The following is a 57,671-nucleotide window of genomic DNA, read 5'->3' as shown; positions in this document are numbered from 1 at the left end:
CCTGGCGATGAAAAATCGGCGCTTAAAGAGTGGGCAGCGGCGGCCACCTCACGCATCAATGGCTGTCTGTACTGTGCGGGTATCCACGGCCGGTATTATCTCGAAACCGGCGGCGCCAGTGGCCATATTGATAGCCTGTTTTTGGAGCCAGAACCGCAGCATACGCCCACCGTCGAGCAAGACTCGCGGGTAAAAGCGGTTAAAACGCTGACGCAAACGCCTGAAAAATTCGATGCCTCTGCCCTGCAACTGCTGCTCGATGCGGGCTATACGCATCAGCAAACTCTCGATATTTTACTGAGCAGTGCGCTATTTAGTTGGCTGAATCGCCTGATTCAAACGCTGGGTACATCAGAACTCGCCTAACCCAACCGTTTACAGGGTTATTACAGGGTAAAGCACCCTGTAATTACCTCGTGATAGTGATCCCTTCTGTTTTCTACCGCTCTGACCGTTACATTTCTTATTTCCTATCTAAAATTTAGTGTTAAAAAGTGACGAATATCACATTACAATCATCGGCCTAAAAACGCTTGCAAAACCCCTCAAAGCACCCATTTACAAAATCCTGCAAAAAAGCGTTATCGCAGAGCTTACACTCAGCAAATTCCTATAAATTCACATCATAAATCCGATAGTTGACCAATGAGCAGCGATTATCACCACTCCATGAGTGATTGATAATTAATCAGCATATAAATTCAACTATTTAATTAAACCCAATTTTAAATACCGCATAACAATTCGATTAGAGTTTAATCAGACTGTCAGGCATAACTGTAACGGAATATGACAAAAAGCTTGCCTGAATCGTCAAGATAGTGAACATTACCCGCCGTCATACATCCTATAACTATGCTAAGAGTGCATACCTGCACGACTTATGTGCTGCCCGTCTATGAGGCAGGAAGAGATAAACAGAGGTATTCGTGTCAAAGACAAACTCAACACCGACTAAAAACGAAAGCGTCAGCATGAACGCCTTCAAACAGCCCCGCGCGTTCTACCTTATTTTTTCCATCGAATTATGGGAACGATTTGGTTACTACGGCCTGCAGGGGATCATGGCAGTCTATCTGGTCAAAATGCTTGGCCTGAGTGAAGCAGACTCCATCACCCTGTTCTCCTCTTTCAGCGCACTGGTTTATGGCTTTGTCGCCATTGGCGGATGGCTGGGAGACAAAGTGCTGGGTTCCAAACGCGTCATTATTCTCGGCGCTCTGGTGCTGGCGCTGGGCTATGCTCAGGTCGCTTATTCCGGTCACGATATTTTCTGGGTCTACATGGGTATGGCGACCATCGCCGTGGGCAGTGGCCTGTTTAAAGCAAATCCATCCTCTTTGCTTTCAACCTGCTACGAGAAAGATGACCCGCGTCTCGACGGCGCTTTCACCATGTACTACATGTCGGTGAACATCGGCTCCTTCTTCTCCATGCTGGCAACCCCGTATCTGGCGGCCAAGTACGGCTGGAGCGTAGCGTTCTCCCTGAGCGTTGTAGGCATGCTTATCACCTTGGTGAACTTCATGTTCTGCCGCCGCTGGGTAAAAGACCACGGCTCAAAACCTGACTTCAAGCCGGTAAACTACGGCAAACTGTTAATGGTTGTCGTTGGCGTGGTGGCTCTGGTGGCTATTTCCAGCTTCTTGTTGCACAACCAGTCAATTGCTCGCTGGGCGCTGGCGGTGGTTTCAGTGTGCATCATCTTTATCTTCGGTAAAGAAACCTTCGGCCTGCAAGGCCTTGCGCGTCGCAAAATGATCGTGGCGTTCCTGCTGATGCTCGAAGCCATTGTGTTCTTCGTGCTTTACAGTCAGATGCCAACGTCGCTGAACTTCTTTGCGATCCACAACGTGAACAATCACCTGCTGGGTATCGATTTCCAGCCTGAACAGTACCAAGCGCTTAACCCGTTCTGGATCATGGTTGCCAGCCCGATTTTGGCCGCCGTTTATGCCAAACTGGGTAACCGCATGCCGATGCCACACAAGTTTGCGATTGGTATGGTGCTGTGTTCACTGGCCTTCCTGGTTCTGCCGTGGGGTGCAAGCTTCGCCAATGAAGCCGGTATTGTTTCAGTAAACTGGCTGGTGCTGAGCTATGCGCTGCAAAGTATTGGTGAGCTGATGATCTCGGGTCTGGGTCTGGCGATGGTGGCACAGCTGGTTCCGCAGCGTCTGATGGGCTTTATCATGGGTTCATGGTATTTAACCACCGCTGCCGCGGCGATTATTGCCGGTAAAGTGGCCGCGCTGACCGCCGTCCCTTCCGACATCAACGATGCGCATGCGTCACTGGCCATTTACAGCCACGTGTTTATGCAAATTGGTATCGTGACCGGCGTGATTGCTCTTTTGATGCTGCTGACGGCCTCCAAGCTGCATCGCATGACGCTTGACCGCGTTAGCGATGATAAAGAGCCACAGCCTAAAGCCGCATTATCCCAGTCCTGATACTGCCGATAATGTGTAATTACCCCGCCCCGCATTGGCGGCGGGGTTTATCGAAATGTTTATTTCTTATCCTCTTTTCCCCTGACCGCCCTCTTCGCAGCAAATTAATCCGCACATTTCGCTCACATACAAAAGCAGAGTCTTAAGGTTGTCGCGAAAATAAGGTAATATTACCCTCCATTAATAACCAACAAGATAAGCCTTGTCATGATTATCAAACCTAAAATTCGTGGTTTTATCTGTACGACCACTCACCCAATCGGCTGTGAAGCCAACGTGCGTGAGCAAATTGCATACGTGAAAGCGCAAGGCAAACTGAAAGACGGGCCAAAACGCGTCCTGGTCATTGGTGCCTCCACTGGTTATGGGCTTGCCTCAAGAATTAACGCCGCGTTTGGTGCAGATGCTGCCACCATTGGGGTGTTCTTCGAAAAACCGGGCAGCGAAAGCAAAACAGGTTCGGCTGGCTGGTACAACTCTGCGGCTTTCGATAAAGCGGCAAAAGAAGAAGGCTTGTACTCAAAAAGCATTAACGGCGACGCGTTCTCCAACGAATGCCGCGATACCGTGATCAAACTGATTAAAGAAGACCTGGGTCAAATCGACCTGGTGGTTTATTCATTGGCTTCTCCAGTGCGTAAACTGCCTGATTCAGGCGAGCTGGTGCGTTCTGCGCTCAAGCCAATTGGCGAGCCGTATGAGTCAACCGCGCTGGACACCAACAAAGACAAACTTGTCAGCGCCGTGGTTGAGCCGGCCAACGAGCAGGAAATCGCCGACACCATTCAGGTAATGGGTGGTCAGGACTGGGAACTGTGGATGAATGCCCTCGCCGACGCTGGCGTGCTGGCCGACAACGCTAAGTCCGTGGCTTATTCCTACATTGGTACCGAACTGACTTGGCCAATCTACTGGCACGGTACGCTGGGCAAAGCGAAAGAAGATCTCGATCGCGCGGCTCAGGCTATCGACAGCAGACTGAAAGCCAAAGGCGGTTCTGCCAACGTGGCCGTGCTGAAATCAGTGGTTACTCAGGCTTCTGCCGCTATTCCTGTTATGCCGCTTTATATCTCTATCGCTTTCAAAATCATGAAAGAGCAAGGTATTCACGAAGGCACTATCGAGCAGATCCAGCGTCTTTTCGCGACCAAGCTTTACAACAACTCAGTGCCGGAAACCGACGAGAAAAACCGTCTGCGCCTCGACGACTGGGAACTGCGCGACGAAGTTCAGAAAACCTGTGGCGTTATCTGGTCTCAGCTCAATGATGACAACATCTATCAGCTGACCGATTATCAGGGTTACAAAGATGAGTTCCTGCGTCTGTTTGGTTTCGGACTGAAAGGCGTTGATTACGACGCCGACGTCAGCGCCGAAGCTAAATTCGACGTGATTGAACTGGTCTGATAGTTCACATCCACTACGGTGGGTAAGATGAGAAGGGGGAACATAATCATTATGTTCCCCCTTTTTTTATTCTTCCGGCTCTTGCCGCAGATAAAAGTCACTCACCGCACGATAAGCCTGAAGGCGATTTTTCTCCATCAGCATCATGTGGGTACTTTCACCGATTTCGACCCAGCGTCTGACGGGTGCCCGAGTGAATGAGGTGAAATAATCACTCATTATGCGCAGCGGCACATCGGCATCCCATTCACCGTGCACCAACAGCACCGGACGGGTGACGTCCTGCGGTCGATAAAATGGCTTGCCTACCGCCCAGAAGTTACGCACGTCCTGAACCGGACCGTTCACCGCGCGCAAAACGGCAGGCGTTGAATTCTGGCTCTGCGGATCCTCCGCCAGCGTTTGTGCCGCCCAAGCCTCAAACCAGCCCTCGGGGATCAACCCATCGCGATGCTCCGCCGGCGCGGCGGCCAGCCAGTTGGCTTTACCCTGCGAAACGGGAATAAGCCGATACGCACCGATTTTACCGCCGTTATCGATGCGCATCGGCCCCGAGTTAAGCCACTGCGGTGCCAGCACCACCAGCTTATTAACCTTGTCGTTATAGCGGCTGGTAAAAGCACCCGCCACGCTGCCACCCCACGACATGCCAAAGATTTGCACTCGCTCGAGTTGATGCTTTTCCCTCACCCAATCAACCACCTGATTGAGGTCACGGATGCCAATTTCTGTACCGCACAGCGGCAGATTGTCTTCGGCTGGCAGGGACATTTCAGATGGACGGGTTGAATGGCCGTATCCACGTACGTCCAGCGCATAAACGCTCAGCCCGCTCAGTGCCAAATAGTCAATGAAAGACATGCCGTTATAGCGTACGTCATACAGGCTTCCGGACGAATAGCTCGCGCCATGAACCATCACCAGCGTATTATCGGCATTGAACGTCTCAAGGTCAGCCAGACGACGATGGCGTAAATGCAATGAGATCCCCGGCGTATCACTGTCGAGGGTAAAACGATCGCTAACCAGTGAATCAACGTCAGGCCGTATCGCCGTTGAGTAAGTCTGTGTCATTTTTCCTCCAAATAGTCTTTATGTTCAATAGGATAAAGTTGTTAACGGTACTGCCAACTGAACTGTTCGTCTTCTCGATACACCCGGCCTACCGACGTACCGGCAAAGTGGGTGCTAAACCACAAGGCACCGCTGTCGGCGGCATATTCAAGCCCCCAACGCCGTGAAGCCGAGGCCTGTGCGGGAAATTCGCAGTAGCGGGTGTTCCATTCGGTGTTGTAAACCTGCAGTGGGTGATGCATCAAATCACCAGCAAAAAACGCCACGTCGCCGCCAGACTCAATGCTTATCGACATATGGTCGATGCTGTGACCCGGCGTGGGAATAAAGCGCACGCCGTTAAGCACTTCACCGCCCTCTTTGCCGATGAGTTTGGCCACACCGGCCTCGATCAGGGGAAAAATACTGTCTTCGTAAACACCGAGGCTCGTACGGTTAACCTCGTTGTGGCTGGCGCTGCTGGCGTAGTAGCGGGCCTCAATGGCAGAAAACAGGTAGGTCGCATTGGGGAACGTAGGCAGCCATTTGCCGTCAACCCGTTGTGTATTCCAGCCCACGTGGTCAACGTGTAAATGGGTTAACAACACATAGTCAATTGACTCTGGCGACACGCCAAGACTGGCAAGCCGAGTCAAAAAATCGGTATTCAGATGATGAAAAATGGGCGCATTAGGCCGCTCCTTTTCATTTCCCGATCCTGCGTCAATAAGCAACGTATACTCGGGCGACTGCACCAGCCAGCTGTGAATGCTCTGTATCAGGTGTTCGCCGTCGGCCTGCAAGTCATGCTCCGTTGACTTGTCGCGATAGGCTGCGAACTGCTCGGCATCAAAATTTTGGTTAAACAACTCTTGTGGTGATCCTCCCTGCAAACTCATTTCAGAAATACGGGTAATGCGTAAATCTCCGACCCGATAGGACAATAACGATTCGATCATGAGGGTTGCCTTCACTTGTTTTGTTAGTGAAAGCATCGTATAAATAACCCACTCATTACTCAAATCGATGCTAATCATGACCACTATCGACCATTTCAATTTACGTAATTTTGACCTCAACCTGCTGATTGCTTTTGATGCCATGATGGAAGAGTTAAATGTGACCCGCGCCGCAGCACGCCTGAAGATCCAGCAGCCTGCAATGAGTCATTCGTTGAAAACGCTGCGTATGTTATTTGGCGATCCGCTGTTTGTCCGCGTTGGGCAAAGTATGCAGCCTACTAGCCGCGCGCGAAGCCTCAGCCTGCGTATTCGGCCCGTGCTGCAAAAAGCCGAAGATGCGCTGGCGTTCACCGAAGAATTTGATGCCACCACGGCTCAACGCCTGTTTCGCATCGGCTGTTCCAGTGAACTGGCGGTGCATCTGCTGCCGATGCTGATGGTCGACTTGCAGCGTAATGCGCCCGGACTCAAGATTGTTGCCCGCCACGTGGAGCGTAAAAATATCAGGGCGGTTCTCGACAGTGGCGAAATAGACCTGGCGGTTGGCTGCTTTGGCGAACAGGGCCAGTGGCACAGCAGTGAAGCACTTTTTAACGAACAGCTCACCTGCTGTTTTAATCCCAAGTTATTGCCGTTTAGCGCACCCATTGGCCGACAGGACTACCTCACCCAACCTCATGCGCTGATATCGTTTAACGAAACGCTGATGGGATGTATTGAAGGGGCATTTAACCGCGCCGGTGCCACCTTGAATGCCATTTTTGCGGCACCGAACTTTCTCACGCTGCTGTCATTTGCCGAACATTCGCCGGTGCTGGTGACACTGCCGAAAAGAATTGCCCAGCGCTACAGTGCAGCATTTAATCTCGCGTGCAGCCCGGTACCGTTAGAATTAGAGGAGTTTCCGAATGTCCTGGTGTGGCCCGCTCATGCCGATAGCGATCCGGCCATCATGTGGCTACGCGACAAGATAAGCTGTGTGATTAAAACTATTGAAACCACTCTGTAAGCTTTTTTGACAAAAGCTGCGGAAATTTTGCATTACGGCCCAGTATTTGCTTATTCGTTTTGTTATATTTAATTCACAACCTACGTTCACCAGGAATGCCATCATGGAAAAACGAAAAGTCCTGGATGAAGGACGTCAGCTAAAACGCCTTAATGCAGAAACCCGCAAGCTCTCGCACGTCCATAAATGGTTTGCCATTGTCGCCGCGCTTGACTGCATGCTGGTATTTTTCTACGACCGTGATATGCGCAATATCATTTTCTCCGGCGGCGTTTGCATCGTTTGCACCTACCTGTGGCTGGAAGGCCGCATGAAATCGCGTGCCTACCGCCGTGAGTACCGCGAAAAACACGCGAATCCTCCTGCCCCACCTCCGCTCTAACGTGCCGGTCTGATTCTGGATACCGTCCTGCGCCACAGCACACACGTTTATCCCCTCTGAAGCCAGAAAGAACAGGGTTCAAAAAGCGCTGTAAAAAGCGTCATTATTAGCGCCATCAATAATGCTCGCGGCCTTATTAAATCATTCCATTAGCCGAGGCAGGGTTTTTACCGCAGACTCTTTGTAAGCTGGAAAACGGCAACTTATGAATAGGTTTTGAAAGCCTTCCCCCTACACTTTTTTGGGTGACCTTCGGGTCATGCGTATAAATTATGTCAACATTTTCTGGTATTTGGGTTCCGCTAGTGACACCTTTCAATCAGGGCGAAATTGATTTCCCCGCGCTGTCGTCTTTGTGTCATCACGTGATGAAACAGGGCGTGGCGGGCGTTGTGGTGTGCGGCACCACGGGTGAAGCGCCCATGCTCAGCGACGAAGAACAGTTGCAGGTGCTCGACGTCGTCCTTAGCGTCGTGCCCGGCGAAAAAGTCATGATGGGCCTTTCAGGCACCCACTTGCCAAGCGTACTGGCGATGCAACAGGCCATTACCCAGCGTCCAATTGCCGCTATTTTACTGCCTGCGCCCTACTATATTCGTCCTTCACAGGCCGCGCTCGAAGTGTGGTTTACTGAACTGGCCGACAAGTCCAGCGTGCCTATCGTGGTGTATAACGTGCCTTATCGTACCGGCATCCACCTTGAGCTGGAGACGCTGCGACGCCTGGCCAAACACCCGCGCATTGTGGCTATTAAAGACTGCGGCGGCAGCCATGATCTCACCTGTTCGCTTATCGCCGACGGCGAGCTTGATGTGATGTCGGGCGAAGACGGGCAGATTCTCTCTACACTGTGCATGGGCGGCACGGGGGCTATCGCAGCCTCGTCGCATATTTTCCCGGAAAAGTTTGTGGCCTTGGTGAAACAGGTTGAAGCGGGAGATTTAGCCGCGGCGCGCAAAAATTTCTTTGAACTCATGCCGATGATCCGCCTGATGTTCTCTGCCCCCAACCCGGCGGCAATTAAATTTGCGCTGTCGCTCGACGGGATGATGAAAAACGAACTGCGTGCGCCGCTGCTTCCCGCGCCAGTCAACGTTGAAGAAGCCGTTAAGGATTATCTCAACAGCGTCAGCAGATAGCGTATAATATAAACAATCGCCTCTTATTTACGATTTAGTTCCTGACAATTGCCTTGCTCCCCACTAGGATAGGGCCAACTTATCAGACGGAGTTTGTATGAAACTTTATTATAAACCAGGTGCTTGTTCGCTTTCTCCTCACATCGTTTTACGTGAGGCCGGTATTGATTTCACTATTACCCGCGTTGATTTGGCCACCAAAAAAACCGAGCACGGTGATGACTTCTTCGAGGTCAATCCTAAGGGACAAATTCCGACACTGTTGCTTGATGATGGCACCATCCTGACCGAAGGCGTGGCGATTGTTCAGTACATTGCGGATCAGAAACCTGACCGCCAACTGCTGCCGGAAGTGGGTTCGCTGGCGCGCTATCATGCACTTGAGTGGCTCAACTACGTGGCGACCGAACTGCATAAAGGCTTTAGCCCGCTGTTCAATCCTAAAACGCCTGATGAGTTTAAAGTCGTGACCCGCGAAGCACTCGACAAAAAATTTGCCTACGTTAATTCTTCATTGAAAGGTAAGCAGTTCCTGCTCGGTAACCGCTTTAGCGTGGCCGATGCTTATCTGTTTACGGTCATGGGTTGGGCAAAAGCGTTGAAATTTGACCTGTCTGCACTCAGTGATCTGAATGAGTATCTTGACCGCGTAGCATCACGCCCAGCGGTTGACGCCGCCTTGGTGGCTGAAGGCCTAAAATAAAGGTTAGTCCCTTCCCCGTACCAAGGTGTACTGCAATAGATTAGCGGTGTATCCCCTTCCCCCGCTTGCGGGGGAAGGCTGTGATGGGGGGCAAGCGGCTGAGTTTTATCTAATTCGTAAACTCCCCCCTCCTCCTGTTTTCACCCATTCAATGTCCCCATCAACCAATGAAAATCAGCCAGGGTTTAGCCTAAAGCTTAACCGCCGGGAAGTGATGACTCGGATTAACAATCTTGTCCTGCGCAGCCACAACCTGAAGCTCATATTCACCCATTGAATGAGTTGCCAGCATCACTTCATAGACTGCGGCCGTCACGTGCTCTAAGGCTTTATCCAGCGCCTCGCCTTTCAGGAGGTCCACCAGCAGCAGCCCACTGGTTAAATCGCCTACGCCAACTGGCTGACGCACGCCAAAATCAACTAACGGGCGATGAATGTGCCACGCCTCATCGGCGGTGACCAGCAGCATTTCAAAACGATCGCTGTGATATCCGGCGCGACTCAGATGCTTGATAAGCACCACTTTTGGCCCTTTGGCGATCAGTTCACGCGCCGCCGCCACCGATTCTTCAACGTTGCTGACTGTATGGCCGCTGAGCATTTCCAGCTCTAACAGGTTTGGTGCAATAATATCGCAGTTAACCAATGCCAGCTTGCAGTGAAACTCGGCCACGCCAGGGGCAACGATACAGCCCTTTTCAGGGTGTCCCATTACTGGGTCACAAAAATACCACGCGTTCGGATTCGTCTCCTTTACCTGTTTAACGATCTGAAGAATGTGTTCACCCTGCTCTGCAGAACCGATGTATCCACTGAGCACCGCATCGCAATCTTTTAAACGGTTAATTTCGGCGATTCCGCGCGCAATATCAGTCAGATGACTGGCTGGCATCACGCAGCCGGTCCAGTGGCCGTACTGTGTATGGTTGGAGAACTGTACGGTATTCAGCGGCCAAACGTTTGCGCCCATGCGGCGCATAGGAAATTCTGCCGCGCTGTTGCCTGCGTGGCCAAAAACAGTGTGGGATTGAATCGAGAGAATATTTTTCATGCTGGGTCCGATGCCGACGTCATCAGCAATGATGGCGCAACGGGTAAGTGATATAACCCACGGGCGCAGAGGTTTAGCGCCCGTGAGTGGATTCAGTGAATTATTTCCAGACTGCCAGGCAGTAGTTTTTCTTGCCGCGACGCAGCAGCGTATAGCGGTCAAACAGACGATCGTTGGCGCTGAATTTATATTCAGGGTCAGCCTGTTTTTCGCCGTTGACTACCACCGCATTGGATGAGATAGCGGTACGAGCACGGCCTCGGGAAGGCTCCAGCTCGGAGGTAACCAGTGCATGCTGCAAGTCAACTTCACCCTCCAGCTCGATGGTTGGCATGCCGTCCTGCGCCAGTTGGGCGAAGTCAGCCTCGGTCATGTCGCTCAGTGAACCAGAGAACAGGCTCGCGGTAATACGACGTGCCGCCGCCAGGCCCTCCTCCCCGTGCACCATGCCAGTAACCAGTTCGGCCAGCACGTACTGCGCGCGCGGTGCCTTACCGCTGTTTTTGTCTTCTTCTTCCAGCGCGTTAATGTCTTCGAGGCTCATGAACGTGAAGAATTTCAGGAAGCGGTAAACGTCGGCATCGGCGGTATTAACCCAGAACTGATAGAATTTGTACGGGCTGGTTTTCTTCGGATCCAACCACACTGCGCCGCCTTCGGTTTTACCAAACTTGGTGCCGTCGGCCTTGGTGATAAGCGGTACTGTCAGGCCAAAGACCTGCTTTTGGTGCAGACGGCGGGTCAGGTCAATCCCTGAGGTGATGTTACCCCACTGGTCGGAGCCACCAATTTGCAGCTCAACCTGATGCAGGTCATACAGAGAAGAGAAATCGTAGCCTTGCAGCAGGTTGTAGGAGAATTCAGTGAAGGAGATGCCGCTGTCGTCACGGTTAAGGCGCTGCTTCACCGCTTCTTTGTTAATCATCTGATTCACAGAGAAATGCTTGCCGATATCACGCAGGAAAGTCAGCACGTTCATGCCGCCAAACCAGTCGTAGTTGTTGGCAGTAATGGCGCTGTTCTCACCACAGCTAAAGTCCAGGAATGGCGAAACCTGCTGACGGATTTTTTCAACCCACTCATTGACGGTTTCGTTAGTATTCAGCTTACGTTCGCTGGCTTTAAAGCTTGGGTCGCCAATCAGGCCCGTTGCTCCCCCGACCAGAGCCACAGGCTTGTGGCCGTCGAGCTGGAAGCGTTTCAGGCACAGCAAAGGCACCAGATGGCCCAAATGCAGACTATCGGCGGTAGGATCGAAACCGCAATAGAGTGCAATTGGCCCTTGCGCCAGTCGCTCCGCTAACGCTTTTTCGTCCGTAACCTGGGCAATTAACCCACGCTCCTGCAATTGTTGAATCAAGTTGCTGCTGGCCATCAAAAACTCCATCAATTCTGGGAAATTGTTTATCGAAATTATTAGTGCAAAAAAATGCGCCGACACCCTCTGCGGAGAGTATCCACGCGTTTGTCACGTAGGAGACATAGAATAAAGCGCTCGCGAGGCAAGCGCTAGGTTTTCAGACAACTTTTAGCGGCTTAAGGGGCAAGACGGTCTATTTTCCAACCCGTTGTCGGGGAATTGACGTCACTGGCGCCTTCGCGCTGATAAATAAAGCGGTCATGCAGGCGGTGTTCACCTCCCTGCCAGAACTCCATTGAGTCAAATTTAACGCGAAAACCGCCCCAGAAGCTCGGCAACGGCACCTCGCCCTGGCTGAATTTCTGCTTAAGCTCAAGGAATTTGCTTTCAAGAATTCCGCGCGCGGAGATGCGCGTAGACTGCTGGGAAACCCAGGCGCCAATCTGACTGTCTTTTGGACGACTGGTGAAATACTTCATAACGTCCAACGTCGGTAAACGCTCGGCCTGACCCAAAACGATAACCTGACGGTCAAGCATGTGCCACGGGAAAAGCAGGCTGATGCGCGGATTCACCGCCAACTGCTGGGCCTTACGACTGCCTAGGTTGGTAAAGAACACCATTCCTTTTTCATCAAAGTGCTTGAGTAGCACGATGCGTTGATAAGGCTGACCGTTTTCATCCACCGTCGCCACGCACATGGCGGTCGGGTCAGGCAGCTTGGCCTCGCACGCCTGCTTGAGCCACAGCTCAAACAGCGGCAGCGGCTCAGCCGTCAGATCTTTGCGGCGCAGACCACCGCGAATATATTCACGTCGCAAATCGGCGACATCAAATTCACTATTTTCAGCCATATAGAGTCAACACACAGTAATGAATGGATGCGTTTATTTTGCTCCACTGTTCAACAGATCACAATCATTGATGATGACGTCATCACCACGCTGCACCAGTGCCGCATTCCCTTTAGACCAGAAAGTATAATGACCGTCACTGTAGCGCGTGCCTGAGGCCGCCACTACCTGCGGCAAGTGCAGTTGAATGCCGTCGAGCACCAGTGAAACCTCACGCGCCGGTTTATCAAGCGTGACGGTCAGCGGTGTGGTGCCGCAGCTATAGTGAAGTACGGTGTTGTCAGACTGTGCGGGTTTATTATGGTCCATCAGGCTACAGCCCGAGAGCGCAACTCCCGTCAGCGCCAGCAGCGCCGTTTTTATTTTTATGTCCATAGACTTTTTCCCCTGTTTTATACGCCGAAAAAGGCAGGTCAATCGTCGACTATCTTAGCCTACTGGCGGGGGATGTTTGAAAAAACCGGATAAATCGCACCGAGTACCGTCTCGCGACTGGCACCCGTGACCGACGGCAAGTTGCCGGGCTGGCCAGAAAGTGTGCGAAACGCCAACCAGGCAAAGGCTAGCGCCTCCATGTCGTCACCGCTGACGCCAAAAGCGTCGGTGCTGCTCACTTCCGTGCCCGGTAGCATGGCCGACATTCGTGCCATCACCAGCGGATTGCGCGCACCGCCGCCGCACACCAGCAGCCTGTCGCAGCCTCCGGCCAGTTGTACTTGCTCAGTAATGCTGGTTGCGGTCAGCTCGGCCAGCGTCGCCTGCACGTCCTGTGGCGAGAGTGGGTGCACCTGTGCAAGCTGCTTATCAACCCAGCCCTGATTAAAATATTCGCGTCCGGTGCTTTTTGGCGCAGGCTCCGAAAAATACGGGTCGGCAAGCATATGCTGTAGCAGAGTAAGGTCAACGTGCCCTTCGTTGGCCCATTCGGCGTTGTGGTCGTAGGGACGCTGCTTATGCTGCCAAATCCAGGCGTCCATCAGCATATTTCCCGGACCGGTGTCATAGCCACGAATGGGCTGTCCCGGCAGCAGCAGAGACAGGTTGGCGATGCCGCCGATATTAAGGATCATCCGTCGCTCGGTCGGGTGCGCCAACAGTGCCTGATGGAACGCGGGAACCAGCGGTGCGCCCTGGCCGCCCCAAGCCATGTCGCGGCGACGGAAGTCCCCAATGGTGGTAATACCGGTCATCGCCGCAATACGGTTATTGTCGCCGAGCTGCATGGAGAAAGGGGTGTTACCTTTAGGTTGGTGCCACACGGTTTGTCCGTGACAGCCAATCGCCGTCACCTCTTCAGCGGCAATGCCCGACTGGTTAATAAGACCTAGCACGGCTTCTGCAAACAGCTGCCCCAGTTGGGCGTCTAGCTCACCAACCTGCGCCAGCGTTACTGCCTGCCCCTGACACATGCCCAGTACCGCCTCCTTAATTGCCTGAGGTATGGGATGCAGATAACTTGCCTGCTGAGCCACCATCCGCTCATCAATAGCCGCCAGAACCACGTCAACACCATCAAGACTGGTGCCGGACATAACGCCGATATAACGACCTGACTTCATTGATAGCATCTTTTGAACTCCCTCAGAAAAGCGGTAAGGATAGAAGTTTAATAAAACAGAACTCGTCCAGCAACGCTATGTTTTACTTTGCCTTTTATTAGAGATATGCGACCTGCGTGCGTTTTGTCTGCGCGATAGTGGCACAGACCGTCACAAAGAAATGATTTAGAGCGGTTATTTTTTTGCTAATCTCGCAAAATTAAACCAACGTTTATTATTAGTTGATAGGCGTGTCTATAAGATAATCACCAGTTTGAGTTATGATAGTAGCTGACGCTATCTACAATGATGTTGAACTGTGTCCCGATTTCAAACGTCGAAGCGCCAGGCAACGTCGGCGTGTAATTAAACAGGAGCTTTTTATGATCAAGCGTATTCTCATCGTCGCTCTGATGGGCACTTCCCTCGCGGGCTGTGTTAGCGACAACGCCCTGTCGGGCAATGTTTACTCAGCCTCTCAGGCGAAACAGGTTCAGTATGTGACTTACGGCACGCTGGTCTCTGTGCGTCCGGTACAAATTCAAGGTGGCGACGAAAACAACGTGATCGGCGCAATCGGCGGGGCTGTGTTAGGTGGCTTCCTCGGTAACACCATTGGCGGTGGCGCAGGCCGCAGCCTTGCAACGGCAGGTGGCGCAGTAGCCGGTGCGGTAGCTGGCCAAGGCGTTTCAAGCGCATTGAACCGCTCTAACGGCGTTGAGCTTCAGGTCCGTAAAGACGATGGCAACACCATCATGGTGGTGCAGAAAGCAGACAGCAATACCAAATACTATGTTGGCCAACGCGTCAGCATGGCGAGCAGCGGCAGCACTATCACCGTTTCTCCAAGCGTTTAACCTCCCGCAAACATTGCCCGTCTAGACTGTAGACGCACGTTGTAGACAAAAGACGGGCACAAAAAATCGGAATCCTGGGTAACCAGGTTCCGATTTTTTTTCAAACTTACATTCAAAGCCCATGACTAAAACGTACGCGCTGGTGTTCGCTTTCGCTATCGCTAAGGTTTGTTCTGTAATGAAGCAATATTTTTTTCTAATCTAGCCAGCATTTCAAGCAACAGAGAGATATCGGTAGAGGACATGCCCGATAAAATTTCTTTACGAGTATCGGTAATCACCGTTTCCATCTGATTGATGATAGGTGCCGCCTCCTCCGTCAGTTTAATGCGTTTGGCGCGACGATCGCTGGCGCAGGTCTGTCGGGTTATCAATCTCTTCTCTTCAAGTTGATCCAGCGTTCTGACCAAAGAGGGCTGTTCAATGCCAATTGCCTTCGCCAACTGAATTTGTGACTGCTCAGGTGGCAACATATTGATGTTATGCAAAGTAACCCAATGCGTTTGGGTCAGCTCCAACGGCTTAAGTCGGTCGTCGATCAACGCACGCCAGACACGAACTAATCGTGCGAGATCTGACCCAAGATTCGATTCCAATGCACTCTCCTTATAATTAGCATGCTAAGATAACTCCCCAGAGTTTAGCTTAGTTCTCTTGTATTTAATCGTAAAATTACGAATCAAAAAACGTAATACCTTATACAATTAATCTGAGACGTGTGCCCCAAATGCCAATACGCACTTAGAAGCAGGTTATTTATAACACAACCCGATGCAGAGATTAATATTGTGATTGCCCAAATGTTCCATTCTGGTCCTTTTCTCCAAGATCTTGTCCTGGGTGCCTCCCTTTATTTCCCTCCCATTTTTAAAGCTTTTTTACTTGGGCTACTCATTTGGCTGTTAATTCATCATTTACTGCGGGACTGGATCTATTCTGGTGAGATATGGCATCCGACATTGATGGATTTATCTCTATTTGTCATTTCAATATGCGCTGCGCTGTTTCTTGTCGTGAACGAGTAAAAAAAGATGAAATTTAAGACAATTAAATATTTTTCAACGATAGCGGTGGTTGCCGTTGCGCTCTGTGCTGGTTGGTTGATGTGGAACTATTACATGCAGTCGCCGTGGACGCGTGATGGAAAAGTTCGCGCCGAATTAGTTGATATCACACCAGAAGTGTCCGGAAGAATCACCGATATTAGGGTCCATGACAATCAATATGTCCATGCCGGAGAGGTTTTGTTTAACCTTGACCCAGTGCCTTTCCAAATTGCGGTCGATAACGCACAGGCCTCGGTAGACAAAGCGCAGGCCGACGTTGACAAGGCTAATCACGAGGCCCAACGCAGGCAAAAACTGGGACGCGAGGTTATCTCCAGTGAGTCTTTAGATCAGTCCGTATTAGAAGCCAAGTCCATGCAGGCAAGTCTTGCCTCTGCCAAAGCCGCGTTGGAACAGGCGCGTTGGAATTTAAGCAAAACCACTCTATTTGCCCCAACGGACGGCTATATCACCAACCTTCAGGCTCGCAAAGGTAACTATGCCTCCACGGGAACGCCCTTAGTCGCGCTCATCGATGCACATTCGTTTTATGTTTTAGGCTATTTCGAGGAAACAAAACTTAAACACATCAACGTCGGGAATCAGGCCGATATTATTTTGTATAACGGCAATATTCCACTTAAGGGCCAAGTTGAAAGTATTGGCCGGGCAATATATGACCAGAGCGTTGAAAGCTCAACCGGCTTATTACTTGATGTAAAACCGAATGTACCGTGGGTGAGACTGGCGCAGCGCGTTCCGGTGAGAATAAAAATTGAGAATATACCGCAGAATTTGGTTTTAGTGGCGGGTACGACCTGCACAATTTCAATTCATTATTAAGGCAAACGCGTGAATCTCTCGTGGCTGGAATGGAAAAATACGCTGTGGGGTAAAGCAACGGCAGCTCAGTGGCGCTATGCGTTGCGTAATTCTATCGCCATGTGTCTCGCGCTGTGGATTGCCTTTGTGCTGGAACTTGACGAACCCTACTGGGCGCTGACCTCGGCGGCTGTGGTTAGTTTTCCCACCGTGGGTGGCGTGATAAGCAAAAGCATTGGCCGCGTGTTCGGCAGCCTTCTTGGTGCATCGGCGGCGGTATTGATAGCCGGACACTGCCTCAACGATCCTTGGCTGTTTACCCTATTCATTGCGGCGTGGTTAGGCTTGTGTACCTATGTGTCAAACCTCTATCAAAACAATGTCTCTTACGCCTTTGCGCTGGCCGGATACACGGCGGCTATCATCGCCTTCTCAACGGTTAACGTCACCGATACCGGCACCATTTTCGATATCGCGCAGGCCAGGGTTTGCGAAGTCATTACCGGAATTTTGTGCGGCGCCTTTATGATGATGGTGCTGCCGAGTACTTCCGACGGCGATGCGCTGCTGACGTCGCTGCGCAAGATGCATGTGCAACTGCTTGAGCACGCGCAGCTGCTGTGGCGCAGTGAAGTGACCCAGCAGATCCGCGTCTCCCATGAAGGGGTAATCAATCAGATTCTGACACTGAATCTGCTGCGTATTCAGGCATTCTGGAGTCACTACCGACTGCGCCAGCAGAATAATTTACTCAACTACCTGCTGCACCAGCAATTGCGGCTAACCAGCTATATTTCCAGCCTGCGCAGGATGATGCTCAATTGGCCTACCCCACCTGAAAACCTTAACCAGGTTTTGGCTACGTTGCTCGAGCAGCTCCGCACCCCTGAGATGACGCAATATCAGTTAGCAAAAACCTTGACGCTCATTCGCCCGCAGGATCCGGCTGACTACCGTCACATCGCTTTTTGGCAGCGTCTTCGCGATTTCTGCTGGCTGTATCTGCGCACCGAACGCCTGTTACAACAGGTCGAAAATGCCAATCTGGTTGCCGTGGAGCAGATTCGGGCGCCGAAGGTCAGCCGCCTGACTCGCCACGCTGACAGCTACGAAGCTGCCTACAGCGGTTTTCGCACCTTTATTTGCATTGTGATTGCCTGCGCCTACTGGATTAACACACAGTGGGACTCAGGCGCGGCGGGTGTGACCTTGGCGGCCATTGGTTGTGTGCTTTACTCCTCCACCGCGTCCCCGATCAACAGCATTACTCTGCTAACCAAATCACTGATTTTGCTATTTATAAGCTGCTACATCCTGAAGTTTGGCCTGATGGTACAAATCAACGACTTTTGGCTATTTTGCGCCTTTTTACTGCCGATGCTCACCACCATGCAACTGTGTAAACTGCAGTTGAAACGCTACGCCGCCCTCTGGGGACAGCTTATCGTGTTTGGTGGATCGTTTTTGGCGGTGACAAATCCCCCCACCTATGACTATCAATCCTTTATCAATGACGGGCTGGCAAAAATAGCCGGCATCATGCTGGCGGGGATAGCCTTTCAGGTGTTACGCCCCAGCTCGGATCAGCGCAAAAGCCGCCGCCTGATCCGCGCGCTGCGCCGTGATTTTATCGACCAGCTCAGCCGCAGGCCGCAGCTTTCACACTTGCAGTTTGAGTCGCTGATTTACTATCGCGTCAACCTGCTTAATCAGAGCCAGGATCAGGTTTCTCGCACCTGGCTGTTGCGCTGGGGCGTGGTTTTGCTCAACTGTAGTCACATCGTGTGGCAGTTGAGAGAGTGGGAAACGCGGTCAAATCCGCTGTCCAAAGTGCGGGATATCTGTATTCACTGCCTGAAGGGGATCATGACCGAACGCGGAGTCAGTCACCCGCGGCTCGAAGCAAGTCTGACCGAGCTCCAGCGCATTAGCGAGGCGCTGGCGCGCCATCCGGATGCTTCTGCGCGACAGTTGGCGGGCGTTATCTGGCGTCTTTATTGTTCGCTTTCACAGTTGCAGTCGGCGATAAATATTGAGGACGTGGCGGCAGGCCCTTGCGAACCTGCGCCCAAACCTGCGTGACATTCTTTACGGAACGTCGTAACCCAGCGCCGCCTTGCGAATGCGGAACCACTGCTGGCGGTTAAGATTAAGCGATAATGCCTCCCACGCGGAGACCACGCGCTCAATCTTGCCGGTGCCAAGGATAGGCAGCGGGTTTGACGGTAAACGCATAATCCAGGCGTAAATCACCTGATCGATAGTCTGCGCACCGATCTCTTCGGCCACTTTTTGCAGCTCGTCGCGCAATGGTTGGAACTCCGCGTCATTAAATATCCGTCCTTGCCCCAGACAGGACCAGGCCATAGGGTGAATTCGCTCCTGCTGGCAACTATCCAAAGTACCGTCAAGGATAGCCGGCTGGTGTATCGGTGAAATCTCGACCTGATTGGTCACCAGTGCAAACGGCAGCCTAGATTGCAGCAGTTGAAACTGTGCGGGTGTGAAGTTTGACACGCCAAAATGTTTCACTTTACCACTTTGATGCAGCGCGATAAGACCCTCTGCCGTATCGTCCGCGTCCATTAGCGGATCGGGACGGTGGATAAGCAGTAGGTCAAGATAATCGGTGTGCAAATTCACCAGCGAGCGCTCTGCCTGCGCAACAATGTAGGCTTTATCGGTAACGTAGTGGCCGATGCGATTACCCGGGGCGGCGGTGGTTGAAATGCCACATTTACTCACCAACTGCATCTTCTCACGCAGCGCCGGCTTCAATTTCATCGCCGCACCAAAGGCAGCCTCACACTGATAGTTTCCGTAAATGTCGGCATGATCGGCGGTAGTCATTCCCAACTCGACGTGCTGCTCGATAAAGGCCAACAGTTGTTGCGCTGTCATGCCCCACTCCATCAACCGCCAATATCCACAGATCATCGTGGAAAATTCCGGTCCTTGCGGTGCAATACGCGTACGTTGTTCCATGCGATTTATTTCCTTATCTCGTTATTTAGCAGCAAGCATAGCTGCTTTCGGCAATTTTTCATTGATTTAAAAGGGATTTTAAAACAGAGAAGGCTGTTCAGGGGCGGGATCATCAGCGGGCTTTGCCGCGCGTTTCAAACGTAGAAAACGCTGGTGACAGAGCCGCAGTACGTGACGCTTTTCGACATCATTCATGTTCATCCAGCCAAAACGCTCCTCGCGGCTGCGAAAGCAACCACGGCAAAAACCGTTAGGACCTGCCTGACATACACCACGGCATGGACTGGGGATGTCAAAAAACTCAAGCTGCTGAGCCAAAATTCCTCCGCCTTAGTGAATATAAAGGATAAATAATTAACAAGTTGGATACATTTTATACCAGATCGACAGAGGCGATGCATCTTTACGTAGCAAAATGAGCTATCGAAAGCGGGTCGGGTTGACCTAGACTGATCGGTCTATTAACGTGTAGGGATTATGCAGTAATCGACTAGTCTAATTTTTAGAGAAAGGATTAACCATGACCCAGCTTTTTACCCCTCTCGTTGTCGGCAATAAAACCTTACCTAACCGCGTATTCATGGCACCGTTAACCCGCCTGCGCAGTATTGAACCGGGTGACATCCCGACGCCACTGATGGGCGAATACTATGCTCAGCGTCACAGCTCCGGCCTGATTATAACCGAAGCAACGCAGGTCTCATTCCAGGCGAAAGGCTATGCCGGTGCGCCGGGTCTACACACGCCTGAACAAACCGCCGCATGGAAAAAAATTGTTGCCGGCGTTCACGCTAAAGGCGGCAATATCGCCGTGCAGCTTTGGCATGTAGGCCGTATCTCGCACACCAGCCTGCAGCCAGGCAATCAGGCGCCGGTCGCGCCTTCTGCTATTGCCGCAGGCACCCGTACCAGCCTGCGAGACGAGCACGGTAATGCGGTTCGTGAAGACTGTTCAACGCCGCGCGCACTCGAGATTGGTGAGATCCCGGGGATTGTGAATGACTTCCGCCAGGCGGCCGCTAATTCCCGCGAAGCAGACTTTGACTATATCGAACTGCACGCCGCCCACGGCTATTTGCTGCACCAGTTCCTGTCACCGGCCTCAAACGTGCGTGAAGACCAGTACGGCGGCAGCATTGAAAACCGCACTCGTTTGACGCTAGAAGTGGTTGACGCCACCGTAGCTGAAATCGGCGCTGAGCGCGTAGGTATTCGTATTTCACCGATGGGGCCATTCAACGGTTTGGACAACGGTGAAGATCAAGAAGCTGCGGCAGTCTATCTGCTGGATGAGCTGAACAAGCGCAACCTGGCGTATCTGCACATTTCAGAGCCAGATTGGGCAGGCGGCAAGGCCTATACCGAGGCATTCCGTAAAGTTATTCGCCAGCACTATAAAGGTGTGATCGTCGGCGCGGGTGCCTACACCGCCGAGAAAGGTGAAGAACTGATTGAAAAAGGTTACATCGACGCCGTTGCCTTCGGCCGCAGCTATATCGCCAACCCAGACCTGGTTGAGCGTTTAAAAAGCCATGCTCCATTAAACGACCCACAGCCAGAATCTTTCTACGGCGGCGGCGCACAAGGTTATACCGACTACCCAACGCTGTAGGCATCCCCTTTTTATTCTCACGTTGATTACAGACTGCGCTGTTGGGCGCAGTCCTAAAGACAAAGCAATTTCATTCAGTTAGTCTAGTATTCAATAGATTTTAACTGGAAATCAGAGGAAATTATGCGTTTACTCCATACCATGCTCCGCGTTGGCGACATGCAGCGTTCCATTAAATTTTACACTGAAGTGCTGGGCATGCGCGTACTGCGCACCAGTCAAAATACCGAATACAAATACGATTTGACCTTCGTTGGCTATGAAGACGAAAGCAAAGGCGCAGTCATTGAATTGACTTACAACTACGGCGTTGACAGCTATGACCACGGTACCGCATTCGGTCACCTGGCGCTGGGCGTTGATGACGTAGCACAAACCTGCGAAGACATCCGTAAAGCGGGTGGCAGCGTAGTGCGCGAAGCGGGTCCAGTTAAAGGCGGCTCCACCATTATCGCCTTCGTTGAAGACCCAGATGGCTACAAAATCGAGCTTATCGAGTCCAAACACGCCGGTCAGGGTCTGGGCAACTAAGCCCTTTTAATACCGTGACTTTGGGGCGCTAATTCAGCGCCCTTTTTTCTATTTGCTTCTCCCTCCTGCATCTGGCTCGAAAATTTGCCATAATGCGCGCTGAATTCGTTAAAGATAAGATAAAGATGGCTGACAAAAGTGACATTAACGCCCTGAAAGGTCGTTTCCGTGGGTTTTATCCCGTGGTAATTGATGTAGAAACCGCCGGGTTTAATGCCCAGACCGACGCCCTGCTCGAAATTGCAGCCGTAACCTTGCGTATGGACGAAGACGGATGGCTGCACAACGACGAAACGCTGCATTTTCACGTGGAGCCTTTTGAGGGATCGATTTTACATCCTGAAGCGCTGGCCTTTAACGGCATCGATCCCACCAATCCTCTGCGCGGTGCGGTGAGCGAGTACGATGCACTGCACGCCATTTTCAAGGCGATCCGCAAGGGAATGAAGGAGCAGGACTGCAATCGGGCGATTATTGTTGCGCACAACGCCAATTTCGACCATAGCTTCCTGATGGCCGCCGCCGAACGCGCGGGTCTTAAGCGCAATCCTTTCCACCCGTTCGCCACGTTTGATACTGCGGCGTTGAGCGGGCTAGTGCTGGGACAAACCGTGCTGGCAAAAGCCTGTATTAGCGCTGGGATTGTTTTTGACAGCGCGCAGGCGCACTCCGCGTTATATGACACCGAGCAAACTGCTGAACTGTTTTGTGAACTGGTCAACCGCTGGAAACGTTTAGGCGGCTGGCCACTGCCGATCGCCGAAGAAGAAACTGGCGACCCGGAGCAATAAGCTCGGCGGGAATAAAGTTCTAAAAATTAAAAAAATCAGCGGCGTTTCAACGCCGCTTTTTTTATGACAAATTCTGGCGGCCCTACAGCATAAGCTTGTAACCCGCATGAATTGACACAAACCCCAACTTCTCATAAAAGCGATGTGCATCAGGGCGTTGATTATCGGTAGTGAGCTGCACCAGATAACAGCCGCGCGACCTGCAGGTCTGTATTGCCCATTCAAACATCAGCTCGCCTATTCCCATCCCACGATGTGCACCGCCGATTCTTACGCCTTCAATTTGGCTACGCCACGCGCCTCGGCGGGCGAGTCCGGGCACAAACGTTATTTGCAGTGTACCGACAATTTTATCCCCCAAAACAGCAACGGCCTGTAGCTGATTTGCATCAGGGTTAATGGCGTTAAAGGCATCAACGTACTCTTGTGCAGGCGGGTAAATAGCATTCTCACGCTGCTTTCCTAAAATATCGTCAGCCAGCATCGCAATAATAGCCGGTAAATCTGAGAGGACAGCAGCACGGAAAGTGATATTATTCATTGAATTAAATCCTGATATTTTAAAAATCATCTTGGCTTAATTAAACATCAATACGATAACGATTTATCGCCCAGGCTCAATGCGTCACTTTTTTATTTATTCCTAACGCACAGGACGCCGCAAAACCCACCACCAGTAAAATAACGCAAAACAGCACGACGCCGTTCCAGCTGTAACGTTGCCAGACCGTTCCACCGGCTGAACCTAATACGCTTGACCCCAGATAATAGGCCAGTAAATACAACGCAGAAGCATGGCCTTTGTTTCCTTGAGCGAGCAGTCCGACCCAACCGCTGGCCACTGAGTGAGTCATAAAAAAGCCGACGGTTACGAATATGATGCCCAAAACGATCAGCCATAGAGGGGTGAGTAACGTCAGAAGCAGACCAATAACCGAAATCGATAGGCCGTAAAACAGCACCTGACGACGGCCCAATTTATCGGCTAAGCCACCCGCCAATGAAGAGGCGGCGATGCCAAAAATATAGGCGGTAAAAATCAGGCCAATCTGGGTTTGTGAAAGCGCATAAGGACGCTGCATCAGGCGGAATCCGGCATAGTTATATATCGTCACGAATACCCCCATCACCACGAAGCCCATCAAAAATACCCACGGCAAGCGCGTGTTTAACAAATGCTGACGCCAGGCGTCGAGATGGAAAATCAGATCAAAACTCTTACGTCTCACAAAACGCCGTGAAGGCGGCAACAGCATGAAAAATCCCACCGCAGCAAAAAGGTCAATGACACCAATGGTGATAATGGCCGTTTGCCAAGAGAATTGTTCATACAGATAACTCATACCCACGCGGCCAACCATACCACCGAACGCCGTGCCGCCAACGTATATACCCATTGATAATCCCAGACCGCTGGCGTCTATTTCTTCGGCCAGATACGCCATCGCCACCGCAGGAACGCCGCCAAGCACAAAGCCCTCGGCTGCCCTTATCACCAACAAACTGTGCCAACCGGGAACAAAAGCCACCGCCACGTTCAGCCCGGCCGCCAACAGCATCGAAATAAACATCAGTTCGCGTCGTCCCCAGTTTTCAGACAGCGCGCCAACCAAAATAATCGACAATGCTAGAAAAGCCGTGGTTAGCGACAGCACGAGTGAGCTTTGCGCCGCACCGACGTGAAATTGCTGAGCAAAAATGGGCAGTAAGGGTTGAACACAGTAAAGGAGAGAGAACGTAGAAAACCCGGCTAAAAACAGCGCGACACTGACAGACCAGTAGGCGCGTGTGGCGGGTGAAATGCCCTGCTCAGCAGACTGCGCGGGGTTTTGACGTTGAGCTTGCATAATATTTTCCCTGAGTGAAAGCCTCACTCGTTAAGAACCATGCAAATATTATCGGCAGCCAAGGTTATACTTACCAATATATATCACTAACCACTGCTATAGGTTTTGCGACTATCATGGAATTAAGACACTTGCGGTATTTTTTGATGGTGGCGGAAGAACTGAACTTCTCCCGCGCGGCCTTACGCCTAAACATAAGCCAGCCCCCGCTTAGCCAGCAGATCAAAGCGCTGGAAGCCACGGTTGGAGCCCCTCTATTCCGCCGTCTTTCTCACGGCGTAGAGCTGACGGCGGCCGGAATAGCGTTTCAGTTTGAAGCAATAAGATCGGTCGAAAGTGCAGAGAAAGCCGTGATTGCCGCCCAACGCGTGGCGCGAGGATTAACCGGCGATTTACGTTTAGGATTCACCAGCTCAGCGGCGTTTAACCCTTCGGTGGCGGCGCAAATTCGCGATTTTAAAAGGACATGGCCGCTGATCCGTCTGCATCTTGAGGAAAACAACACGCTGTACCTACTCGAGGGACTGCTTGAGAACCGACTGGACGTCATCTATATGCGCCCCGGCATTAGCACCCCTGAAAATTTGACCTTATATCGCCTGCAGGATGAGCCCATGAAGGTCGCGGTTCCAGCGACGCATCCGCTGGCACATCAGCAATCCGTTGACTTGCTCGAGCTTAAAGATGAACCCTTTATTTTATTTCCTGCTGCCGTTGGGCTGTCGTTGTTTGACGAAATCATGACCTGCTGCCGCGCGGTGGGCTTTGAGCCTAACCGCATTCAGATTGCACCGCAGATATCGTCTGTGGTTAACCTGGTGGCTGCGGAAATGGGTATTTCCGTGGTGCCCGCTTCAGTGGCGCAGATTCAGGTTTTAAACGTCCGCTATATTGATATTAGCGGACGTGCTCCTGTTGCTCGTTTGGCCCTCGCGACCCGCCGCCATGAACGGTCAATAATCGTTAAAAATTTTGTTCAGACGTAGCCTAAACCTGCCTGCCCAACGACGATGTTTTGGCCATCTCCTTTGCCTGAAGATAACTGTCGGTTAACGTCATATCTTGTTTTCTCTGCGGCCGATGCCCAGAGGCCAGCTCGTCTCTCAAAATATTCATGTCTAAAGAGCCATTCCAGCGGGAAATTACCAGCGTGGCGACGCCGTTGCCGATAACGTTGATTAACGCCCCACCTTCTGAGATAAATCGATAGACGCCCAACACCAGCACCAACCCCGCGGCGGGCACACTGTGGGTTGAACCGAGCGTGGCGGCGAGGGTAATAAAGGCGCCGCCGCTAACGCTGGCCGCGCCTTTTGAGGTCAGAAGCAGAACCAACAGAATGGTTATCTGATGCTCGATTGTCAGCGGAATATCCAGCGCCTGCGCAATAAAAATCACCAGCACGGTCATATTGATACAGCTTCCATCGAGGTTAAAACAGTAACCGGAGGGAACTACCAGCCCAACCACCGATTTTTCGCAGCCCAATTTCTCAAGCTTGTTCATTAAACGGGGCAGCGCCGATTCTGACGAGGAAGTACCCAAAACCAGAACCAACTCATCGCGGATGTACCGCAAAAATCGCATCAGGCTAAAGCCCGCCACTTTTGCGATAGCGTTGAGGATGACAAATACAAAGATAAAACCCGTCAGATAGTAACAAATCAGCAGATTGCCATAGGCCGCTAGCGAACCCAACCCATAGGTTGCGATGGTAAAAGCCATACCGCCAAAGGCGCCCAGCGGAGCGACATACATAACAATTTTTAGCATGCGGAAAAACGTCTGCGCAATGAGGTCAATGGTTGCCAGCAGCGGTTTACCCATGTCACCCAGCAGTTGCAAACCAAAAGCAAACAGGATCGAGATAAACAACACCTGAAGAATATTACCCTCGGCAAAGGCACCGAAAACCGTTTCAGGAATAATATGGGTCAGAAAACCCACCACGCTTTGGTCGTGAGCAGCCTGCGTATAGGAAGAAATCGCTTTGGCATCGAGCGTCGCAGGATTAATGTGCATTCCTGCACCAGGTTGCATTATATTAACGCTCACTAGGCCAATAATAAGTGCCAGCGTGGTTAAAATCTCAAAATACAATAAAGCCTTGATGCCAATCTTGCCAATATTTTTTAGGCTTTTCATATTGGCGATGCCGCTTACAATAGTGCAGAAAACAATCGGCGCAATAAGTAGGCGGATAACTTTAATAAAGGTATCACCTAAGGGTTTCATTTGTGTCCCCGCATCGGGGGCAAAATGTCCAAAGATAACACCCACAATAATAGCAATAAGCACTTGAACATATAAGTGTTTATACCACGGGGTCTTATTATTTACATTCGAGGTAGCGATGTTCTTAGACATAATATATCCTCGTGAACTCCCTCTTGCGAAGGATGATGTAGGGTTTTTATTTTTTATAGGCCAGATGTTATTATGCGTTGACTCTGTTCTTTATTTTTCCTGAAAAGTAGCCTGCAAGGTTATAATTAATTCCTTTATTTAGATTTATCGATCCACTTTCATTAGCCCATGCAATATGCGGCGTAATAATAAGGTTAGCCAGCGAAGCGTCGAGCAAGGGATGTGACGGCGGTGGCGGTTCGGCGCTTAGCACGTCGAGCGCGGCACCAGCCAGGGTTTGTGCACGCAGCGCATCCGCGAGCGCCACTTCGTCAATCAACGCACCGCGGGCCGTATTAATTAGCAAAGCACTGGTTTTCATGTTAGCCATTACGGCACCATCGATCAGGTTTTTCGTCATTGGCGTTAAAGGACAGTGCAAGGTCAGAATATCGCTTTCTGCAATCACCTCTTCAAATCGGCGATACCCTTCTCGAATGACTTCGGCCCCTTTATGCTCGGCAAAAATAGCCTCCATGCCCAGTGCATTAGCCATGCGTGCCACCGCTCTGCCAATTTCACCTTTACCTACAATCCCGAGCGTAGCCTGCTGTACGCTACCAATAGGCTGTTTATGCAAACAAAATTGACCCGCCTCTGACCATTCGTTAACGGCCGCGAGCTGGTATTCGATTAAACGCCGGCGTAAGGCAAAAATTGATCCGATCACCGATTCAGCCACGCTTTGCGTTGAATACCCCGGTACATTACTCACTGCGATACCCTTCTCACGGCAGTAATCGATATCGACACAATCGTATCCCGTTGCGGCTACGCAGATATATCTCAGCGCAGGAAGACCACGCAGAGTTTCAGCTCTGAGAGGCACTTTGTTGGTAATCGCAATTTCAGCTCCGGCAAGCGCATTGACAATATCTTCCTCCGTGGTTCTTTCTAAATAAACCCAGTTATCGCACCACGTAGGTTTTAACAGCGCTGTAGGTAACGTACCGGCATCCAGGGTGACTATTTTCATTTTTATTCCCCCAAGGAAGATTGAGTACTATAACGTGATATTTCTATCAGGTTTAAATCCGGGTCTCGCAAATATAATGAAATAATCGGCCCCCGCGCGCCGGTTCTATTTACAGGCCCCTCAAGAATCGGCCAATGCTGGTTTTCTATTTTTAGTTGAACCTGTTCAATAGGCAATGAAGCGATAAAACACAGATCGAGAGATCCGGGAACCGGCAGATGTGCTTTGGGTTCAATCTCTTTACCATACTCATGAATATTTATTTTTTGCTCACCAAATTTCAGCGCTAATCTATTCCCCCCGAAATGTTCAAGTGTAAAACCTAATACTCGGGTATAAAAATCGACACACGCCTTCACGTCGCGGGTGGTTAATACCAAATGATCGAGATGATTTATCATGTTGTACTCTTATGTTGCGTCAATGAATGAGTAAAATCCTGATTTAGAGACGATGGCATAGGATGTAAATCCAACCGCCGCCCTGCTTTTGAAATATTACCCCAGGTGGGGTGTCCAATAAGTTGCGGCAGCGTTTTTACAATACTGAGCAACCTGACGACGTCCACCCCGGTACGTAAACCCATTAGCTCAAACATATGCACCATATCTTCGGTACACACATTGCCGCTGGCTCCCGGCGCATAAGGACATCCCCCCAGACCGCCCAGCGATGCATCGAATCTGTTTATTCCCTGATTTAACCCCGCAAGGCTGTTGGCTAGCGCCATTCCTCGGGTATCGTGAAAATGCAGTGTCAATTCCAGCTGTGGAAACCGCCGCTTCATCAGCGAACACACACGTTCGACCTGAGTGGGATATGCCATGCCGGTCGTGTCGCACAGCGTAATGCCGCGCACGTTTTGACTGGCGAAAAAATCAGTTAATCTGAGAATTTCTTCTTCTTGTATGTTCCCCTCTATCGGGCAGCCAAACACCGACGACAGTGACACGTTGATAGCAATATCGGTGCCCGACAGTTCATCAATGATCTGCTTAAGTTGGCGCATAGAATCACTGCGCGACATCCGCAAATTCACTAAGTTATGGCTTTCGCTGGCCGACATCACCAGATTGGCTTCGTCGATATTGCAGGCCATAGCACGTTCAGCCCCCCTAACGTTTGGCACCAGCACCGTATAATCGACCCGTGGATTTCTGACGATCTGCTTCATCACCTCTTCAGCATCCCGCAGGGCGGGGATGGCTTTCGGCGAGGTAAACGAGGTGACTTCAACTTTCGCAAACCCGCAGTCGCCGAGTTGATTAATCAGCTTAACTTTTTCTTCGGTTTCTACAAAAACAGCCTCGTTTTGTAGACCGTCACGCGGCGATACTTCCTGAATAAATATTTTTGTATTAGTCAGACCCATATCCTGCCCCTAAATTATGCCGCGCGCGCGCCATTGATGACGGATTGATTGCTCAATGCCCAACTCATCAAGAACTTCGTCGGTGTGCTCACCAAGGGCCGGTGCCGGTGTCCTGACACTCCCGGGCGTTGAAAGCAGTTTTGGCACAATACCCGGCAAAGTGACCGGTGTGCCGTCACTCAGTGTGCCCTGTAGCAGCATGTCACGCGCCTGATAGTGTGGGTCGCGAGCAATGTCGGAGGCATCATAAATTTTACCGGCGGGGATCCCCCCCTCATGCAAAGAGGCCAGAACTTCATGTAAATTGTAATTTGATGCCCATTCAGAAATAGCCGCATCGAGTTTTTCGACCTGAGCAACTCTGCCATCGTTATGGGCCAGCGCCGGATCGATGGCCAAATCGCTGCGGTTAATGACCTGCATCAGCCGCTGGAAGATAGTGTCGCCGTTTCCAGCAATCAACGCATACTTGCCGTCTCGGCATTTATACGCATTGGTGGGGGCGATACCCGGCAAACTGCTGCCAGCGGGCTGGCGAATATGATTGAAAGCCGAATATTCGGGGATCAGGCTCTCCATCATATTGAAGACCGATTCATAGAGCGCGACGTCAATTTGCTGACCTTGTCCACCCTGCTCGCGATGCCGCAAAGCCAGCAGAATACCAATGACGCCGTGCAGCGCGGAAAGTGAATCCCCGATGGAAATGCCGACGCGAACCGGCGTGCGTCCCGGTTCGGCAGAGAGAAAACGAAGGCCACCCATCGCCTCACCGATGACACCAAAGCCTGGGCGGTCGCGGTACGGACCTGTTTGTCCATAGCCAGAAACACTCAATACCACCAGCTTAGGATTGAGCTGGTGCAGTGTTTCCCAGCTCATACCCCATTTTTCCAACGTGCCTGGTCGAAAATTTTCAATCAGAATATCGGCTTTACTCAGCAGGTCGAGCGCAATTTTCTGACCTTCGGGCTGTTTTAGATCCAGCGTGATTGAACGCTTGTTTCGCGATTGTACCGCCCACCAAACAGAGGTTCCTTGGTGCAGCATTCGCCATTTCCTAAGAGGATCCCCTTTTTCGGGTGCTTCAATTTTAATCACTTCCGCGCCAAAATCGGCAAGCATTCGTCCTGCCAGAGGGCCAGCTATCAGTTGCCCCATTTCGACAACGCGTAAACCTTCTAACGGCAACGTCATATTCTTCTCCCGATGATTACTGCGGTAGAGGAAGCATCGGATGAAAATAGAGGCTTTAAAATTTACCTTTCATCATCAACCCTTTCCAAAAAAGAAAGTCAGCCGTGTTTTATCAATAAGTAATTTCCATTACTTACTGTTTTTAAATCAATAAAAAATGAGATCGTGATGAATGGATGTAGAGCATGGAAACAATAATGTCTAAGAGGCGTTGTTGATTTCTGCGATCGAACTCAAAAAATCATAAAGCTTTTGTGCTTCGGGCTGAAGCGGTGTTTCAGTATTGATACCTAAAAAGAGGGTGCGATTGGCCCAATCATCTTCAAGGCTTATCGCCTGCAGTGAGTGACCAAGCAGGCCCGGGCTGATGGCATCGATGGGAAGAATACCGATGCCGAGTCCAGCCTGAATCATTCTGCATACGGCATCAAAGCTGGTGACCTGAATATTTACTTTGAGCACTTTGCCCGCACTGACCGCCTCATCTGTAATGCGTCTGAGCAGTGAGCTACCCAGGTTGAGGCCGACAAAATTATAGCGAAGGGTTTCAACAAATTTTATCGTACGCACCTTACTGAGTGGATGCCCCGCAGGCACCAGCACCACCAGCCGGTCTTTACGGTAAGGCCTGATTTCAAGACTGTTGACCGCGACATTATCGGCAAAAATGCCAATATCGGTATGACCGTTCTCTACCGCCTCAACGATCGAACCACTGAGCGCCTCTTCCAGATTGATGCGCAACTTGGGGTTTTGTGAAAGAAACAACGCGAGGTCATCCGGGAGAAATTGAATTACCGCCGAGACGTTTGCCGAAATTCTTACGTGCCCCATCACGCCCGAGGCATAGTCACTCAGCTCACTCGCCATGGTGTTAACCGCATCAAGCACTCTGCGAGCATGCTTGACCAATCCCTGTCCTGCTGGTGTCAATTCAAGTCCTCGCGGCTGCCTGACGAACAGTCGACATTCGGCATTTTTCTCAAGTTCGGCGAGGCGCTTACTGGCGGCAGAGAGAGTAATATGCGCCTGTGATGCCGCCTTAGTCAGACTTCCAGCTTCGGCAGCCAATAGGAAAATGCGCAGCGACTGCAAATCGAAATGTCCGGGATTCATCGGTGTGCTCTCCTGAGGATGTAATTTAACACTCGATATAATGTAAGGCCGTACAGAAGCATTTCGGTACAGTTTCCGGAACAGTACTAAAAAAAAACCCCACGCAAAAGTGGGGTTCTTCATTAATCTGAAAAGCAGCTATCCTGGCCGTTCTTTATCAGAATCGAGACGGCTTATTCTGGCTGCTCTTCCTGAGATTTGTATTTCTCGGCCGTTTCTTTGATCAACTGCTGAAGTTCGCCACGCTGATACATTTCGATGACGATATCGCAGCCGCCGACCAGCTCACCGTCAACCCACAGCTGTGGGAAGGTTGGCCAGTTAGCGAATTTTGGCATTTCTGCACGGATATCCGGGTTTTGCAGGATATCGACATAGGCGAAACGCTCGCCGCAGGCTGACAGCGCCTGAACGGCCTGTGCAGAGAAACCGCAGCTTGGCAGTTTAGGAGAGCCTTTCATATAAAGAAGAATTGGGTTCTCGGAAACCTGTTGTTGGATTTTTTCAATAGTGGTGGTCATTTTTTGCTTCCTCAAGCCATTAATTGGCTGTTACGTCGTATTTATGTCGCAAAAGCTTAAATCGGGAAAAACCTGATCAACTGTCTGCCATTGTAACGAGGGCAGCACTCAGATAAAAACGTCATTTTTTGTAGGGTCTTTACACGCTAAATAAGCCTAACTTGATGCATCACCGTAATGTCGGTGATAGTATCCCTGATTGGCAAAACAGTGCAAAATTAAACATTCATACAGAATAACATTTTTATTCTGTGACTTTAACCCAAACGATCTTGACAAGATCCTTTAGGTAAGGTGAGTTTAACCCTCTGAATCTAGGTTAATTTTTCAGCGATATAGCTTATATTTCGCCCAAAAAAAAAGTTATTAACTTTTACTCACAATATGAATTAGAATCGAAGCAATTCGTGCTGTTTTGTCTCCCGCTTTTGGGGAATACTGGGACATCTTTTGATGTTTAACTTCGGCCTAATATTGGTAGCGACGCCATGCGTTTAATGTTTACGCTTTTTGTGCTGCTGTTTACCCAGCTTTTTTTGAATTTGGCGCATGCTTCGCCAAGCAGCCGCATTTCTGCAAAGCAAGCTGAGACGCACGTGAGTCAGGCTAAGCCTGATGAACGACGAAAGCGAAAGGTCGTTGCCAGAAGCAATAAAAAGACCAAAGTTGTTCCGGTAAAAGAACAATCAAAAGCAAAAGAACACAGTAAGACAAAAGAAAAGGTGCATAGCAAGACGAAGATTGCTGCTAAACACCCTACCAGCACTAAGTTGGTAAGACACAAGGCCGAAAAGCCGGTCAGCCGAAAGCTGGCGAAACATCAGGCTGAAAAGCCGAAACGAGAAATTAAAAACATTACAACGTCTCTTGCCAGCACCGCCAACGTGGTCTGTGCGAAAGAACCGAAAAAAGCCTACGGGCGACACCGTAAGCACCAGGCAAAAACAGAGTCCTGTGCACCGCTTACGTTAAGCGCAGCACATAAGAAGAAATATCTGCACGCGAAAGAGACCGCGATGAACAAGCTGATGCACCAAGTCGGCAAACCTTATCGCTGGGGTGGCACTTCACCCAACACCGGATTTGATTGCAGCGGTTTGGTCTATTATGCCTACAAAGATTTAATGCGAATCAAAATGCCTCGCACCGCCAATGAGATGTACCATTTACGCGATGCGGCACCGGTTGCACGCGGTGAGCTCGAATCAGGCGATCTGGTGTTCTTTAGAATTACCAAACGCGGCGCAGCAGATCACGTAGGCGTTTATCTCGGCAACGGCAAATTTATTCAGTCACCGCGTACCGGTGAAGAGATTAAAATCAGTTATCTGGCAGATAACTACTGGCAAGACCACTATGTGGGTGCTCGCCGGGTAATGACGCCAAAAACGATTCGTTAAATAATGATTTCTCGCTGAAACCTGTGAATAGCATTTAACGAATGGTTTGAGACTAAAACGGTGCGTCGTTTTGGTAAAATAGAAAAGGGCGATTTCTGTGATAAGAAATCGCCCTTTTCCGTTCTTGCACTCAAACAATTAATGCATGACTGCCGTGAAGCTAAAAGCAACAATCATCGCGAGTGCGCAGACTACGGTCATTAATGAATATTTCAGGTTCGTATCCACGTAAACTCCTTACGAGATAAAAGGGGTAAAAGCCCTACATTTTGTATGCCATCTTATTCTGCCTAAATCACGCCAAAACGTCCACTTAGAAAGTACACAACACTATCACTTTACTCTAAAGCAAAAATTTGGCTTTCCCTTTTTTGAGTTATAAGAGAAAATTAGCGGTTACCACGCTGTGTGCCCGGTCGTAGTTGCCCGACGCTTCTTTCAGGCCTTTCTGGAACCATCCAACGATTTGACTGCTTAAAATGATTTATGCAGTTGAATGCACGCAGGCAAACGATTAACAAAAAACTAACGTGCTGAAAATGGTTAGTTCAGGAGTGATTTTTACATGGCCACGATAAAAGATGTCGCTAAGCGCGCCGGTGTTTCGACTACAACCGTGTCGCACGTCATCAATAAAACCCGATTCGTCGCCGAAGAAACCAAAGCTGCTGTTCGCGCCGCTATCAAGGATTTGCATTATTCTCCCAGTGCCGTCGCGCGTAGCCTGAAGGTTAATAACACCAAATCAATCGGCCTGCTGGCAACCTCAAGTGAAGCGCCCTATTTTGCTGAAGTTATTGAAGCGGTAGAAAATAGCTGCTTCGCCAAAGGCTACACGCTGATTTTGTGTAATTCGCATAATGATTTTGAAAAACAGACTGCCTATCTCGCTATGCTGGCGCAAAAACGCGTCGATGGCCTGCTGGTAATGTGTGCAGAATATCCCGCTGAACTCCTTGCCATGCTGGAAGAGTACCGCTCTATTCCAATGGTTGTGATGGACTGGGGCGAAGCGCAAAACGACTTCACCGACTCCATCATTGATAACGCATTTGAGGGCGGTTATCTGGCGGGTCGCTACCTGATTGAACGCGGTCATCGGGATATTGGCGCCATACCTGGCCAACTTAACCGCAACACCGGCGGTGGCCGCTACCGTGGTTTCCTGAAAGCGTTAAACGAAGCCAACATTGAAGTACGAGACGAGTGGGTAGTTCAGGGCGATTTCGAACCCGAATCCGGCTATCAGGCGATGCAAAAAATTCTTAACCAGAAGCAGCGCCCTACCGCGGTATTCTGCGGCGGCGACGTCATGGCGATGGGTGCCATCTGTGCCGCAGACGAAATGGGCCTGCGCGTTCCTCAGGACATTTCAGTCATTGGTTATGATAACGTTCGCAATGCACGTTATTTTTCACCGGCGCTCACCACGATTCATCAACCGAAAGAACGCCTGGGCGAAATGGCCTTCACCATGCTGCTTGACCGCATTATCAGCAAGCGCGAAATACAGCAAACCATTGAGGTCAAGCCTAAGCTGGTTGAAAGGCGCTCGGTGGCCGATGGTCCTTACCTCGACTATCGCCGTTAATACCTTTAACTTAACTTGCCCTTTACGCTGGCCCTCATCCGCGTCAAGGGCAACGTTTCTTTAGCGCAGCCATTCTTGGTTCAACGTCTCACTTTCCCCAAGGTAGTTAAGCAGCCAGTCTAGCGCCAGGGAATGGTTGCGCTGATCCCAGGTCAGGCAGCACGGGCTTTCCGGAAAGCTGTTGGCCAACTCAAGCACCACCAGTTTTTTTTGTGCTATCCACGACTCAACCATGTGCACCGGCAGCATGCCAACGCACAACCCTTCACTCAGGCAGTCAATGGCACAGGTCCAGTCTGGGACCACCAGGCGGCGCTGGTTATCGAGTGTCCAAGTATCCCTTTTGGGTAGACTTCTTGAAGTGTCTTCAATACATAGTGCAGGATAAGGGCGCAGGGCTTCATCGTTTAATGCGCCTTGGTGAGCAGCCAGCGGATGCTGGGCACTCACCACGCAGTGCCACGGCAGCGTGCCCATATCGCGAAAGCTGAAACGCCCGCCGACTGGCACCGCGCTGGTTGCGCCAATTGCCACGTCAGCACGATCGTCTGCCAAAGCGTCCCATACCCCGTTAAATACCTCACCCTGAATCAACAGCTCGGTATCAGGAAATACTCGATAGAAATCAACCACCAACTGCCGTACGCGATCGGGCTTGACGATACGGTCTACCGCCACACGCAGCTGCCCGCTCCAACCGTTGGCCACTTGCTGACACTGACGACGAGTTGATATCATTTTTTTGATAAGCACGCGGGCTTCTTCGACAAAAATACGGCCAGCAGGGGTTAACTCCACGTCACGGTGACGGCGCTCAAACAGCGGAACGGCCAGCCACTCTTCCAACTGCCGCACCTGATAACTGATGGCTGAAGGCACGCGATTAAGCTCTTGCGCAGCGGCGGTAAAGCTGCCATTGCGGGCCACGGCGTCTACCACTTCCAGAGAATATTCAGACCACATTGCTGCCACCCGCTTTATACCTCATAAGTGCCGCCCTCTTGCTTTCAATTTTTTTCATCCCGTGGTGCAAATATTAACGTTTCACAACCCACAAGCCAAGCAGATACACTGCGCCCCTGGCAACACCCCTACAACACTTTTGGCTACTTTTTCGTAATATAAGAGAACATCATGAAACCCTCATTTGGCTTTTTACTCTACCTTGCCGGGCTGAGCATGCTCGGCTTTCTGGCAACTGACATGTATTTACCGGCATTCAGCGAGATGCAAGATAACCTCAGCACCTCTGCCAGCGCGATCAGTTCGAGCCTGAGCATTTTCCTGGCCGGCTTTGCCGCCGCACAACTGTTTTGGGGTCCACTCTCCGACCGTTTTGGCCGAAAACCGATTTTACTCGCCGGCCTGAGCCTCTTTTCGATCAGTTGTCTTGGCATGATTTGGGTGCAGAGCACCGAGTTGCTGCTGGTGCTGCGCTTTATGCAGGCTGTTGGGGTATGTGCGGCGGCGGTAAGCTGGCAGGCACTGGTAGTTGACCGTTACTCCGCATCGGTTGCGAAACGCACTTTTGCCAGCATCATGCCGTTGGTAGCGCTTTCCCCTGCCCTCGCACCGCTGGTGGGTGCCTGGGTGCTTAACCATTTTAACTGGCGGGTGATTTTCGCGCTGCTGCTGGTTATCAGTGCGCTATTGCTGATGTTTACTTTCACCCTGCGGGAAACTAAAAAATCGATTGCCGAGAAGCTACAGCCACAAAGTGGGCTTACCGCCATGCTGTCATCGCGTGTCTATACCGGTAACGTGCTGATTTACTCCGCCTCATCGGCCGGTTTTTTTGCCTGGTTGACCGGCTCCCCTTTTATTTTGAGCGAAATGGGATATGGACCCTCAGCCATTGGCCTTAGCTATGTCCCTCAAACAATAGCCTTTTTATTAGGTGGTTACGGCTGCAGAATGGTCATCAGTAAAATTGAAGGCACCCGCCTACTGCCTTGGCTATTAGTGGGCTATGCTGTAAGCGTCGTATCACTTTATTTTATTGCGACATTGACGCAGGCCACACTGCTAAGCCTGTTAATCCCATTCTGTCTGATGGCGTTAGTTAATGGTGCTTGTTACCCAATTGTCGTGGCAAATGCGCTAATGGCATTTCCTGCCAATACAGGCAAGGCTGCGGCATTGCAAAATACGCTACAGTTAGGATTGTGTTTTTTCGCCAGCATGATGGTTTCTGCATTTATCGAGCAGCCGTTGTTCTCTACGGTGACGGTAATGCTGTCGACGGTTGGACTTGTCGGGATCGGATATTTTCTTTTGACGCTTTCGGCCAAGGAAGAGAAGTCTGGACATCCAGAAGCAGAGCATGCTAACTGATTGCAATAATACCCTTGCGTTACAATAACTTGAACAATAGATGCGCCTGCGGCGATTTAATATTGAGAATGCGCGCAGGCGAGCTTATACTCAAAACAACATAATAAAATATCACTTTTACAAAACTTTTATCACAGTAACTTTTAGGCGCGCGAAACGCGTCACATTTTTAGTGCAAGGATGCTTTCACCGCGGCGAATTATCGTCAGGTGTCCTCTGTATTTTCCTCTGTTCATAGTCATATTTCAGACAAGGTGGATAAACCGCCTGTTCTCATAAAGACCTGCAAATGGCCGTTGCTTTTTAAGCAGGTTAATAAGTCAGAAGAGAAAGTGATGGAGAAGCTATGAGTTCATCGTGTGTAGAAGACTTGAGTATTCAAGACAATCATTGGTACCGAATCGCGAGCGAAATGTTAACGATGGCAGGCATTGAAGTTAATGGAACCCGCCCTTTTGACATTAAAGTAAAAAATCCCGATTTTTTTAAGCGCGTGCTTCAGGATGGCTCTCTCGGCCTCGGCGAGAGTTATATGGACGGCTGGTGGGAATGTGAAAGATTAGACATGTTCTTTCATCGGGTCGTTGAGGCGGGGCTTGAAGATAAACTCCCGCATCATCTCAAAGATACGTTGCGCATTGCTGCGGCCCGACTGACCAACCTGCAATCTCGCAAACGCGCGTGGATTGTGGGTAAAGAACACTACGACCTCGGTAATGACCTGTTTAGTAAAATGCTCGATCCGTTTATGCAATATTCCTGTGCATATTGGAAAGACGCCACGACGCTCGAGCAGGCGCAAGAAGCCAAATTAAAAATGATTTGCGATAAGCTGCAACTGCAACCTGGGCAACGTTTGCTTGATATTGGCTGCGGTTGGGGTGGTTTGGCGGAATATGCCGCTCGAAACTACGGCGTGAGCGTTTTTGGTGTCACTATTTCTGCCGAACAGCAAAAAATGGCTCAGCAACGCTGCGAAGGCCTAGACGTCACTATCTTGCTTCAGGACTATCGTGACTTAAACGATCAGTTCGACAGAATCGTTTCCGTCGGTATGTTTGAACACGTTGGACCCAAAAATTACCAAACCTATTTCGACGTGGTGAAACGGAATATTAAACCTGATGGCCTTTTCCTGTTGCACACGATTGGTGCCAATAGAACCGATCTCAACGTTGACCCTTGGATTGATAAATATATATTCCCCAACGGCTGTTTGCCGTCGGTGAAACATATTGCGCAGACCACCGAGGGATTATTCGTGATGGAGGACTGGCACAATATCGGCTCAGACTACGACAGAACATTAATGGCCTGGTATGACCGTTTCCTAGAGTCATGGCCTACTATCGCAGACAATTATTCCGACCGGTTCTACCGCATGTTCACCTATTATCTGAACGCTTGCGCAGGTGCATTCCGTGCGCGCGATATTCAGCTATGGCAGGTGGTGCTCAGCCCTAACGGCGTTGAGGGTGGCATTCGCGTACCGCGCTGAGTTTCTTGGCTAACAAGATTTAAATACTAAAAAGCCGAAAACAAATTTTATTGTTTTCGGCTTTTTATATTTAACGTACTGACTGTGCTTTTTTACACGACGAATAGCGCAACAAGTGTCAATTTCAGCACGTTATTGATATCAGGTTTGCCTTATTTAGGCTGTTCGGCCAAGGCGGCAGCGGCGGCCATCGCAGCTTCTCGACTGGCGAGTACGCGCTCCACGGTATCGACAATGGCCTGCGTCTGTGGGTCAATTTCAATATTGATTTTATCACCCAGACGTTTTGCTCCCAGCGTAGTTCGTTCCAACGTTTCAGGAATAAGATGCACACAAAAACGGCTGCTGGTCACTTCTCCGACCGTCAAGCTGATACCGTCAATGCCGATATAACCTTTGTGCAAGATATACTTCATGTAATCCGCATGCGGCAGGCGGAACCATATTTGACGGTTATTTTCTGACGTCAGAATTTTTTGAACTTCTGCGGTGCAAACAATGTGGCCCGACATGAGATGCCCACCAATTTCATCATTAAAGCTCGCCGCGCGCTCCAGATTAACTTCGTCCCCAACCTCGAGGTCACCCAGGTTGGTCAGACGCAGCGTCTCTTTAATTAAATCAAAACTAACCAAGTCATTTTCAACCTTGGTTACCGTCAAACAACAGCCGTTGTGGGCAACCGAAGCGCCCAGCACCAGATTTGGCAGCATCTCGGCGGGCATTTTAACCACATGCGTTCTGAAGTTAGGTTTCTCGACAACGGACACCAGAGTGCCAGTGCCCTGTACTATTCCGGTAAACATAAGGCGTGCCTCTTCAATTCAATTAAAATTCGAAAATATAATATCGATAAGTTTGCCGCAGATTGACGTGAAAGCCAAATTCAAGAACCGAAGAAAGCACGCGAACCCCAAACAACAGACCCACATTCAAGCTACGCGAAAGAAATGTCATAAACACTGAATATACTAAATACTATAACTGCGGCAGTTCATGAAATTTCAGCATGCGATTTGCTTAAAAAGCATGACGAGGTACAATCTTTCGACTATTACTCAGTATATTATCGTCACCCTCGGGTGGCTTTTTTGGTTTCTTAATCATTATAAAAAGGTGTATGCGTGCAGAAGTACCTTACAGAAGCGCGTAGTTTATTGGCTCTCGCTATCCCTGTTATCTTGGCTCAAATTGCTCAAACCTCGATGGGTGTTGTTGACACCATTATGGCAGGATCAGTCAGCGCTACCGATATGGCTGCGGTTGCCGTCGGCACATCAATATGGCTGCCAGCCATACTGTTTGGTCACGGTCTTTTATTGTCATTAACGCCCACTGTCGCGCATCTGAACGGCGCGGGTCGACGAGACAAAATAGGCGATCAGGTTCAGCAAGGTTTTTGGTTAGCCGGTGGCGTTTCAGTGCTGGTGATGGTGGTTATTTATCACTGTGACCTGATGATTGGCCTGATGCACAACATCGACCCTCTGCTTAAAGAGAAGGCGATCGGTTATCTGCGTGCCATTATGTGGGGCGCACCGGGTTATTTGTTTTTCCAGGTGCTTCGCGATCAGTGTGAAGGACTATCGAAAACCAAACCCGGCATGGTATTTGGCTTTATTGGCCTGCTGGTGAATATTCCGGTTAACTACGTTTTCATCTACGGTAAGTTTGGCGCCCCAGCACTCGGTGGTGTGGGCTGCGGCGTGGCAACAGGTACCGTTTACTGGGTGATGTTCATCATGATGCGCATCTACACTAAGCGCACCTATTCTCTGCGAGATATCGTGGCCACCAAACCCTTTGCCAAACCTGACTGGCAGGTGCTTAAGCGCCTGACGCAGCTGGGTTTGCCCGTTGCGCTGGCGCTGTTTTTCGAGGTCACCCTGTTTGCCGTCGTTGCGCTGCTGGTTTCGCCATTGGGCATTGTGGCGGTGGCAAGTCATCAAATCGCTCTCAATGTTGGTTCATTAATGTTTGTTGTGCCACTGTCGCTCGGCGTTGCGGCCACTATTCGGGTTGGTTCACGCCTCGGCGAGTCAAACCCGCAGGGGGCTAAGGTGTCGGCCCGAACCAGCGTGGCAACCGGCATTGCGATGGCCTGTATTATTGCCACTCTTGCCGTTATTTTTCGCGTTCATATCGCGCAGCTTTATAATGACAATCCTGAAGTGGTTACCCTCGCCTCGCATCTGATGCTGTTTGCGGCTATCTTCCAAATTTCTGATGCCGTACAGGTAATAAGCAGTGGCGTGCTACGCGGCTACAAAGATACCCGCTCGATATTTTACATCACCTTTACCGCTTACTGGATTTTGGGATTGCCAATCGGATATCTGCTGGCGCTCACCGACTATCTGGTTCCAGCGATGGGCCCCAGCGGATTCTGGTGCGGGTTTATCATTGGATTGACGTTTGCGGCCACCATGATGTCGTGGCGCGTGCGCTGGATACAAAAACAGTCTTCATTCTCAATTTTGCAGCGCGCAGGACGCTAGTGCCATCCCATTTATCCCCGCCCCTCGGTGTGCTGTTTATAAGCAGCGCACCGCAATTAATGTGCAAAAAATCAACGCAATGAGCACTCACGCAGCAATCAGCTGCAATATGTCATTAAAATGCATTTTTTCCCTTGCCAGCACTCCGGTAGGCCGTTAATATTCGTCCCCGCTGCCAGACTGGCAGACAGAGATAACGATGCGTCCGTAGCTCAGTTGGTTAGAGCACCACCTTGACATGGTGGGGGTCGGTGGTTCGAGTCCACTCGGACGCACCAAATATCTCAGGCTTCAAAAATTGCATGATGTGCGTCCGTAGCTCAGTTGGTTAGAGCACCACCTTGACATGGTGGGGGTCGGTGGTTCGAGTCCACTCGGACGCACCAAATATCTCAGGCTTCAAAAATTGCATGATGTGCGTCCGTAGCTCAGTTGGTTAGAGCACCACCTTGACATGGTGGGGGTCGGTGGTTCGAGTCCACTCGGACGCACCAATGCAAATCGCATGACCTCTAAAATCTCATAGACTCCCGTAACCGATTATTCACTACCTTCTTATACCCTGACTTTTCCTGACTCTATCTGTATTTCCCTTTACTGCATGATGTACCCCTTCCCCTCGCTATGGTTCATCTTATGACCCTGTCGTTTACTCCAATTTCAAATTGTTAATAGTTACTTGGCGTTTGTTAGCAATCGATGCCGGCTTTTGAACGATTGCGCAACAAAGCCGCAGATAAGCCTATTCTCTTGCGCACGCTGCTAATTTTTGATTGGTTTCCCTCCCTCGAACCCTCTATACTATGAGCCAACAAACTGGCACAGTTTCTTAGATTGAATGGATTCAGCCCCTTGATCTATCGATATCGTCATATAACAAGCGTTTTCACTCCTAGAACGATTAAAACTCGTCCATACCGTTGCGTGCCCGTCGAACTTTACACAACGTTTCTCCTGCACTCGCCTATTCTTAGAAATGTTTTGTTCAAACTAACGTTTTTCTCAAACCAGGTCAGAAAACCATTCAGCGCGGACGGTGACCGCATTGCCGCCTTGCGCACTCTTATCCTATCCATCACAACTTGTAGAAAAAATCGTCATGAAAAAGACTAAAATTGTTTGTACTATCGGACCAAAAACTGAATCCGAAGAGATGCTGACTAAACTGCTCGATGCAGGTATGAACGTCATGCGTTTGAATTTTTCTCACGGTGATTATGAAGAGCACGGTCAGCGCATCAAGAACATCCGCAACGTTATGGCCAAAACCGGCCAGAAAGCCGGTATCCTGCTTGATACCAAAGGCCCAGAAATTCGCACCATCAAACTGGAAGGCGGCAAAGACGCTTCCCTGGTTGCGGGCCAAACTTTCGTCTTTACGACCGACCAAAGCGTCATCGGTAACAGCGAACGTGTTGCAGTAACCTATGCAGGCTTCGCAGCCGACCTGAAAGTGGGCAACACGGTTCTTGTTGACGACGGCCTGATCGGCATGGAAGTCACTCAAGTCACCGACACTGAAGTAACGTGTAAGGTGCTGAACAACGGTGATTTGGGTGAAAACAAAGGCGTTAACCTGCCTGGCGTTTCCATCGCTCTGCCCGCACTGGCAGAAAAAGACAAGCGCGACCTGATTTTCGGCTGTGAGCAAGGCGTTGACTTCGTCGCGGCTTCTTTCATTCGTAAACGTTCAGATGTGATCGAAATCCGCGAACACCTGAAAGCCCACGGTGGCGAACACATCCAGATCATTTCTAAAATCGAAAACCAGGAAGGCCTGAACAACTTCGACGAAATCCTCGAAGCTTCAGACGGCATCATGGTTGCTCGTGGTGACCTCGGCGTTGAAATCCCGGTAGAAGAAGTTATTTTCGCGCAGAAAATGATGATCGAGAAATGTAACCGCGCACGTAAAGTGGTGATCACCGCAACGCAAATGCTTGACTCGATGATTAAAAACCCACGCCCAACACGCGCAGAAGCGGGCGACGTGGCAAACGCCATCATCGATGGCACCGATGCAGTTATGCTCTCTGGCGAAAGTGCCAAAGGGAAATACCCACTGGAAGCTGTTCGCATTATGGCCACTATCTGTGAGCGTACAGACCGCGTCATGCAGAGCCGTATCGACGGTCAGAACGACAGCCGTAAACTGCGTATCACCGAAGCCGTATGCCGAGGTGCCGTAGAAATGGCCGAAAAACTGGACGCTCCGCTGATTGTTGTTGCAACCAATGGCGGTAAATCGGCGATCGCCGTGCGTAAATACTTCCCTAATGCCACCATTTTGGCATTAACTACCAATGAAGTGACCGCGCGTCAGCTGATCCTCACTAAGGGTGTTATCACCCAACTGGTGAAAGAAATTGCTTCAACTGACGATTTCTATCGCATTGGTAAAGAGGCCGCACTTGAAAGTGGCCTTGCACAAAAAGGTGATAAAGTGGTTATGGTTTCAGGTGCATTGGTTCCAAGTGGCACCACGAATACCTCTTCAGTTCACACTGTTTAAGCCTAATTAGGTTAAACAATTAAAAAACGCCGCGAAATGCGGCGTTTTTTTTGACCGTTTTTCTGTATTTCCCAAAAAGGCTGTCAAATACGATGTTCTGAAAATGGGACAAGTCTCATGGAATCAGCCTGTTTTAGATAACGTTTTTCAAGTTTTATGTAAAAAAAGATGCTTCTTTGAGCGAACGAGCAAAATAAAGCATTTGGCGATAAAAATTTATTCTCATTAGAAAAAGGTTTGTGTAATACTTGTAACGCTACATGGAGATTAACTTAATCTAGAGGGTTTTATAATGAATCGCACTAAACTGGTACTGGGCGCAGTAATCCTGGCTTCTACTCTGCTGGCTGGTTGTTCAAGCAATGCTAAAATCGACCAACTGTCTTCTGACGTTTCAACTCTGAACTCTAAAGTTGATCAGTTGAGCAACGACGTTGCAGCAGTTAAAGCTGACACCCAAGCAGCTAAAGACGACGCAGCACGTGCTAACCAACGTCTTGACAACCAAGCTCACGCTTACAAGAAGTAATATTTACTTCTCATAGTGAAATGGCGCACATTGTGCGCCATTTTTTTTACCTAAATATCCCTACCAAACTCTCTGCCCGCACTATCCCGCCTTAATCACACCCAGACAGACGCACTATTGCAAGCCTACTCGTTCAAAGTATTAAAGTAAAAACGCCACCAAAGCGTTCTGGTGGCGTTTAAATCGCATGATTGATTAAGACCGCTGTGCGATTACATGGCTGATGCCGGTGGTGTATTCGTTTCTTCAGTACCCGTATTAACCAGTACCGGCATGCCTGAACGACGCTCAATGGCGCTTGTCAGCACGTCCTTGTTGGTTTCGTCACTGGATTTAAATTTCTTAAGGCTGGAACTGATGGCAATCGGCATCGTTTGTGGATCGTCTTTTTCAGTGCGTGATAGCGGCTGGTGAACCTCGACGTAGCGTTTCCCGTCGGGTTCTATGTCGAACTTGATGGGTTGATTAATGACCTGAACACGGGTGCCTTTAGGTACGCTGTTAAACAGCGCTTCAATATCATCTGGCCGCAGTCGAATACAGCCTGAGCTTACGCGCATCCCGATACCAAAGTTGGCATTGGTGCCGTGAATCAGATAATGGCCCTGACCCGCAGCTAAACGCATGGCAAATAGCCCCATCGGATTCTCGGGGCCGGCAGGAACCACGCCCGGCAGCGTAATCCCCTGCTCTTTCAAATAAACTTTGCGAATGTTGGGGGTAGGCGTCCAGGTCGGGTTGGGAATTTTCTGGCTGACGGACGTGACCATCTCAGGCGTATTTCGACCCAACTGGCCGATGCCAATCGGATAAACCACCACTTTGCTCTCCCCTTGTGGATAATAATAGAGGCGCAGTTCCGCAAGATTTATCACTATCCCCTCACGCTTGGTGTCAGGCAACAACATCTGACTGGGAATAGTCAATACGGTGCCGGGTTTAGGCAGCAAAGGATCTACGCCAGGATTAGCTTCAAGCATGGCAATAAGGCCAATTTGAAACTTAGCGGCGATGGCTTCGAGCGGCTTGCCGTCGTTGGGCACGACGTAGGTGGTGTTTTCGCCAATCAGGCGGCTGTTGTCGGCTGGAAGTGGGTAGTCGGCAGCCTGGGAAGCCTTAGTCCCGGCGGTAAATACAGTGGCGAAAAGCATTCCCATTAGAGGCAAAGAAAGTTTCATGCTAATTCCTACTCAGTGGAGTGTTCGACTGATTCAGTACAGTGCCGAAGAGTCGTTCATTATGTGAGTTAATACTAGCAGTACCGAGCTGAAAGACAATTTACGCTTCTGAAATCAAGATGTTACGATCTCCTGGTCGGGCGTAATTTAAGAAAAACTAAGAGATTAAGATGCTGAAAAATCAGAAATAAATCAGGAAAAAAAATCTGAGGACCATTAATTAGCCCAACTCATTAGCAGAACATTCCTAACAAGTCGGGCTACTTGCAACGGCAATTTTGACCAAGAGAACCTTAGGCCATCACCGTCGCTTTTGCACGGATAGCACGGATCATCGCTTCCAGCCCCTGAGATCGGGACGGGGTGAGATGCTGACTCAGTTCGAGCTCACCAAAGAAGGGGCGAACGTCTAGCGCCACCACTTCCTCGGCTGTTAATCCGTGATACAGGCTGAAAACAATCGCCAGCAGGCCTTTGACAATAGCGGCATCGCTGTCGCCCAAAAACGTAATCTGGCCGTTGTCATCGGTCTGCATCACAATCCACACCTGGCTTTGACAGCCAGAGATGAGATTCTGCGCTTGACGATTTTCATCACTCAGCGGCGCCAACAGCGCGCCAAGTTCGATAACGTACAAGTATTTTTCTTCCCAGTTCGGGCACCGGGAAAAGTTCTTAACCAACTTTTGCTTATCTGGCAAATTTGCCATAAAAACCATCCTGCTTGTTGCTTATCGTTAACCCAGCAGCAGGCTAATACGTTTTAGTCCTGCGACCAAACGGTCAACTTCTTCACGGGTATTATACATCGCAAGAGAAGCACGGCACATTGCCGGAACACCGAAGAACGACATGAGCGGCATCGCACAGTGGTGACCGGTACGAATGGCAATACCGTATTGATCAAGGAAGCTTCCCACGTCGTAAGCATGATGTTTGCCTAAGTTAAAAGCAATCACGCCAGATCGAACCGCAGGCCCATAAATATGAATATCCGGGATCTGCGCCATCGCCTCAAGGGCATAGCTCATCAGGGCATTTTCATATTCATGAATTGCATCAAGGCCAAGCTCGTTGACATAGTCAAACGCTGCACCGAGGCCGATCATCCCGCCGGTATTCGGTGAACCCGCTTCAAAACGCCAAGGCGCTTTAACGTAGGTAGTGCCTTCGGTGAGGCTGACGTGCTTGATCATCGAACCGCCGCCTTCCCAAGGAGGCATTTCATCAAGCAGTGCCGCTTTACCGTAAAGAATACCTATACCGGTTGGACCATAAAGTTTGTGGCCCGAGAACACGTAAAAATCGCAGTCAAGCGCCTGAACATCAACCTTGTGATGCATGACCGCCTGCGCACCGTCCACCAGCACATACAGGCCAGCAGCTTTTGCCTGCGGGATAATGGTTTCAATCGGGTTGCGGGTGCCCAAAACGTTTGACACGTGGGTCAGCGCCAGAAGCTTGGTTTGCGGGGTAAGCAATGACGCAAACTGATCCATGTCCAGCTCGCCCTGAGGCGTGAGATGCCATACATCGATATGTAAACCGCGTTCTTTCGCAATCATCTGCCACGGAACGATGTTGGCATGGTGCTCCATTTCGGTGATGATGATGCGATCGCCAGCGGACAACTTGGTGCGGCCAAAGGTATTGGCGACCAGGTTGATAGCTTCGGTCGTGCCCTTCACAAACACAATTTCTTCGGCAGAAGCCGCATTGATAAATGCGGCGGCCTGCTTACGAACGTTTTCCATCTGCTCGGTAGCTTCAACGCTGAGGGTGTGGATCCCACGGTGCACGGCGGCGTAGTCATGCTGATAGAATGCACTCTCGCGGTCGATAACCTGACGCGGTTTCTGCGCACTGGCAGCACTGTCAAGGTAAGCCAAAGGCTTACCATTAACGTCGCGGCTCAGCAAAGGGAAGTCACTACGCACTCTTTCCAGTGGAAAACTCATTACTTACCTCGATTAAGTCGACCTGCAATCCGTGCAATAACAACTTTGCGCAATGTTTCATTTTCGATGGCTTCCGTCAGCTCGGCTGCAAAAGCAAAGATAATCATGTTACGCGCATCAAATGCACTAATACCGCGAGCACGCAGGTAGAAAAGTTGCTCCTCGTCCATACGGCCTACGGTGGCACCGTGTCCACATTTGACGTCGTCAGCCCAGATAACCAGCTGCGGTTTGGTATCAACTTCTGCCTTCTCACTGAGCAGCAGATTATTGTTGGTCATCTTGCCATCGGTTTTGATTGCGTCTTTAGCAACGTAAATCATACCGTTGAACACTGCCTTGGCCTTATCGTTAACAATGACTTTATGCAACTGGTGGCTGTTGCAATAGCCTTTGTTATGCTCAAGATAAGTACGAGTATCGGCCAGTTCAGAATCCATCGGCAACAGCAGGCTGTTCATATTCAGGTTGCTGCCTTCACCGTCGTGACGCGCACTGGTGTGATGTCGCGTGAGGCCGGCACCCAGCAGGAAGCTGTTGCTTGAAACGTTCGCATCACGGCCAATAACCAAATCGTTATGGGCAAAGTGGAAGCTCGCCTGACTTTCGAAAGACAGTTTGTAATGGCTCAGCGTCGCATTATCGCCAACGTTTGCCGTTAAACGTGCGCCGGTGAAATGACCAAGGTCGTTCAGGCTGACGTAATGCTCAATAATTTCAGCATTGGCCCCGCTCTCAATCTCAACGTGATAGCGGTGATGCACCGTATTCACTTCGCGTGATTTGTCGCGACCGCTGCTAATGTGCAACAGGTACAGCGGCTTCGCGGCGTGCTTGCCTTTTGGCAGGCGGATTTTAAGGCCGTGCTGTGCAAGGCTCTCCGTCAGGTGCAGGAAAACTTCTGACTCAATGGCTTCGGGCAGCGTTTGTTGAATAGCGGGTGTCAGCTTTTCAATCTCAAACTCGCCGGTGGCAGAGTCACTCAGCGCTTGGTTGAAACGACCATCAACAAATACCAAACGGTACGCATCAATAGGTAGCGCCAGTGCTTCAAATTTCTCGGCGGACAGTGACTGTTCTTCAGGTAAAAAGAACTGATTGCCCAACAAAGGGGCGACAGGTGTATATTTCCAGTCTTCCATTTTGGCATGCGGGAAACCAAGGCGCAGAACCTGCTGCCAGTGATTGTGGGCATGGGAAGACTGTTCGCCACCTACGCTTTCAAACAGACGGTAAAACTGCTGCATAGCATGCGAGCTACCGGCCGCAGGTGCATTACTCTTCGTCGGTAAGCCAGCCATAACCTTGCTCCTCCAACTGTTTAACCAAGCTAAAATCACCCGATTTTACGATGCGACCCTGTGACAGTACGTGCACGAAATCAGGTTTGATATAGTCGAGGATACGCTGGTAGTGAGTCACAATAATAAAGGCACGCTTACCATCACGCAGCGCGTTAACGCCGTTGGCAACGGTTTTCAAGGCATCGATGTCCAGACCTGAGTCGGTTTCATCAAGAATGCACAGGCTTGGCTCAAGCGCGGCCATTTGCAGAATGTCATTACGCTTTTTCTCACCGCCGGAGAAACCAACGTTGACAGAGCGCGTCAGCAGGTCCGCAGGCATTTTCAGCAGTTCGATTTTTTCGTCCATAAAGTCGGCAAAATCGAAGCGATCCATTGGCGGCTGTTCGCGATATTTGCGTACCGCATTGACTGCAGTTTGCAGGAAGAAGTTGTTGCTGACGCCAGGGATTTCAACCGGGTATTGAAATGCCATGAAAACGCCTTCACCGGCGCGATCTTCAGGGTCTAATTCCAGAAGGTCTTTACCGTTAAACTCAACAGTACCCTCAGTAACTTCATAATCTTCACGGCCCGCAAGGGTGGCGGAAAGCGTACTTTTACCTGAACCGTTCGGGCCCATAATAGCGTGCACTTCGCCTGGCTTGATCTCGAGATCCAACCCCTTAAGAATTTCCTTTTCTTCTACGCGGACTTTTAAATTCTTAATGCTTAACATGTGTATCCTTGATTTTGCGTCTGTGCGCTCGTGTTTCTGCTTATTCTGTTTTTCTTCAAGTGCAGCATTAGCCAACACTGTGTTCTAGGCTGATTGCCAGAAGCTTTTGAGCTTCTACGGCGAATTCCAACGGCAGCTCGGAGAATACGTCTTTACAGAAACCATTAACAATCATTGAGATAGCATCGTCTTCACTGATCCCACGCTGCAGGCAGTAGAACAGCTGATCTTCACCAATTTTTGATGTTGTAGCTTCATGCTCAAGCTGGGCACTGTTGTTGCGCACTTCGATATACGGGAACGTGTGCGCGCCGCAGTCGGCACCAATCAGCATTGAGTCACACTGAGTAAAGTTACGTGCGTTCTCGGCTGAAGGCAGAATTTTAACCAAACCGCGATAGCTGTTTTGACTGCGCCCTGCTGAGATACCTTTCGCGATGATGGTCGACTTGGTATTTTTACCAATGTGGATCATTTTTGTTCCGGTATCAGCCTGCTGCTTGCCGCTGGTCAGTGCGACCGAGAAGAACTCACCTACCGAATTATCACCTTTAAGGATAACGCTCGGGTATTTCCAGGTAATGGCAGAGCCGGTTTCTGATTGGGTCCAAGACATTTTAGAGCCTGAGCCTTCACAAATTGCGCGCTTGGTAACAAAGTTCAGAATGCCGCCGCTGCTCTCTTCACTGCCAGAGAACCAGTTCTGTACGGTGGAATATTTCACTTCGGCATCTTTCAGAATGATGACTTCGACCACCGCCGCGTGAAGCTGATAAGTGTCACGCACAGGCGCGGAACAGCCTTCAATGTAGCTAACGTAGCTGCCTTCATCGGCAATCAGGATAGTACGTTCGAACTGGCCGGTTTTCGCCGCATTAATACGGAAATAGGTGGACAGCTCCATCGGGCAACGCACGCCTTTAGGGATGTATACGAAGGTGCCATCGGAGGCGACAGCGGCATTCAGTGCGGCAAAGAAGTTATCTTCCGGAGGAACCACGGTGCCCAGGTACTGTTGCACCAGCTCTGGGTAGTCGTGAATTGCTTCACCGAACGAGCAGAAAATAACGCCCGATTCTGCCAGTTTGTCGCGGTAGGTTGTGGAAACCGACACGGAGTCAAAGATGGCATCAACGGCCACTTCTTTACCTTCGCGTACCGGAATACCTAGCTGGTCGAACGCTTTTTCAACTTCGCTGGTCAGGTAGTTTTTATCAAGCCCAGGCACGGCCAAAGAGTCTGCCGTGGACTGCTGCGTAGCGCCGGGCTGAGAGCCGCAGGCATCATCACAGCTGCCGCATGAAGGCGCAGAATAGTAGCTGTAATCCTGATAATCCAAAGGCGTGTATTTACCTTTAAGCCAGTGCGGTTCTTCCATTTTGAGCCAAGCACGGAAAGCCTTCAGACGGAACTCAAGCATCCACTCCGGCTCATCACGCTTAGCGGAAATGGCGCGGACGACATCTTCGTTGATGCCGGATGCGAGTTCATCGGTTTCAAGCGCGGTGAAAAAACCTTCTTTGTAATTATTTTTTTCGCCAGCCCAAGACTGCACGTTGTCTGGAACTTCTACGTTGCTTCTTGACATATTAGTTACATCGCTTTGATTACATGAAAATTACAGGCCAAAGCTTTCCCCACACCCGCAGGCATGCTGAGCTTTTGGATTGTTGAACTTGAAGATTTGATTCAGCCCTTCATGGACATAATCAACTTCTGTTCCATCGATGAAAGGCATGGCTTTCAGCGGAATATACAGGCGAGCACCATTGCGCTCGAACACCAGGTCATCGCTGGCCGGTTGCTTGGTCAAATCAAGCACGTAGGCAAAGCCCGCGCAGCCTGACTGCTTGACGGAAAGCTGTAGCCCTTTAACTTCAGGGTCTTGAGTAACCAATGTGTTGACCTGCTTGGCCGCAGAATCAGTCAGCGTCACGCCTTGCCATACGTTGTCATCCAATGAGAACGTGGCGACATTTTCGGTTTGCATCTGTCTACCTCATAGATATCAGGTTATTAATAGACAACCCTATGGTCTCTATTTTAGTGATTACACATGTCACTTCAACCTCTTGTTTTAAGAGGTTATAGCGATTACGGACTGCAAATGGCCCCGCTCGAGTCCGTAAGTGAGGTGCCGCCATTTCAGGGCTTTATCAAGGCATCTCATCAACTAATTGAATAAGTTGTCAATTTTTTGTTAAAAATTGATAAAACTCGCCTTCCTGCACATTTTCCGATGCCCCTGTTTTACTACGACAAAACATTCATCGGAAATACCTATTTATGTATTTCCCCCATCCTATCGGCAAATAAGGCTCTTTTTGCCTTATGCCCCTACATTGATCGGGGTCAAAAAAGGTGTTAGAAAACGTTGATTCGCAGCATTTTTGCCAATATGATGATTTTAAATATGATAATAGTTATCATTCAAATCGGAATGTGCTCATGGCTCAATCGGTAAATGCGTGGCTTCAAGCTAAAATCGACGAATATAAATTTAATGTACGCAATGTAACCGTCGACTTTTATTTAGCCGATGCAGCATTAAAGCGAGACGAAGCCGATATAAGTCAATTGAAAAGCTATAACAGTCTTTGTCTCGATATGGCCAATCTCTGCCTGCAAAACGGCGATGACCATAGCTATCTTCATGCGCTGTGTAAACTACATAACCGATTGATATTTGAAATTAATAACCCGCAACGTAGCGAATTGTTTCACGTTCAGAGCTACCACTTCGCCCGCCATACTCTAAAGCTCATTTGCCAGTATTATGCCATGATGGGCATCTGGGAAAAAGCGACAGCGTTTCAAACTGATTTTGTTAAGCGTGTACCTTTCCAACTTTAATAGCAAATAGCATAATTAAGGGCGGGATAATCTTATTGTTTGTGTGGTTAATAATGGCGCTAATATAAAATCAATCACATTACCCTTATAAACAATAAGGGTGAAGGCCGCACTCACCTTCACCCTCAGTTATTATTTTAGCACTAAAACCCTGTCAGAGATCGATAACGGCGGTGGTTAGCCGGGAAATACAGCACAAATGATCACCTTCATCAAAAATCTTTATTTCCCAAACCTGATTACGACGGCCAACGTGTAAAGGCTGACACACCCCCCTCACATACCCGCTGTGTGCGGCACGCAGATGATTGGCATTCACCTCAATTCCTACGATTTGCTGGTCGCCCTGGGTACATAAATATCCAGCCATAGAGCCCAACGATTCCGCCAACACTACCGATGCACCGCCATGCAGCAGTTTGAAAGGCTGCGTAGTGCGCGAATCAACCGGCATAGTCGCCTCGAGGCGGTCTTCTGCCAGCACAGTAAATTCAATGCCAACGTGCTCAACCATACATCCCTGACTGGTTTTATTAAGCTCTTCGAGCGTGGTTTTTCGTTTCCAAAGTGCCACTTTACTCTCTCCTTGATAGTTAAATCAGTTCAACCAACGCCTGCAGCGGATGACGAAGTCCATTACCTTCAATGCGTTTTACCTGGCTACGGCAAGAATAGCCGGTTGCCAGACAGCGTTGACGCGGAAGGCGCTGTAGAGACTGATGCCATGAAAGTTCATAAATGCCGAGAGAGTTCTCGATATTTTTGGTTTCGTGGCCGTAAGTTCCCGCCATGCCGCAGCAGCCGACGCTAACGTTTTCAAGTTTGGCACCGAAGCGGGCAAAGATATCGCCCCACTGTTTGCCGCTGGTCGGCAGCGCGGTGCTTTCGGTGCAATGACCAAACAGATACCACGACTCGCCGCTCTGCTGCATTTCAGGCCTGTCGGCCAGCAAAGTGCTTAACCACTCATGCACCAGCTGTACCTGGAAGGAGCCGCGCGACTGACCGAGGATCTCTTTATACTCATCGCGGTAACACAGCACCAACGCTGGGTCGACGCCCACCATCGGCATGCCCAGCTGCGACACGCGATTAAGAAACAGTGAAGTTTTTTTAGCGGTTTTAGCAAAGCGCTGCAAAAAACCTTTAACATGCTGCGCCTTGCCGTTTGGCGAGAACGGCAGTACCACCGGCTTAAGGTTGAGTTTCTCAACCAGACGGACAAAATCGGCGACGACTTGCGCATCGTAATAGCTGGTAAACGGATCCTGCACGATTAATACATACTGCGCGCGCTCGGCAGGCGGAATACTTTCGAGCTGCTCCAGCGTCATGGTGGCGCTAGCGTTTGCGGAAAGCTGTTCACGTAAAGTAGGCGTTGAGAGCAGAGGAAGGTCGACCATGCCGACACTTTTGCGGCTTAGTTCACGAACCCAAGGCTGCTTGAAGAAAAAGTTAAAAACTTTGGGCGCGCGCGACATCAGCGGGGCGTAGCTTTCGACGCCGGCCACCACGTAATCGCTGACCGGACGCAGATAGCGGGTGTGATAGAGCTGTAGGAAGCGTGAGCGGAAACCAGGTACATCGATTTTAATCGGACACTGGGTTGAACAGGCTTTGCAGGCCAGGCAGCCGGACATGGCGTCTTTCACCTCATGCGAGAAGTCATATTCACCCTTGCTGGCATACCAACTGTTGCGCGTTTTTTCAATCAGTGTTCTAAAACTCATCGACTGCTGAGGCAGTGCCTGCTCAAGTGCCAACGGTTCAACGCCCTGCTCGGACAATAGCCTCAGCCATTCACGTACCATACCGGCGCGACCCTTTGGCGAGTGAATACGACTGGCGGTGATTTTGAACGACGGGCACATCGGACTCTTCACATCATAGTTAAAGCAAAGCCCGTTGCCGTTACACTCCATCGCACCGCGAAATGCCGTACGTACCTCAACGGGAATACGACGATCTAGCGTGCCACGCTTAGCCGCATCGACCTTCATCATCGGCTCATCGCAGTCAAGCGGGGAACAAATTTTCCCTGGGTTGAGCCGGTTAGCCGGGTCAAAGGCGGTTTTAATACGACGCAGCTCGTGGAACAGCTCATCGCCAAAGAAGGCCGGACTGTATTCGGCACGAAAACCTTTGCCGTGCTCTCCCCACAGTAACCCACCGTATTTGGCTGTCAGTGCGACCACTTCATCAGAAATCTTTTTGAGCAGCATTTCCTGCTGCGGATCGCACATGTCGAGCGCTGGACGCACGTGTAAAACGCCGGCATCGACGTGGCCAAACATGCCATAACTTAGATTATGGCTGTCGAGCAAGGCACGAAACTCAACGATATAGTCGGCAAGATGCTCAGGCGGAACGCAGGTATCTTCGGCAAACGGCAGCGGCTTGGCGGCACCTTTCGCGTTACCCAGCAGGCCGACGGATTTTTTGCGCATGTTATAAATACGCTCAATTCCTGCGAGGTCAGCACAAATCTGATAGCCAATCACCCCGCCCTCTTCATCGTGGATTAGCCCATCAAGACGTTCGCAGAGAGATTCAACCTGCTGCTCAATCAGAGCCAGACAGTCACCAGCAAACTCCACGATGTTCAGACCTTGCATATCTTTGCCTGGTACGTCAGTGATGTATTCACTGACGGTGTGCCAAACAATGTCTTCACGCGCGAGATTAAGTACTTTGGAATCGACGGTTTCCACCGACAGCGCCTTGGCATCAACCATCAAGGGCGCATTGCGCAGAGCCGAGTTGAAGGAGTCATACTTGATGTTAACCAGACGTCTGACCTTCGGGATCGGCGTTAAATTTAAACGCGCTTCAGTAATAAAGGCCAGCGTGCCTTCAGAACCGGTCAAAATACGTGTCAGATTAAAGGTCTGTAAATCGTCGCTTAGCACGTGACGCAGGTCATAACCGGTGAGGAAGCGGTTAAGCTTGGGGAATTTGTCGATAACCAATTGACGATTATCACGACAGCTTTCAAGTACCGTGCGATAAATTTGGCCAACGGTAGAGTTCTCTTCACCAAGCTGCTCAGCCAGTTGCGTAGGCATCGCGTGAGTATCAAGCAGTTCACCGCCGAGAACGATTGCGCGCACGCCAAGCACATGGTCGGAGGTTTTTCCGTAAACCAGAGAACCCTGACCCGACGCATCAGTGTTAATCATGCCGCCCAGCGTGGCGCGGTTGCTGGTTGAAAGCTCGGGAGAGAAGAAATAGCCTAACGGGCGCAGGAAGTCATTTAACTGGTCTTTAATAACGCCAGCTTCTACCTTGACCCAACCTGCTTGGGTATCAATATCGAGGATGCGGTTCATATGTCTGGACATATCAACCACGATACCGCGGTTCAGAGACTGACCGTTGGTGCCGGTACCCCCACCGCGCGGGGAAAACACTAGCGATTTGAAGCGTTCCTGACCTGCCAGTCTGCCAAGCAGAGCCACGTCAGAAGTTGCCCGCGGGAACAACACCGCATCGGGTAAAAGCTGATAAACGCTGTTGTCGGTCGCCATAGTCAGACGATCGGCGTAGCTGGTTGCCATGTCACCCGTAAAACCGTCTTTCTTTAACGCTTCCAAAAAGTCGAGCACCAGTTGAATGACGCCGGGTGCCTGAGAAATTTGTGGGATCATTGATTACGACTCTGTCTTTGTTGTTGTTTGCAGGCCTGTAGGCGGCCGCTGGATCCGTAAAACGCATCCACCCTGTCTAAAGCAACTTAAAAACTACCATACTTCGTTTTCCAGCGCTTCTAAAACCCCGCATAATGCGCCATCCTTAAGAGGATCGTTTAAGGCCAATTCCTGGCCGCCTGCTTTTGCTTTCTGATACGAGAATGATTAATGAATCTCCCGAACAAGCGTTATGATTTACCGCAAATCATGTTTGGCGTGCTGTTTATAGCCTTAATGACGATCGCCAGTATTTGGGTGGTCAAACCTTTTATCTTGGGATTTGCCTGGGCGGGAATGATCGTGATTGCAACCTGGCCGGTGATGATAAAAATTCAGTCCCTGCTGTGGGGACGCCGCTTTTTGGCCGTAATTGTCATGACGGTGCTGCTTATTCTGCTGTTTGTTTTACCTATCGCACTGCTTATTTCCAGCGCGGTTGAAAACGGTGCACCGCTGGCCAAACTCGCCAGCAACCCTTCACGACTGCATTTACCTGATTTTGCCTGGCTTCAGTCGATCCCCTTAATTGGTAGCAAAACCTACAGCGGGTGGCACACCCTTATCAACAGCGGGGGAAGCGCACTGCTGGCAAAAGTACAACCTTACGTTGGGCAGACCGCAGGCTGGTTTGTGTCACAGGCCGCCAACATTGGCCGATTTATTCTGCATTGTTCGCTGATGCTGCTGTTCAGCGCCCTGCTTTACAGCCGTGGCGAGCACGTAGGAATGGGAATTCGCCATTTCGCCATTCGTCTGGCGGGTGACAGAGGCGATGCGGCTGTCATTCTTGCCGGTCAGGCAATACGCGCCGTAGCACTGGGCGTAGTCGTGACCGCCATTGTGCAATCGGTTCTTGGCGGCATTGGCTTGGCTATCGTCGGCATTCAATACGCGACGCTGCTTACCGTCGTGATGTTCGTATGCTGCGTAGCGCAAATCGGGCCTCTGCTGGTATTAATTCCGGCAATTATTTGGCTGTACTGGACCGGCGATAACACCTGGGGCACGGTGCTATTAGTGTGGAGCTGCGTCGTTGGCTCGCTCGACAGCGTGCTGCGTCCAATGCTGATACATATGGGTGCTGATTTGCCGATACTGCTTATTCTGTCTGGCGTTATTGGCGGGCTGGTGGCTTTTGGGATGATTGGCCTGTTTATCGGGCCGGTAGTGTTAGCGGTTTCTTATCGCTTGATTTCACTTTGGGTTAATGAAGCACCTCAGCCCGAAAAAGATATCGAAGAAGTAAACAAACTGCTCGGCGAATAAACGTGTAAAATATACTGCCCGGGGGTATTTAAAATACTTTCGGGTAGGTTAATTCCCCCCTATAAATACTCTTCAGTTAATTCATTCCTCCCGTTTGTCGATTAATTATAAAATCTCACTTCCTGAGAACTTTAAATTTCTATTAAGAGAATTCTTAGAGACTAACCTAGCTTTGGATCTTAGTATTGATAACAGTTGAACTTTCAACCCCATGATTTATATGTAGGCTTTCCCCTAAGTATGCATACCAAAGAATTGCTGTGTGTAGTCTTTGCCTGTCATTAATGACGGGCTTTTTTTTTACTCCATCCTCACTCAAATCACCCTAAACCTTACCTTTTTTAAATTTAATA

55 protein-coding genes, 3 tRNA genes and 1 other RNA gene (1 of these 59 running past the window's edge) are annotated in these 57,671 nt (G+C 50.2%); 28 read left to right on the top strand and 31 right to left on the bottom strand.

What is annotated here, in order from left to right; genetic code table 11:
- From BS639_RS07800 to fabV, 3 genes are all read left to right on the top strand, one after another.
- Positions 1-366: the end of a CMD domain-containing protein gene (locus tag BS639_RS07800; protein ID WP_084982752.1), read on the top strand. 813 nt of this gene lie to the left of the window's left edge; 366 of the gene's 1,179 nt are visible here — the last part of the coding sequence; its start codon lies beyond the left edge, outside the window; it ends in the stop codon at positions 364-366.
- Between the two features lie 563 nt (positions 367-929).
- Positions 930-2,453 (top strand): dipeptide/tripeptide permease DtpA, encoded by a 1,524-nt coding sequence (gene dtpA / locus BS639_RS07795; protein WP_084982751.1) that lies wholly within the window; start codon positions 930-932, stop codon positions 2,451-2,453.
- A gap of 207 nt (positions 2,454-2,660) precedes the next feature.
- Positions 2,661-3,860, top strand: a complete 1,200-nt coding sequence (gene fabV / locus BS639_RS07790; protein ID WP_084982750.1) for an enoyl-ACP reductase FabV — start codon at positions 2,661-2,663, stop codon at positions 3,858-3,860.
- Between the two features lie 66 nt (positions 3,861-3,926).
- On the opposite strand, the gene BS639_RS07785 is transcribed toward fabV, so the two are convergent.
- On the bottom strand, positions 3,927-4,934 hold the full coding sequence (locus tag BS639_RS07785; protein ID WP_084982749.1) for an alpha/beta hydrolase: 1,008 nt from the start codon (positions 4,932-4,934) through the stop codon (positions 3,927-3,929).
- Positions 4,935-4,975: 41 nt separating this feature from the next.
- On the bottom strand, positions 4,976-5,872 hold the full coding sequence (locus tag BS639_RS07780; RefSeq protein ID WP_084982748.1) for an MBL fold metallo-hydrolase: 897 nt from the start codon (positions 5,870-5,872) through the stop codon (positions 4,976-4,978).
- A 76-nt stretch (positions 5,873-5,948) separates the two neighbouring features.
- On the opposite strand from BS639_RS07780, the gene BS639_RS07775 reads away from it, so the two are divergent.
- From BS639_RS07775 to gstA, 4 genes are all read left to right on the top strand, one after another.
- Entirely contained in the window at positions 5,949-6,884 is a 936-nt protein-coding gene (locus tag BS639_RS07775) for a LysR family transcriptional regulator (RefSeq protein WP_084982747.1), read from the top strand.
- A gap of 103 nt (positions 6,885-6,987) precedes the next feature.
- Positions 6,988-7,266 (top strand): hypothetical protein, encoded by a 279-nt coding sequence (locus tag BS639_RS07770; RefSeq protein WP_055770325.1) that lies wholly within the window; start codon positions 6,988-6,990, stop codon positions 7,264-7,266.
- Positions 7,267-7,538: 272 nt separating this feature from the next.
- Positions 7,539-8,405 (top strand): 4-hydroxy-tetrahydrodipicolinate synthase, encoded by an 867-nt coding sequence (gene dapA, locus BS639_RS07765; protein WP_055770321.1) that lies wholly within the window; start codon positions 7,539-7,541, stop codon positions 8,403-8,405.
- Between the two features lie 97 nt (positions 8,406-8,502).
- Positions 8,503-9,108, top strand: coding sequence for a glutathione transferase GstA (gstA, locus tag BS639_RS07760; RefSeq protein ID WP_084982746.1), 606 nt, complete (start codon positions 8,503-8,505; stop codon positions 9,106-9,108).
- A 190-nt stretch (positions 9,109-9,298) separates the two neighbouring features.
- Here gstA and pdxY read toward each other — a convergent pair whose 3' ends face one another.
- The 5 genes from pdxY to anmK form a co-directional block, all read right to left on the bottom strand.
- Complete coding sequence (pdxY, locus tag BS639_RS07755; RefSeq protein WP_084982745.1) at positions 9,299-10,159, bottom strand: pyridoxal kinase PdxY; 861 nt, start codon at positions 10,157-10,159, stop codon at positions 9,299-9,301.
- Between the two features lie 100 nt (positions 10,160-10,259).
- Positions 10,260-11,534 (bottom strand): tyrosine--tRNA ligase, encoded by a 1,275-nt coding sequence (gene tyrS / locus BS639_RS07750; RefSeq protein WP_084982744.1) that lies wholly within the window; start codon positions 11,532-11,534, stop codon positions 10,260-10,262.
- 161 nt (positions 11,535-11,695) lie between these two features.
- Complete coding sequence (gene pdxH / locus BS639_RS07745) at positions 11,696-12,373, bottom strand: pyridoxamine 5'-phosphate oxidase (protein WP_055770309.1); 678 nt, start codon at positions 12,371-12,373, stop codon at positions 11,696-11,698.
- Between the two features lie 33 nt (positions 12,374-12,406).
- A complete protein-coding gene (locus BS639_RS07740; RefSeq protein ID WP_173882074.1) occupies positions 12,407-12,748 on the bottom strand; it encodes an MliC family protein in 342 nt (113 codons plus the stop codon).
- 59 nt (positions 12,749-12,807) lie between these two features.
- On the bottom strand, positions 12,808-13,932 hold the full coding sequence (gene anmK / locus BS639_RS07735) for an anhydro-N-acetylmuramic acid kinase (RefSeq protein WP_084982743.1): 1,125 nt from the start codon (positions 13,930-13,932) through the stop codon (positions 12,808-12,810).
- A gap of 362 nt (positions 13,933-14,294) precedes the next feature.
- Between anmK and BS639_RS07730 the strand changes: the two genes are divergently transcribed.
- Positions 14,295-14,768, top strand: a complete 474-nt coding sequence (locus BS639_RS07730) for an outer membrane lipoprotein (protein ID WP_055770303.1) — start codon at positions 14,295-14,297, stop codon at positions 14,766-14,768.
- A gap of 161 nt (positions 14,769-14,929) precedes the next feature.
- Here the strand turns inward: BS639_RS07730 and slyA are convergent, their stop codons facing one another.
- Positions 14,930-15,364 carry a transcriptional regulator SlyA gene (gene slyA, locus BS639_RS07725; protein ID WP_055770299.1) on the bottom strand — a complete coding sequence of 145 codons (435 nt, stop codon included), beginning with the start codon at positions 15,362-15,364 and terminating at the stop codon, positions 14,930-14,932.
- Between the two features lie 192 nt (positions 15,365-15,556).
- On the opposite strand from slyA, the gene BS639_RS07720 reads away from it, so the two are divergent.
- The 3 genes from BS639_RS07720 to BS639_RS07710 are packed head-to-tail and all read left to right on the top strand — an operon-like array spanning position 15,557 to position 18,718.
- On the top strand, positions 15,557-15,793 hold the full coding sequence (locus tag BS639_RS07720) for a DUF1656 domain-containing protein (RefSeq protein ID WP_072156372.1): 237 nt from the start codon (positions 15,557-15,559) through the stop codon (positions 15,791-15,793).
- Between the two features lie 6 nt (positions 15,794-15,799).
- Positions 15,800-16,657: an efflux RND transporter periplasmic adaptor subunit gene (locus BS639_RS07715; RefSeq protein ID WP_084982742.1), complete on the top strand. Its 858-nt coding sequence runs from the start codon at positions 15,800-15,802 to the stop codon at positions 16,655-16,657.
- Positions 16,658-16,666: 9 nt separating this feature from the next.
- Positions 16,667-18,718 (top strand): FUSC family protein, encoded by a 2,052-nt coding sequence (locus BS639_RS07710; RefSeq protein WP_055770293.1) that lies wholly within the window; start codon positions 16,667-16,669, stop codon positions 18,716-18,718.
- 6 nt (positions 18,719-18,724) lie between these two features.
- Here the strand turns inward: BS639_RS07710 and BS639_RS07705 are convergent, their stop codons facing one another.
- A complete protein-coding gene (locus tag BS639_RS07705) occupies positions 18,725-19,621 on the bottom strand; it encodes an aldo/keto reductase (protein WP_084982741.1) in 897 nt (298 codons plus the stop codon).
- Positions 19,622-19,699: 78 nt separating this feature from the next.
- Positions 19,700-19,939 carry a DUF1289 domain-containing protein gene (locus BS639_RS07700; RefSeq protein ID WP_072156371.1) on the bottom strand — a complete coding sequence of 80 codons (240 nt, stop codon included), beginning with the start codon at positions 19,937-19,939 and terminating at the stop codon, positions 19,700-19,702.
- A 202-nt stretch (positions 19,940-20,141) separates the two neighbouring features.
- Here BS639_RS07700 and nemA point away from each other — a divergent pair, with 202 nt between their 5' ends.
- The 3 genes from nemA (at position 20,142) to rnt (ending at position 22,555) form a co-directional block, all read left to right on the top strand.
- Positions 20,142-21,233 carry an alkene reductase gene (gene nemA / locus BS639_RS07695; RefSeq protein ID WP_055770284.1) on the top strand — a complete coding sequence of 364 codons (1,092 nt, stop codon included), beginning with the start codon at positions 20,142-20,144 and terminating at the stop codon, positions 21,231-21,233.
- Positions 21,234-21,356: 123 nt separating this feature from the next.
- Positions 21,357-21,764: a lactoylglutathione lyase gene (gene gloA, locus BS639_RS07690; protein WP_055770281.1), complete on the top strand. Its 408-nt coding sequence runs from the start codon at positions 21,357-21,359 to the stop codon at positions 21,762-21,764.
- Positions 21,765-21,856: 92 nt separating this feature from the next.
- Positions 21,857-22,555, top strand: a complete 699-nt coding sequence (gene rnt / locus BS639_RS07685) for a ribonuclease T (RefSeq protein ID WP_055770277.1) — start codon at positions 21,857-21,859, stop codon at positions 22,553-22,555.
- A gap of 82 nt (positions 22,556-22,637) precedes the next feature.
- Here rnt and BS639_RS07680 read toward each other — a convergent pair whose 3' ends face one another.
- Both BS639_RS07680 and BS639_RS07675 read right to left on the bottom strand, forming a co-directional pair.
- Complete coding sequence (locus tag BS639_RS07680) at positions 22,638-23,096, bottom strand: GNAT family N-acetyltransferase (protein ID WP_084982739.1); 459 nt, start codon at positions 23,094-23,096, stop codon at positions 22,638-22,640.
- Positions 23,097-23,172: 76 nt separating this feature from the next.
- Positions 23,173-24,402, bottom strand: a complete 1,230-nt coding sequence (locus BS639_RS07675; RefSeq protein WP_084982738.1) for an MFS transporter — start codon at positions 24,400-24,402, stop codon at positions 23,173-23,175.
- A 116-nt stretch (positions 24,403-24,518) separates the two neighbouring features.
- On the opposite strand from BS639_RS07675, the gene BS639_RS07670 reads away from it, so the two are divergent.
- On the top strand, positions 24,519-25,388 hold the full coding sequence (locus BS639_RS07670) for a LysR family transcriptional regulator (protein ID WP_084982737.1): 870 nt from the start codon (positions 24,519-24,521) through the stop codon (positions 25,386-25,388).
- A gap of 1 nt (position 25,389) precedes the next feature.
- Here the strand turns inward: BS639_RS07670 and BS639_RS07665 are convergent, their stop codons facing one another.
- From BS639_RS07665 to BS639_RS07635, 7 genes are all read right to left on the bottom strand, one after another.
- Entirely contained in the window at positions 25,390-26,769 is a 1,380-nt protein-coding gene (locus BS639_RS07665; RefSeq protein WP_084982736.1) for a dicarboxylate/amino acid:cation symporter, read from the bottom strand.
- 70 nt (positions 26,770-26,839) lie between these two features.
- On the bottom strand, positions 26,840-27,784 hold the full coding sequence (locus tag BS639_RS07660) for a D-2-hydroxyacid dehydrogenase (RefSeq protein ID WP_084982735.1): 945 nt from the start codon (positions 27,782-27,784) through the stop codon (positions 26,840-26,842).
- Positions 27,785-27,786: 2 nt separating this feature from the next.
- Positions 27,787-28,185: a VOC family protein gene (locus tag BS639_RS07655; RefSeq protein WP_084982734.1), complete on the bottom strand. Its 399-nt coding sequence runs from the start codon at positions 28,183-28,185 to the stop codon at positions 27,787-27,789.
- Positions 28,182-29,156 carry a hydroxymethylglutaryl-CoA lyase gene (locus BS639_RS07650; protein WP_084982733.1) on the bottom strand — a complete coding sequence of 325 codons (975 nt, stop codon included), beginning with the start codon at positions 29,154-29,156 and terminating at the stop codon, positions 28,182-28,184. The genes BS639_RS07655 and BS639_RS07650 overlap by 4 nt, the downstream gene beginning before the upstream one ends.
- A 9-nt stretch (positions 29,157-29,165) precedes the next feature.
- Complete coding sequence (locus tag BS639_RS07645) at positions 29,166-30,353, bottom strand: CaiB/BaiF CoA transferase family protein (RefSeq protein WP_084982731.1); 1,188 nt, start codon at positions 30,351-30,353, stop codon at positions 29,166-29,168.
- Between the two features lie 201 nt (positions 30,354-30,554).
- Entirely contained in the window at positions 30,555-31,469 is a 915-nt protein-coding gene (locus BS639_RS07640) for a LysR family transcriptional regulator (protein WP_084982730.1), read from the bottom strand.
- A 173-nt stretch (positions 31,470-31,642) separates the two neighbouring features.
- On the bottom strand, positions 31,643-31,990 hold the full coding sequence (locus tag BS639_RS07635; RefSeq protein ID WP_055770254.1) for a Grx4 family monothiol glutaredoxin: 348 nt from the start codon (positions 31,988-31,990) through the stop codon (positions 31,643-31,645).
- Between the two features lie 488 nt (positions 31,991-32,478).
- On the opposite strand from BS639_RS07635, the gene BS639_RS07630 reads away from it, so the two are divergent.
- A complete protein-coding gene (locus tag BS639_RS07630) occupies positions 32,479-33,390 on the top strand; it encodes a C40 family peptidase (protein WP_084982729.1) in 912 nt (303 codons plus the stop codon).
- A gap of 138 nt (positions 33,391-33,528) precedes the next feature.
- Here BS639_RS07630 and cydH read toward each other — a convergent pair whose 3' ends face one another.
- Positions 33,529-33,618 carry a cytochrome bd-I oxidase subunit CydH gene (gene cydH, locus BS639_RS25265; RefSeq protein WP_139804061.1) on the bottom strand — a complete coding sequence of 30 codons (90 nt, stop codon included), beginning with the start codon at positions 33,616-33,618 and terminating at the stop codon, positions 33,529-33,531.
- Positions 33,619-33,955: 337 nt separating this feature from the next.
- On the opposite strand from cydH, the gene purR reads away from it, so the two are divergent.
- Positions 33,956-34,981, top strand: a complete 1,026-nt coding sequence (gene purR / locus BS639_RS07625) for an HTH-type transcriptional repressor PurR (protein WP_084982727.1) — start codon at positions 33,956-33,958, stop codon at positions 34,979-34,981.
- Between the two features lie 60 nt (positions 34,982-35,041).
- Here the strand turns inward: purR and punR are convergent, their stop codons facing one another.
- Positions 35,042-35,944 carry a DNA-binding transcriptional activator PunR gene (gene punR / locus BS639_RS07620; RefSeq protein ID WP_084982726.1) on the bottom strand — a complete coding sequence of 301 codons (903 nt, stop codon included), beginning with the start codon at positions 35,942-35,944 and terminating at the stop codon, positions 35,042-35,044.
- A gap of 171 nt (positions 35,945-36,115) precedes the next feature.
- Between punR and punC the strand changes: the two genes are divergently transcribed.
- Together punC and cfa are read left to right on the top strand one after the other, a co-directional pair.
- Positions 36,116-37,315 (top strand): purine nucleoside transporter PunC, encoded by a 1,200-nt coding sequence (punC, locus tag BS639_RS07615; RefSeq protein WP_084982725.1) that lies wholly within the window; start codon positions 36,116-36,118, stop codon positions 37,313-37,315.
- A 346-nt stretch (positions 37,316-37,661) separates the two neighbouring features.
- The gene (cfa, locus tag BS639_RS07610) at positions 37,662-38,813 is read left to right on the top strand and encodes a cyclopropane fatty acyl phospholipid synthase (RefSeq protein WP_084982724.1); all 1,152 of its coding nucleotides are present in this window, start codon (positions 37,662-37,664) and stop codon (positions 38,811-38,813) included.
- Between the two features lie 152 nt (positions 38,814-38,965).
- Here the strand turns inward: cfa and BS639_RS07605 are convergent, their stop codons facing one another.
- A complete protein-coding gene (locus BS639_RS07605; protein WP_084982723.1) occupies positions 38,966-39,619 on the bottom strand; it encodes a riboflavin synthase subunit alpha in 654 nt (217 codons plus the stop codon).
- Between the two features lie 318 nt (positions 39,620-39,937).
- Between BS639_RS07605 and BS639_RS07600 the strand changes: the two genes are divergently transcribed.
- The 6 genes from BS639_RS07600 (at position 39,938) to BS639_RS07575 (ending at position 44,352) form a co-directional block, all read left to right on the top strand.
- On the top strand, positions 39,938-41,311 hold the full coding sequence (locus tag BS639_RS07600) for an MATE family efflux transporter (RefSeq protein ID WP_084982722.1): 1,374 nt from the start codon (positions 39,938-39,940) through the stop codon (positions 41,309-41,311).
- Positions 41,312-41,512: 201 nt separating this feature from the next.
- Positions 41,513-41,589, top strand: a tRNA-Val gene (locus tag BS639_RS07595).
- Between the two features lie 31 nt (positions 41,590-41,620).
- Positions 41,621-41,697, top strand: a tRNA-Val gene (locus BS639_RS07590).
- A gap of 31 nt (positions 41,698-41,728) precedes the next feature.
- Positions 41,729-41,805 (top strand) — tRNA-Val (locus tag BS639_RS07585).
- A 605-nt stretch (positions 41,806-42,410) separates the two neighbouring features.
- Positions 42,411-43,823 (top strand): pyruvate kinase PykF, encoded by a 1,413-nt coding sequence (pykF, locus tag BS639_RS07580; RefSeq protein ID WP_055770234.1) that lies wholly within the window; start codon positions 42,411-42,413, stop codon positions 43,821-43,823.
- Between the two features lie 292 nt (positions 43,824-44,115).
- On the top strand, positions 44,116-44,352 hold the full coding sequence (locus tag BS639_RS07575; protein ID WP_055770230.1) for a major outer membrane lipoprotein: 237 nt from the start codon (positions 44,116-44,118) through the stop codon (positions 44,350-44,352).
- Between the two features lie 212 nt (positions 44,353-44,564).
- On the opposite strand, the gene BS639_RS07570 is transcribed toward BS639_RS07575, so the two are convergent.
- The 7 genes from BS639_RS07570 to sufA form a co-directional block, all read right to left on the bottom strand.
- Positions 44,565-45,530, bottom strand: a complete 966-nt coding sequence (locus BS639_RS07570; protein ID WP_084982721.1) for a L,D-transpeptidase family protein — start codon at positions 45,528-45,530, stop codon at positions 44,565-44,567.
- A gap of 293 nt (positions 45,531-45,823) precedes the next feature.
- Positions 45,824-46,240, bottom strand: a complete 417-nt coding sequence (gene sufE, locus BS639_RS07565) for a cysteine desulfuration protein SufE (RefSeq protein ID WP_055770226.1) — start codon at positions 46,238-46,240, stop codon at positions 45,824-45,826.
- A 27-nt stretch (positions 46,241-46,267) separates the two neighbouring features.
- Positions 46,268-47,488 carry a cysteine desulfurase SufS gene (sufS, locus tag BS639_RS07560; protein ID WP_055770223.1) on the bottom strand — a complete coding sequence of 407 codons (1,221 nt, stop codon included), beginning with the start codon at positions 47,486-47,488 and terminating at the stop codon, positions 46,268-46,270.
- A complete protein-coding gene (gene sufD / locus BS639_RS07555; RefSeq protein ID WP_055770220.1) occupies positions 47,488-48,789 on the bottom strand; it encodes a Fe-S cluster assembly protein SufD in 1,302 nt (433 codons plus the stop codon). The genes sufS and sufD overlap by 1 nt, the downstream gene beginning before the upstream one ends.
- Positions 48,764-49,510, bottom strand: a complete 747-nt coding sequence (gene sufC, locus BS639_RS07550; RefSeq protein WP_055770217.1) for a Fe-S cluster assembly ATPase SufC — start codon at positions 49,508-49,510, stop codon at positions 48,764-48,766. Before sufC ends, sufD begins: the two co-directional genes overlap by 26 nt.
- 67 nt (positions 49,511-49,577) lie before the next feature.
- On the bottom strand, positions 49,578-51,098 hold the full coding sequence (gene sufB, locus BS639_RS07545; protein ID WP_055770213.1) for a Fe-S cluster assembly protein SufB: 1,521 nt from the start codon (positions 51,096-51,098) through the stop codon (positions 49,578-49,580).
- A 30-nt stretch (positions 51,099-51,128) separates the two neighbouring features.
- Positions 51,129-51,500, bottom strand: coding sequence for a Fe-S cluster assembly scaffold SufA (sufA, locus tag BS639_RS07540; RefSeq protein WP_055770211.1), 372 nt, complete (start codon positions 51,498-51,500; stop codon positions 51,129-51,131).
- Positions 51,501-51,958: 458 nt separating this feature from the next.
- Here sufA and BS639_RS07535 point away from each other — a divergent pair, with 458 nt between their 5' ends.
- Positions 51,959-52,363 (top strand): hypothetical protein, encoded by a 405-nt coding sequence (locus tag BS639_RS07535; RefSeq protein WP_084982719.1) that lies wholly within the window; start codon positions 51,959-51,961, stop codon positions 52,361-52,363.
- A gap of 154 nt (positions 52,364-52,517) precedes the next feature.
- Here BS639_RS07535 and BS639_RS07530 read toward each other — a convergent pair whose 3' ends face one another.
- Together BS639_RS07530 and ydiJ are read right to left on the bottom strand one after the other, a co-directional pair.
- On the bottom strand, positions 52,518-52,937 hold the full coding sequence (locus BS639_RS07530) for a hotdog fold thioesterase (protein WP_055770202.1): 420 nt from the start codon (positions 52,935-52,937) through the stop codon (positions 52,518-52,520).
- A gap of 19 nt (positions 52,938-52,956) precedes the next feature.
- A complete protein-coding gene (gene ydiJ, locus BS639_RS07525; protein ID WP_084982718.1) occupies positions 52,957-56,010 on the bottom strand; it encodes a D-2-hydroxyglutarate dehydrogenase YdiJ in 3,054 nt (1,017 codons plus the stop codon).
- 210 nt (positions 56,011-56,220) lie between these two features.
- On the opposite strand from ydiJ, the gene ydiK reads away from it, so the two are divergent.
- Together ydiK and rprA are read left to right on the top strand one after the other, a co-directional pair.
- Positions 56,221-57,318 carry an AI-2E family transporter YdiK gene (gene ydiK / locus BS639_RS07520; protein ID WP_055770196.1) on the top strand — a complete coding sequence of 366 codons (1,098 nt, stop codon included), beginning with the start codon at positions 56,221-56,223 and terminating at the stop codon, positions 57,316-57,318.
- 191 nt (positions 57,319-57,509) lie between these two features.
- An RNA gene (gene rprA / locus BS639_RS07515) (antisense sRNA RprA) lies at positions 57,510-57,621 on the top strand.
- Positions 57,622-57,671 lie beyond the last annotated feature (50 nt).

It is taken from the genome of Rouxiella silvae, assembly GCF_002093625.1.
GTDB classification, from domain to species: domain Bacteria; phylum Pseudomonadota; class Gammaproteobacteria; order Enterobacterales; family Enterobacteriaceae; genus Rouxiella; species Rouxiella silvae.
Note: the sequence above shows the minus strand (reverse complement) of the source record. Positions and strands in the feature narration are given on the sequence as shown.

Excerpts from the sequence above, each read along its gene's own strand:
- fabV (WP_084982750.1), top strand. The coding sequence starts at position 2,661 with ATGATTATCAAACCTAAAATTCGTGGTTTTATCTGTACGACCACTCAC.
- BS639_RS07785 (WP_084982749.1), bottom strand. The coding sequence starts at position 4,934 with ATGACACAGACTTACTCAACGGCGATACGGCCTGACGTTGATTCACTG.
- BS639_RS07780 (WP_084982748.1), bottom strand. The coding sequence starts at position 5,872 with ATGATCGAATCGTTATTGTCCTATCGGGTCGGAGATTTACGCATTACC.
- BS639_RS07775 (WP_084982747.1), top strand. The coding sequence starts at position 5,949 with ATGACCACTATCGACCATTTCAATTTACGTAATTTTGACCTCAACCTG.
- BS639_RS07770 (WP_055770325.1), top strand. The coding sequence starts at position 6,988 with ATGGAAAAACGAAAAGTCCTGGATGAAGGACGTCAGCTAAAACGCCTT.
- dapA (WP_055770321.1), top strand. The coding sequence starts at position 7,539 with ATGTCAACATTTTCTGGTATTTGGGTTCCGCTAGTGACACCTTTCAAT.
- gstA (WP_084982746.1), top strand. The coding sequence starts at position 8,503 with ATGAAACTTTATTATAAACCAGGTGCTTGTTCGCTTTCTCCTCACATC.
- pdxY (WP_084982745.1), bottom strand. The coding sequence starts at position 10,159 with ATGAAAAATATTCTCTCGATTCAATCCCACACTGTTTTTGGCCACGCA.
- tyrS (WP_084982744.1), bottom strand. The coding sequence starts at position 11,534 with ATGGCCAGCAGCAACTTGATTCAACAATTGCAGGAGCGTGGGTTAATT.
- pdxH (WP_055770309.1), bottom strand. The coding sequence starts at position 12,373 with ATGGCTGAAAATAGTGAATTTGATGTCGCCGATTTGCGACGTGAATAT.
- BS639_RS07740 (WP_173882074.1), bottom strand. The coding sequence starts at position 12,748 with ATGGACATAAAAATAAAAACGGCGCTGCTGGCGCTGACGGGAGTTGCG.
- anmK (WP_084982743.1), bottom strand. The coding sequence starts at position 13,932 with ATGAAGTCAGGTCGTTATATCGGCGTTATGTCCGGCACCAGTCTTGAT.
- BS639_RS07730 (WP_055770303.1), top strand. The coding sequence starts at position 14,295 with ATGATCAAGCGTATTCTCATCGTCGCTCTGATGGGCACTTCCCTCGCG.
- BS639_RS07715 (WP_084982742.1), top strand. The coding sequence starts at position 15,800 with ATGAAATTTAAGACAATTAAATATTTTTCAACGATAGCGGTGGTTGCC.
- BS639_RS07705 (WP_084982741.1), bottom strand. The coding sequence starts at position 19,621 with ATGGAACAACGTACGCGTATTGCACCGCAAGGACCGGAATTTTCCACG.
- nemA (WP_055770284.1), top strand. The coding sequence starts at position 20,142 with ATGACCCAGCTTTTTACCCCTCTCGTTGTCGGCAATAAAACCTTACCT.
- gloA (WP_055770281.1), top strand. The coding sequence starts at position 21,357 with ATGCGTTTACTCCATACCATGCTCCGCGTTGGCGACATGCAGCGTTCC.
- rnt (WP_055770277.1), top strand. The coding sequence starts at position 21,857 with ATGCGCGCTGAATTCGTTAAAGATAAGATAAAGATGGCTGACAAAAGT.
- BS639_RS07680 (WP_084982739.1), bottom strand. The coding sequence starts at position 23,096 with ATGAATAATATCACTTTCCGTGCTGCTGTCCTCTCAGATTTACCGGCT.
- BS639_RS07675 (WP_084982738.1), bottom strand. The coding sequence starts at position 24,402 with ATGCAAGCTCAACGTCAAAACCCCGCGCAGTCTGCTGAGCAGGGCATT.
- BS639_RS07670 (WP_084982737.1), top strand. The coding sequence starts at position 24,519 with ATGGAATTAAGACACTTGCGGTATTTTTTGATGGTGGCGGAAGAACTG.
- BS639_RS07665 (WP_084982736.1), bottom strand. The coding sequence starts at position 26,769 with ATGTCTAAGAACATCGCTACCTCGAATGTAAATAATAAGACCCCGTGG.
- BS639_RS07660 (WP_084982735.1), bottom strand. The coding sequence starts at position 27,784 with ATGAAAATAGTCACCCTGGATGCCGGTACGTTACCTACAGCGCTGTTA.
- BS639_RS07655 (WP_084982734.1), bottom strand. The coding sequence starts at position 28,185 with ATGATAAATCATCTCGATCATTTGGTATTAACCACCCGCGACGTGAAG.
- BS639_RS07650 (WP_084982733.1), bottom strand. The coding sequence starts at position 29,156 with ATGGGTCTGACTAATACAAAAATATTTATTCAGGAAGTATCGCCGCGT.
- BS639_RS07645 (WP_084982731.1), bottom strand. The coding sequence starts at position 30,353 with ATGACGTTGCCGTTAGAAGGTTTACGCGTTGTCGAAATGGGGCAACTG.
- BS639_RS07640 (WP_084982730.1), bottom strand. The coding sequence starts at position 31,469 with ATGAATCCCGGACATTTCGATTTGCAGTCGCTGCGCATTTTCCTATTG.
- BS639_RS07635 (WP_055770254.1), bottom strand. The coding sequence starts at position 31,990 with ATGACCACCACTATTGAAAAAATCCAACAACAGGTTTCCGAGAACCCA.
- BS639_RS07630 (WP_084982729.1), top strand. The coding sequence starts at position 32,479 with ATGCGTTTAATGTTTACGCTTTTTGTGCTGCTGTTTACCCAGCTTTTT.
- purR (WP_084982727.1), top strand. The coding sequence starts at position 33,956 with ATGGCCACGATAAAAGATGTCGCTAAGCGCGCCGGTGTTTCGACTACA.
- punR (WP_084982726.1), bottom strand. The coding sequence starts at position 35,944 with ATGTGGTCTGAATATTCTCTGGAAGTGGTAGACGCCGTGGCCCGCAAT.
- punC (WP_084982725.1), top strand. The coding sequence starts at position 36,116 with ATGAAACCCTCATTTGGCTTTTTACTCTACCTTGCCGGGCTGAGCATG.
- cfa (WP_084982724.1), top strand. The coding sequence starts at position 37,662 with ATGAGTTCATCGTGTGTAGAAGACTTGAGTATTCAAGACAATCATTGG.
- BS639_RS07605 (WP_084982723.1), bottom strand. The coding sequence starts at position 39,619 with ATGTTTACCGGAATAGTACAGGGCACTGGCACTCTGGTGTCCGTTGTC.
- pykF (WP_055770234.1), top strand. The coding sequence starts at position 42,411 with ATGAAAAAGACTAAAATTGTTTGTACTATCGGACCAAAAACTGAATCC.
- BS639_RS07575 (WP_055770230.1), top strand. The coding sequence starts at position 44,116 with ATGAATCGCACTAAACTGGTACTGGGCGCAGTAATCCTGGCTTCTACT.
- BS639_RS07570 (WP_084982721.1), bottom strand. The coding sequence starts at position 45,530 with ATGAAACTTTCTTTGCCTCTAATGGGAATGCTTTTCGCCACTGTATTT.
- sufE (WP_055770226.1), bottom strand. The coding sequence starts at position 46,240 with ATGGCAAATTTGCCAGATAAGCAAAAGTTGGTTAAGAACTTTTCCCGG.
- sufS (WP_055770223.1), bottom strand. The coding sequence starts at position 47,488 with ATGAGTTTTCCACTGGAAAGAGTGCGTAGTGACTTCCCTTTGCTGAGC.
- sufD (WP_055770220.1), bottom strand. The coding sequence starts at position 48,789 with ATGGCTGGCTTACCGACGAAGAGTAATGCACCTGCGGCCGGTAGCTCG.
- sufC (WP_055770217.1), bottom strand. The coding sequence starts at position 49,510 with ATGTTAAGCATTAAGAATTTAAAAGTCCGCGTAGAAGAAAAGGAAATT.
- sufB (WP_055770213.1), bottom strand. The coding sequence starts at position 51,098 with ATGTCAAGAAGCAACGTAGAAGTTCCAGACAACGTGCAGTCTTGGGCT.
- sufA (WP_055770211.1), bottom strand. The coding sequence starts at position 51,500 with ATGCAAACCGAAAATGTCGCCACGTTCTCATTGGATGACAACGTATGG.
- BS639_RS07535 (WP_084982719.1), top strand. The coding sequence starts at position 51,959 with ATGGCTCAATCGGTAAATGCGTGGCTTCAAGCTAAAATCGACGAATAT.
- ydiJ (WP_084982718.1), bottom strand. The coding sequence starts at position 56,010 with ATGATCCCACAAATTTCTCAGGCACCCGGCGTCATTCAACTGGTGCTC.
- ydiK (WP_055770196.1), top strand. The coding sequence starts at position 56,221 with ATGAATCTCCCGAACAAGCGTTATGATTTACCGCAAATCATGTTTGGC.